Source organism: Carnobacterium divergens (assembly GCF_900258435.1).
Taxonomy (GTDB): domain Bacteria; phylum Bacillota; class Bacilli; order Lactobacillales; family Carnobacteriaceae; genus Carnobacterium; species Carnobacterium divergens_A.
Window position 1 is genome coordinate 1,364,260 of record NZ_LT992558.1, and the last position, 56,710, is coordinate 1,420,969.

The following is a 56,710-nucleotide window of genomic DNA, read 5'->3' on the forward strand; positions in this document are numbered from 1 at the left end:
AGATGCTGGGATTGTGACCAATGACGAATTTAGCAATGCAAAAGTTCAACGCGTCAATACAGCACCTATTTTGGAACTGTTTGAAGTGCAGGATGTTGTCGTTGTGACGGGTTTTCAAGGAATCAGCGAGAATGGTCATTTGACTACGATTGGTCGTGGTGGAAGTGATACAACGGCGGCTATTTTGGGGAAAGCTTTTGCTGCTGAACGAATTGATATCTTTACCGATGTTTCTGGAATGATGACAGCAGATCCAAGATTAGTGGAGCAAGCTAAATTTTTAGACGTTGTAAGCTATCAAGAAGTCAGCAATATGGCTCATGAAGGTGCAAAGGTTATTCATCCTCGAGCAGTTGAACTAGCAATGCAAGCTGGAATTCCTTTAAGAATTCGTTCGACTTATCAAGAAGTAACCGATGTGGGAACACTAGTAACTCATTCAGCCAATCAAGTTGGTCATTATCGGTTAGTTACGGGAATTGCGCATGTATCCAATTTAGTGCAATTTACCATTTCAACCGAGCATGTTGAACAAAAAGAAATTTTTGGCTTAATGGCTGCTGCAGGTATCAGTGTCGATTTTATTAATATTTTTCCTACCCAAGTGGTCTTCACATTAGCAAACCACGAAGCCGCTTTAGCAAAAGGAATTTTTAAAGAGCAACAAATTGAGGTTGTTACGCTTGAAGATTGTGCAAAAGTAGCGGTTGTAGGTGCTGGAATTACGGGTGTGCCAGGGGTAACTTCACGAATCGTTACTACCTTATCGATGGAAAATATTGACATTTTACAATCAGCAGATAGCTATACAACCATTTGGATTTTAGTAGCGGGTAGTGAATTGAAGCATGCAGTTTGTGCTTTACATGATGTTTTTTTATAATGCAATAATCAGTCAGTTGTTTTGAAAGAGGCAACTGGCTTTTTAGTATCATTGAAATGATGGAAAGGAGAGCAGCTATGAAGGCAACCGATCGTAGAAAAACGATTATTCAAATACTAACAAACACCCATACCCCCATTAGCGCGACGACAATTGCAAATCAATTAAAAGTAAGTAGACAAATTATTGTGGGAGATGTGGCTCTTTTAAGAGCAGCGGGTTATGAAATCAATGCGACGCCAAAAGGTTATTTATTAAATGAAAATACAAGTAGCGATACACGTTTTAGTGGGAAGATTGCGTGCCAACATGCTCCAGAAGATACCACTAAAGAACTTTATTTAATTGTAGACCATGGTGGAGAAATTGTTGATGTGATTATTGAACACCCAATTTATGGCGAGTTATTAGGAAGGTTAAATTTAACTTCTCGTTATGAGGTAGATGAATTTATGAAAAAAGTGACGGAGTCTCATGTTGAATTGTTGTCTTCTTTGACAGAGGGAATTCATCTGCATACAATCGCTTGTAAAGATGAAAACACCTTTAAGCAAATAAAAAAATCCTTAACAGAAGCTGGATTCTGTTATCAAAATTAAAGGGTGTCTTGACAACTTTAAGAGAAAAGGTATAATTGTATTTACAGGTGTCATGACATGTTTGTAAAAATGATTATACGAGGAGATGTTCTCTTGAAGGTTAGCAAAGTACAACGTTTAACAATTTCGGCATTATTAATAGCGGTAGGAATTTTAATTCCTTTATTTTCACCAATTAAGCTTGTATTAGAACCTGCTTCTTTTACATTAGGAAGTCATGTAGCTATTTTTATCGGAATGTTTATTTCGCCAGTTGTAGCGATTTCGGTTGCAGTTGGGACTACGTTTGGATTTTTTATTGGTGGTTTTCCAATTATTGTTGTGTTGCGTGCCGCGACTCATGTGATTTTTGCAGGAATTGGCGCTTGGATTTTAGAGAAGCGGCCAAAAATTTTAGCGTCAACCAAAAATACAATTCTTTTTTCTTTTTTAATTGGTCTTTTACATGCAGCTTGTGAAGTTGTGGTGGTGATGTTTTTCTATTTTGCTGGAGGAATGCAAGGGGCTTATTATTCTCAAGGATTTTTACAGTCGATTATAGGATTGGTAGGAATTGGTTCTGTGATACACAGTATGATTGATTTTCAATTATCTTATATTATTTGGCGAGGATTAGTTGCACGCAAACGAATGTCATCTAATAGTATCCACTAAAAAAGACAGCCGACTAAACTCATTAGTCGACTGTCTTTTTGTTAATCCTCATCTTTGATATCAATATCTTCTGGAATAGGCTCATTTAAGTAATCTTGCAATTCTTTTTTGTATTTTTCTAATTCTTTAATAAAAAGGTTGAACTGTTCTTTGTAGATGAAACTATTTTCGCCATCGCTAACAGTACGAATTTGTTTTTCTCGAATCAAGCGGTGAATATCAGCAGTTGAGACATTTAGATAGTCAGCTGTTTCAGCAATTGTTAAATACATCGAAGTGTCCTCCTTTAGTTTCTATTCTTATTTTACGATATTTCTTTAATAAAAGAAATGGCAGACTGAAAACAATTCTATAAATCGAGGGATTAAGTATTGAAAATAGGGAATTCATGGTACAATAGAGTGCATGAATGGAGGAGATGTTAGTTGAAAACTGAAGTGTTTGCCCACCGAGGCAGTAAAGGAACACACCCAGAAAATACACTAGCTGCATTTCGTGAAGCAATCCTTGTTGGAAGTGATGGAATTGAGTTAGATATCCATTTAAGTAAAGATGGTGAAATGATAGTCATCCATGATGAAACGGTGGATCGAACAACGAATGGAATTGGTGAAGTTTGCAAGTTGTCACTGGCTGAATTAAAAGCACTAGACGCTGGAAGCTGGTTTTCGCCAATATATAAAGATGAAAAAATCCCGACCTTATTAGAAGTAGTAGATTTACTTGAAGAATTAGACTTTCATGGAATCTTAAATATTGAATTAAAAACCGATCATCATCCTTATGTTGGGTTAGAAGAAAAGGCAAACCAATTATTTCAACATAAAAAAATTCATTTTAAATTAGTTTATTCTAGCTTTAATTATTCTTCTCTAGAAAAAATCAAAGAGTTAAATCCGCTAAGTGAAGTAGCGGTGCTCTATGCTCAAAACGGCAACAATGTGAGGGTGCTGAATAAAAAATACGAGATATCTGCGTGGCATGCAAAATTTGATTGGGTAAAACAACAACAAGTTTTTAATGTTGAAAAGATGCCCATCAGAGTTTGGACAGTGAACAGCCATCGTTACATGCAGTATTGTTTTCAAAAGAAACTTTCTGCAATTATGACAGATTTTCCAAAAGAAGCCCTTGCCATTCGAAACCGTTGGCAATAAAGGAGATACTCGTGAAAAAAACAAAAATTATTATGCTTGTTGGTCCAACAGCAGTTGGCAAAACCGATTTAAGCATTAAAATGGCAAAGAAATTCAATGGTGAAATTATTAGTGGCGATTCTATGCAAATTTACCGAGGTTTAGACATTGGAACAGCTAAAGTATCAGAAAAAGAAGCAGCAGGTGTTCCTCATCATTTGATTGATATTGTAACCATAGATGAAAGTTACTCTGTGTCAGATTTTCAAAAAATGGCGCGAGAAACAATCGCTGAGATTACAGCAAAAGGAAAAATTCCACTAATTGTAGGTGGAACGGGACTTTACATCGAGGCGTTACTTTACGATTTGCATTTTGGAGGAAATCAGGAAAAAGAAGCGGATCCATTATTTCGTCAAGAGATGGAAGAGCAAGCGTCAAAACTCGGAAATCACGCTGTATGGAGCCAATTAAATGAAATTGATCCGACTGCTGCAAAAGCGATTCACGAAAATAATTTAAAACGTGTAATTCGAGCGTTGGAAGTTTTTCATCTAACCGGAATCCCTTTTTCAAAGCAACAAGAACAACCTAAAAGAGAAGCTTACTATGACGCATTGGTGATTGGCTTGATGACGGATCGTGATATCCTTTACCAAAGAATCAATCAACGCGTTGATTTAATGATAAGAGCAGGTTTGTTAAAAGAAGCGCAATGGCTAAAGGAACAAGTAGCAAGTAACGGACAAGCTACTTTAGGGATTGGCTATAAAGAATTATTTCCCTATTTGGACGGGGAACTTTCTTTAGAGGCTGCCACGAATCAAATCAAACAAAATTCCAGAAGATATGCAAAAAGGCAGTTGACATGGTTCCGTAATCGAATGGAATTTATTCGCTGGTACGATTTAGTCCAACATCCCGAAACGGAAGAGCAATTGTTTGAAGAAGTAACAACATTTTTACAAAAATAAGTGTTTAAAAGAAATGTAGGTGGCACGATGGAAGAAAAATTAGAGTATGAGCGCGTGGTTATTGTAGGTGTTCAAACAAATGAATTAGATACAAATTTCCGTTATTCACTAGAAGAATTAGGTCAATTAACAGAAACTGCTCACGGTCAGGTAGTGGCAGAGTTAACTCAAAAAAGAGACCGGATGGACAGTAAGACTTATCTAGGTAAAGGAAAAATCCAAGAATTGGTTCATTTGGTAGAAGAGACTGAAGCAGACGTTGTTATTTTTAATCATGCTTTAACACCAAGTCAAACAAGAAATATTCAAGTCGAAATAGATGTCAAAGTAATCGATCGAATTCAATTGATTCTAGACATTTTTGCGATGCGTGCACAAAGTAAAGAAGGGAAATTACAAGTAGCTTTAGCACAATTACAATACCTATTGCCACGTCTAGCTGGACAAGGGAAAAACTTATCTAAACTAGGTGGCGGAATTGGAACCAGAGGGCCAGGTGAAACGAAACTTGAAACAGATCGACGTCATATTCGAAGCCAAATCAATGATATTAAAAAAACGCTAAAAGAAACCGAAGCGCATCGTCAAAGAAGTCGAGAAAAAAGAAATGACGGAACCACGTTCCAAATTGGCTTGATTGGTTATACAAATGCTGGGAAATCCACTTTGTTAAATCGATTGACAGATGCGAAAACCTATGAAGAAAATCAATTATTCGCTACGTTAGATCCATTGACTCGCAAGATGGTACTGCCAAGTGGCATGAATGTGACCTTAACGGATACCGTTGGTTTTATTCAAGATTTGCCAACGCAGCTAATCGATGCTTTTCATTCGACGTTAGAAGAAACAAGGGGCGTCGATTTGTTGCTACACGTTGTCGATGCTGCAGCTGAAAACGTAGCCGGGCATGAAGTCACTGTCATCAATCTGTTAAAAGAATTAAACATGGATCAAATTCCAATTTTTACAGTATACAATAAAAAGGATTTACTTAACGGAAATTTTTCACCCAATTTATTTCCAAATAGCTTGATATCTGCTAAAGATCCAGAAGATTTACTGAAATTACGCAATCAAATCATGAAGCAAATGAAAGAAGTTATGCTTCCTTATGAATTTGAAGTAGCAGCTGACGAAGGCAATAAATTAGTTCAACTAAAAAAAGAAACATTATTAGAATCTGCAGAATTTCAAGAAGAATTAAATGTATACCTTGTAAAAGGATATGCAAAAAAAGCGTCAAAATGGACTGGAGGAAATGAAATCCAATGATGTGGCACCAAAATTATCCAACTAAATTAATAGAAACCATTCAAGAAGTGGAATTAAAAATTCAACCTTATCATCAGCGAGTTCATGAAATTGCCCTTTTTAACCAAAATAAAGTATTGCAAAGTTTTCGAAACAATCAAGTAAGCGACCAACATTTTACGCCCTCTACTGGTTACGGGTACGATGATTTTGGACGAGACACTCTTGAACAAGTCTATGCAGACGTTTTTAAGGGAGAAGCGGGCTTAGTTCGTCCGCAGATTATTTCTGGAACACATGCGATTTCAACAGCGTTGTTTGGTGTTTTACGACCAGGAGATGAGTTGCTTTATATTACCGGCGCTCCTTACGACACTTTGCTTGAAATCGTTGGAGCAACAGGTAACGGAATCGGCTCATTAAAAGAATATCAAATTGGCTACGATCACGTGGATCTATTGGAAAGTGGAGCAGTTGATTTAGAAACTGTTGCAAAAAAAATTACGCCAAAAACGAAAATGATTGCAATTCAACGCTCACGAGGTTATGCCATGCGTTCCTCCTTTACCATTGCTCAAATCAAGGAAATGATTGAAGCTGTTAGGAAAATTGCGCCTAATGTCATTGTTTTTGTCGATAATTGCTATGGAGAATTTGTTGAAGAACAAGAACCACTTGAAGTTGGGGCAGATTTGATTGCAGGTTCACTCATCAAAAATCCTGGCGGTGGAATTGCTAAAACTGGTGGCTACATTGTTGGGAAACAACGCTTAATTGAAGCTTGTGGCTATCGTTTAACGAGTCCTGGGATTGGTCGAGAAGCAGGAGCATCCTTGTATAGTTTGCAAGAGATGTATCAAGGGTTCTTCCTTGCGCCTCATGTTGTCGGAGAAGCGGTGAAAGGTGCTATCTACACAGCAGCGCTATTGGACACATGTGGGGTAGAAAGCACTCCAAAGTGGGATGCAGAACGGACCGATTTGATTCAAATGATTTCTTTAAACGATCAAGATAAGATGGTTCAATTTGCTCAAACTATTCAAAAATTTTCTCCTGTAAATGCCCATGTATTGCCAATTGGCGCCTATATGCCTGGATATGAAGACGATGTGATTATGGCAGCAGGAACCTTTATCCAAGGAGCTAGCCTTGAATTAACAGCAGATGGTCCAATTAGAGCGCCATACACGCTTTATGTGCAAGGTGGATTAACCTATGAACATGTAAAACTCGCAGTGAGTTCAGCTGTATTAGAGTTATTTTATTAATGAACTTAGAAAGGACGTGCATTTATGCACGTCTTTTTTTATTGGTATACCCGTTTTGAGTTCCTATTAAACAAACGTAAATTATAGATTCTCTAAAATTGTTCGATATCCAATGTTAGAAAACCTAACATCTTAATCAGTTTTTTGTTGACAAATGATTTAAACCTTGATATTCTAATAAAGTAATTGAAAGGAGGACTAAAATGAAAGAGAAAGAGCTTCGCAGGTCAATGTCTGTTTTTCCGATTGGTACAGTTATGAAACTGACGGATTTAACAGCTAGACAAATTCGTTACTATGAAGAACAAGATTTGATTCACCCTGAACGAAATGATGGGAACAGAAGGATGTACTCTCTTAATGACATTGATGTTCTCTTAGAAATTAAAGATTATTTATCTGATGGAATCAATATGGCAGGGATCAAGCGGATTTATGAATTAAAAGAAGTAGAAAAAGAGAAAAAATTGATGGAGCATACTAAAGTAATGACGGATGATGATGTGCGACGAATTTTACATGCAGAATTTTTATCAGTAAGTGGTTTTAGTGGCAATGGTCCAGATCAATCTATGAATCCTAGTCGTATGATTTAAAAAACAGTTGTTAACCATGTTTGCTTTTTTTAGGATGATAAAAAAAGAGACCACCTATAAATAACCTAATAACGGGGGGAATAGATAGAATGCCAGAATTTACAAGAGAACAAATCACCAAGATTGCGAAAGAGGAAGATGTACGTTTTTTACGTTTAATGTTTACAGATATTATGGGAATTATTAAAAATGTTGAAGTTCCAATCAGTCAGCTGGAAAAAGTATTAGACAACAAAATGATGTTTGACGGATCTTCAATTGAAGGTTTTGTACGAATTGAAGAAAGTGATATGTATTTACGCCCAGATTTAACTTCTTGGTTGATTTTTCCTTGGGGAACTGGAAAAGGCAAAATTGCACGTTTAATTTGTGATATCTACAATCCTGATGGGACTCCATTTGCTGGCGATCCTCGTAGCAATTTAAAACGAGTATTAAAAGAAATGGAAGAATTTGGCTTTACTTCTTTCAACTTAGGACCAGAGCCTGAATTTTTCTTATTCAAACTAGATGAAAAAGGTGAACCAACTCTTGAGTTAAATGATAAAGGAGGCTATTTCGACTTCGCACCAACAGACTTAGGTGAAAATTGTCGTCGTGAAATTGTCTTACAATTAGAAGAAATGGGCTTTGAAATCGAAGCTAGCCATCATGAAGTAGCGCCAGGTCAACATGAAATCGACTGGAAATATGCAAATGCAATTGAAGCATGTGATTATATCCAAACCTTTAAACTTGTTGTCAAAACAGTAGCTCGTCAGCATGGACTTCACGCAACCTTTATGCCAAAACCGTTATTTGGTGTAAATGGATCAGGGATGCATTTCAATATGTCTTTATTTACAAAAGACGGCAACGCTTTTTACGATGAAGAAGGGGATATGCAATTAAGTGAAACAGCTCGCCAATTCTTAGCAGGTGTTTTAAGCCATGCAAGAGCCTACACAGCTATTTGTAACCCGACAGTGAATTCATACAAACGTTTAGTGCCTGGCTATGAAGCGCCGGTTTATGTGGCATGGAGTGGACGCAATCGTTCGCCGTTAATTCGCGTGCCGGAATCTCGTGGCTTATCAACAAGAATCGAGCTACGCAGTGTTGACCCAACAGCAAATCCATATTTAGCTATGGCTGTTTTATTAAAATCTGGATTAGATGGAATTAGAAATGAAATGGTCGCACCGGCTCCCGTTGACCGGAATATTTATGTGATGACCGAAGAAGAACGTCACGAACGTGGCATCAACGATCTTCCATCAACGCTCCACAATGCGATTAAATACTTGCGACAAGATGAAGTTGTGAAAGCTGGTTTAGGTTCTCATATCTACAATAATTTTGTTGAAGCCAAACGTTTAGAGTGGGCGGCGTTCCGTCAACAAGTTTCAGAATGGGAAAGAGAACAATATTTAGAGTTATACTAAAATAAATGCATAAAAAAGGAATCCTTTGAGTAGGATTTCTTTTTTTTAAATAAAAATTAACTTTTAATGGATTTTCTATTGACTTTTTATACAATATTGCATATAATAAATCTTGTCGTTGAAAGAATATTGACTTGTCTCAATAGCTCAGCTGGATAGAGCATCCGCCTTCTAAGCGGACGGTCGGGAGTTCGAATCTCTCTTGAGACGTAAATGAAAAAACTGCATAAATATTAAAAAAACCACATGATGAGAATCCTGTGGTTTTTTTGATGGAGAAAAAACTAAACGGAAGTTTCTTCTTCATATTGGATTAAATTGTCTATCAAAGAAGCAATCCCAATTAAGATAAGCATCCAAATAGGAGGCACGACTAAATACAAAAGGAATCCAGCTAATAGACAGATTGAAAGACCTAATCCAATAATTTTTCTGAAAGTTGCTCTTGAAAATTTCTTTTTAGGATGATAAATAAAAATAAAATGTTTCGCGCTATAGAATAAGAAAAAAGCAAATGCGAGTAAAAGATCGATTAATTGCAAAGGCAATACCTGATGAGCACCTAAGTGGAGTGCAGCTGCAAAAAGAGTGATGGCAATTAGCATAAACAAATTGCTATAGAGTAATAATTGTCCATTCGTCGTCTGCTCTTTATCAATCACCAAGTCTAACCGATCATAATAAGATTTCCAAAGCAAGACAATGACGATAAAAGCAATGCCTACATAAAATAGTGTGGAGACAATCATTGTTTGTCCATTTAAAATAGCAATCAAAGCAACCACCGTTTCTCCAAAGCAAATCAATGTAAATAAGCCTAACCGTTCAGCTAAATGACCGACATCAACAGGTGCGGCCGTTAATTTTTTGTGATTTATCAATGGGATAGCGATGTCTAAAAAGATTCCTAGGAACAAGACGAAATAACGAGTAAATCCAGTGAAAAATAAAGAAGTACTAGATAAAATAAGTGAAAGTGTAAAGAAATTCGTTAATAATAAAATGACTTTTTGATCGGCTTTAGTGTCAATGCAACGCTTCACCGAATGATACTGTAAAATCGTCATAAAACGAATGCCGATAAATCCAATTAAAAAGGTGAGATAGGTTTCATTAAAGTTTAAATTAAAGCTTGCCGTCATTAGCATCACAAAAAACATTTGCATAAACATGTAATAGTGAGGCTTTTTCAAACTAAGACCGTAACGATTGAAAAACATTGTTTGACCTGCCCAAGCCCACCACATGGGGATAATCATTAACAGGTATTCCCCAATAATCATAAAAAAATCTTGTGGTTGATGATTTACAGTAGTTAATAAATGATTGGTTGAGGAAATAGCTACAACAAAAACCAAATCATAAAATAATTCCAACCAACTAACTTTACGTTCTTCCAAAAAAATTCCTCCTAAAAAGTGTGTGTCCTTCATTTTCTTATTTATAGTGTACACTTTTCTTAAAAAAATGATAGTTTTTAGTAATGAAAAAGCCATTAGAATAGTCTAATGGCTTTTCTTGTTATTCTTTATGTCGAGATAAATCTACTTCTTCAAGCGGAATAAGCTTCGTTTTAAACTTAATTTTGTAGTAACTAAACAAAATAATAAATAGCGGAACACTCATATAAGTAATTCCAATTGCTTGCCAGTTGAAATCTTTAAAAGCTTGAATATCTTGTCCAACAATAACTAAAATACATAAGAATAAAGCGAGTAGGGGACCGAATGGGAACCATTTTGCTTTGTATTTAAGTTCGCTTAAATCATGACCTTGTTTAATGAAGGCACGACGGAAGCGATAATGAGTTAAAGCAATTCCAATCCAAGCGATAAACCCAGTTAAACCACTAGCAGCAACAAGGAATAAATAAATATGGGTTCCGAAAATACTTGAAGCAAAAGCAAGTGTACCAACAAAAGTAGTTAACATCAAAGCGAAGATAGGAATCCCGCGATCGTTAATCAACCCAAAAATCTTAGGTGCTTGACCATTTTTAGCCATTGCCCAAAGCATTCTTGTTCCAGCGTACATCCCAGAATTTCCCGCTGATAACACAGATGTCAAAATAACTGCATTCATCACACCAGCAGCAGCAGCTAAACCGGCACGTTTAAAGACAAGAGTGAAAGGACTGATAGCGACGTCTCCAGCGCCACTGCCTAACAAATTAGGACTTGTATAAGGAATAATAGCAGAGATAACAAAAATGGCTAAAATGTAGAATAATAAAATACGCCAGAAAACTTGTTTAATAGCTTTAGGAATACTTTCTTCTGGTGTTTCAGATTCCCCAGCAGTAATTCCAATCAATTCCGTTCCTTGAAAAGAAAAACCAGCCACTACGAAGACAGCTAAAATTGAAGGAATCCCGCCAACAAAAGGTGCATCCCCAATTGTAAAATTCGTTAATCCCTCATGGTGCCCACCGATAATGCCAACGATGGTTAAAATACCAACCACTAGAAACACCAAAACAGTGATGACTTTAATAATTGAAAACCAATATTCTGCTTCGCCAAAAGATTTGACAGATAAAGCGTTTAGTAAAAATAAAATAACCATAAAAACCGAACTAAAAATCCAACCCGGAACATCAGGAAACCAAAAGTTCATAATTAAGGCAGAGGTACTGATATCAACGGCTAGCGTAATTGCCCAATTGAACCAATAATTCCATCCCATCGCAAATCCCATCGCAGGATCAACAAAACGAGTTGCATACGTACTAAATGAACCAGAAACGGGTAAGAAAGTGGCCATTTCACCTAATGAAGTCATTAAGAAAAATACCATTAATCCAATTGCTGCGTAAGCTAGCAAAGCCCCACCAGGACCGGCAGTTGAAATAGCAGATCCACTGGCAACGAATAATCCCGTCCCAATACTTCCTCCAATTGCAATCATTGAAAGATGGCGTGTTTTTAAAGCGCGATTCATTGTATTCTCTGAACTCGCCCCAGCGCTTTTTGTTTCTTCTTTTCTTGCGTCAATCATGACTAAAATTCTCCTTTTTAAACCATAAAAAAAGTCCCCCTACCATCTAGTGGTAGGAAGACTGAGGCTTCCATGCAGTAAGATAGCGCAACGCTTAAAGATAAGCGACAGTTCTCGGCTTATTCAACCTAAGACCCAACAAAAAGATGACAGTTTTTTGTTTCGGCAACAATTCCTTTCACTAGTCTTCACAGGTTTTGTCAAACCTCCAACTAATTACTGATAATTGTTGCACCTCTATTTTTTATAAGTTTTAATTTAACTTCATGAATAATCATACGTTGAATCGCTAAAAAATACAAGGGCAAAACGAAAAAAATAGTATTCGATGATTTTATTGACTTTTAACTAACTAACAAGTAAAATAAAATCAATTAGTAAGTATTCTGAATGAACAATAAAAAAATAAGAGGTGCTTTTTGTGAGTGGAGTCTGTATCTAACTAGGCCAATTAAATAAACTAAATAAACAATTAACATTCCTATCGGGGAATCGTTTATTTAGTTTACCTAAAAAGATACCTGACTTTTCATAAAAAACTCAATCTAACATCACTTTATCCTAGTGGTGTTCATTGCAATTTTTTAAAGCTACGGGTTTCCTGTAGCTTTTTTTGTACCTACTATCTAGTAAAAAACTTTTTGTTTCATTCAGAAGAAATAAAAAAGTCAGTTATCTTTGTAAAAAAACTTACAAGGAGTATAAAAAAATGAAGCAACAAACAAATGAAAAAATCCAATTAACCACACTATTAGAAAAAGTAAAAAGCTATACCGTCAGCTCACTTGGTAAAAAAAGATTAGATACGTTGGAGCCAACGGCTAATTTAACAGTTGTCAAGCGTCGTTTAAACGAAACAGCAGAAGGAAGAACACTACTAGATGCGAAGTTACACATGCCGTTTATGGGCTTAGGAATGATTGATCACCTAGTTACGCAATTAGAAAAAGGCCTTGTATTAGATGCTGGAGAATTGATAGAATGCGCTGATTTTTTAAGAAGCTGTCGTCTAATCAAGCAATTTATGGAAAAAAATGACTCATTAGCACCTTTACTAGCAACTTACAGCCAATCAATGGAAACTTTTTTATTGATTGAAGAAGACATTTATTTTTCAATCAAAAATGGTCAGATAGATTCAGAAGCAAGTAAAGAATTGAAAAAAATTCGCCGTTTAATTGCTGAAAGAGAAAGTAAAATTAACGAACGATTGAACAAATTTTTAAAAAATAAAATGAATCAGCCGTATATCCAAGAATTTTTTGTTAGCAAAAAAAATGAACGGTTTACAATTCCAATTAAAGCATCTTATAAAAATCAGGTAGCTGGAACAATCGTAGAAACGAGTAGCAAAGGTACGACGGTTTTCATCGAACCTACCAGTGTGAGTAAGTTGAATGATGAAATTTTTGAATTAAAAATGGCAGAAGCCACTGAAACGTATCAAATTTTAGCAACTTTATCAGGCTTAATTTTAGAAAATCTGCAATCAATCAACATTAATTTAGAACTCATTGCAGAATATGACTTGATTTTTGCTCGAGCGAAATACAGTCGTGAAATAAATGGCATTACGCCAAAGCTCAACACAGAAGGGTATATCCATTTAATCGATGCCAAGCATCCGCTGTTAGGTGAAGAAGCCATTCCGCTTAATTTTAAAGTAGGAAAAGAGTACCGAGGATTGGTTATTACAGGTCCGAACGCTGGCGGGAAAACCGTGGTTTTAAAAACAGTCGGACTCCTATCACTTGCGACAGCATACGGGTTACAAATAGCAGCAACCGAAGGAACTGAAATGGCTTTATTTGACCAAATATTTGTGGAAATTGGGGACAGTCAGAGCTTAGAAAATGCCTTGAGTACCTTTTCAGCTCATATTAAAAGTATCGCTGAAATGATGGAAGTAGCCCAACCCAACAGCCTGCTTTTATTTGATGAAATTGGTAGTGGGACAGAACCAAATGAAGGAGCAGCATTGGCAATCGCTATTTTAGAAGAGTTTTACCAAAGAGGCTGTATCGTTGTTGCAACGACCCATTACGGCGAAATTAAACGTTATTCAGAAGAGCATCCTGATTTTATGAATGCGGCTATGGCTTTTAATCAAGATACGATTACGCCTTTGTATCAATTAATTATTGGAGAATCTGGTGAGAGTAACGCCTTGTGGATTGCAAAAAAAATGAAATTGAAGCCAAGTGTTATCGAGCAAGCACATTTATATCAAACATCAAAAGCGTATAACGTCGAAAAAAAATCATTTTCAATAAATAAAAAGAGCAAGGAAGAAGATACAATCATTACAAAAGAAACCGTGGATTTCAAAAAAGGAGACCGTGTTTTACTAACCGAAAAACAAAAAGCTGGGCTTATTTATTCTTATGATAAAAAACAAGAAAAAGCGACTGTTTATATTGAAGGTGAGCTGCTAGAAGTTCTTTCAAAGCGTTTAAAATTAGAAATTCCAGCGACAGAATTGTACCCAATGGACTACGATTTAGCAAGCCTCTTTGTTAGTTATAAGGAACGAAAAGAAGAGCATGACATTCAACGTGGATCAAAAAAAGCGTTAAAAAGAATTCATAAAGAAATCAAGAAACAGCAATAAAAAACCAGTTGTCCTGCTGATTAGGGGACAACTGGTTTTCTGCTATTTTTAGTCAATTTCAGGACAATCCGATTTTGATAATAGTGTGACATCATTGCCTTCTTCGGCAAGCTTTTGGACTCTGATTTCTCCCCATGAACAAAGCTGATCCAGAATAGTGCTAAGAGTAAGGCCATATGCACTTAATTCGTATTCGACTTTAGGTGGAACTTGTGAGTAGACGATGCGATTTACTATTTGATCACGTTCTAACTCACGCAATTGTTGTGTCAGCATTTTTTGAGTGATTCCTGGAATGGCTTTTTTTAATTCATTTGTGCGCATTTTTTGATGGCGTAGGTTACAGAGAATAATTGGTTTCCATTTTCCTCCAATTACTTCCATCGTTGCTTCAACACCAATATTATAAGTATACGTTGTTTTCATATAAACCTCCACTGCTATATTGATTTTTCATTATAGCATATTAAGGGGAGTAAGGTACAAAAAAGTACCTATAACACAAAAAAGTGCGTACTTGTAAAAAAGAATACCTACTCTATAATAAGCATATAAACCGATCAGGGAGGCAATGAAGATGGAAATGCAACTAAGAGGAAAACGTGTATTAGTAACAGGATCAACAAAGGGAATTGGCCTTGGAATTGTTAAGGAAGTTGCTAGAGAAGGCAGCGATGTGATTATTAATGGTCGAGATAAAGAAGGGGTTAACACATTGGTAGCTTTATTAAAAGATGAATTTCCTACTGTCTCATTTTATGAAGCACCTTATGATTTATCAACCGACTTTGGGATTCAACAGTTAAAAGAAAATTTTCCAAAGATCGATGTCTTAGTGAATAATTTAGGGATATTTCAACCAATGAACTATTTTGAGATTGAAGAAAACGACTGGACCACTTTTTTTAAAACCAATGTTCTAGCTGGAAATGAATTAGCTAAATTTTATTTACCTAAAATGCTTGAGCAAAATTTTGGTCGCATTATTTTTATCGCTAGTGAAGAGGCGATTATGCCATCTGGTGAGATGCCGCAATACAGTATGACGAAAACCATGAATTTGTCACTGGCTAAAAGTTTATCAAAATTAACAATTGGAAGTCAGGTTACTATCAATACCGTTATGCCAGGCCCAACGTTAACTGAAGGGGTAGAAAAAATGATTGAAGAGATGTACAAAGGCCGTTCACTATCTCGTGAAGAACAGCAACAAGCATTTATGAGGGAACATCGCCCAATGTCTCAAATTCAACGTTTAATTGAACCTTCAGAAATTGGTCGGTTTATTGCCTTTATTGCCAGTCCGTTAGCAAGTAGTTTTTCTGGCGAAGCACTAAGAATTGACGGCGGAATGGTTCCCACTATAGTTTAAAAAAGAAAAGGAGCAATAAGAATGAATACAAAAATACCCTCATTTAAATTAGCAAATACAATCGAAGTCCCACAATTAGGTCTAGGGGTTTTTCTTGTAGAAGATGAACAAGAATTAACACAGTCTGTTTTAGCCGCTATTAAACACGGCTATCGTCATATTGACACAGCAGCAATCTATCATAATGAAGCACTAGTAGGAGAGGCACTACAAACAAGCGGGATTCCTCGCAGTGAATTATTTCTTACGTCAAAAGTTTGGAATGACGCCATCACTTATGAGGACACGATAGCAGCATTTGAAACAACCTTAAAAAAATTAAAAACCGATTATTTAGATTTGTATTTAATCCATTGGCCTAGTGAAGGGTACCTTGAAAAATGGCGTGCATTAGAAGCTTTGTATGAAGAAGGAAAAATTCGTGCCATTGGCGTTTCAAATTTTGAAATCAATCATTTAGAAAAATTAATGCAAGAGGCAAAAATTAAGCCGATGATCAATCAAGTGGAAACAAATCCCTATTTTCAACAAACGGAGCTACATGATTATTTAGTGAAAGAAGGCATTCAACATGAAGCCTGGGGACCTTTAGGTCAAGGGAAAGGAAATGTTTTAGAAGATAACGTTATTCAAGAATTGGCTGAAAAATATCAAAAAACACCTGCCCAAATTATTTTACGTTGGCATTTGGATCGCCAAGTGATTGCAATTCCTAAATCAATTCATGAAACGCGCATCCAAGAAAATCGTGAAATTTTTGATTTTCATTTATCAAAGGAGGATCTTGCAAAAATGGCATCGATTGATAAAAATCAACGTGGTGGAGCAGATCCAACCGATGATGCTTGGTTAGCAGAAACCACAAAAATGTCACTGAGTGAATAACATGCAAAAAAGCAAGCTCTTCAATAAAAGAGCTTGCTTTTTTTACTTCGTTTAAACAGGATACAGTTGTCCATCTTCAATGCGCAGAACGCGATCGACTAATTCTAAAACACGTTCATCATGGGTCACCATCACAGCGGCTTTATTATTTTTATGAACCTCTTTAGCAATCATTTCCACGACTTGATAGCCTCTTTGAGAGTCTAGGCTTGCAGTTGGTTCATCTGCTAAAATAATATCTGGGTCATTCATTAAAGCACGAGCAATTGCCACTCGTTGTTTTTCTCCACCAGATAGTTTATCTGGATATTGATTTAGGCGATGTTTTAGACCTAAATCGGTTAATAAATCGAGTGCACGTTGTTTATGATCCTCCTTTGATCCACTTAATTTTGGAAGCAATAATAATTGATCCAAAACGGTTAAATAGGGAATCAAATTGCCACCTTGAAAAATAAAGCCGATTGAATTAAGACGTAAGTTGGTCCATTGTTTTTGGTTTAAACTATTCAAGGAAACATTGCCGATTCTTACTTCTCCTTCACTAGGAGATAGTAAGGCTCCAGCAATAGAAAGGAACGTACTTTTACCAGCGCCACTAGGACCGACAATCGCGACAAATTCTCCTTCTTTTACCGTTAACGAAAGGTTTTTTAACACTTCAATTTGTTCTGAACCATCTTGATAATATTTTGAAATTTGATTTAAGACTAATTTATCTGTCATTAGTTATTCCCTCCAATCGCTTCAATAGCATCTACTTTAGCAACGCGGTACAGTGACAATAACGAACCAATTAATGCGACTGCTAAAAATAGTAATGAAGAAGCCAGTGCTGTAATAGGTGTTAAATTAAAAGGCATACTTTCAGGTAGTAACGCGGCAACACCATACGTTAAAAGATTTCCAATTAAAAGGCTTATAACGGAAAGGGTAGCAATTTGTGAGAGCAAACTTTTAGCCAAGTAACTTGTTTTAGCACCAATGGCTTTCAACATGCCGAATTGATCAACTTTTTGAATCGTAATAACATAGAAGAAAACAGTTAGAACAAAGGCTGCAATGATATATAAGAACGTAATCATCATGGTTAACGAACCTTGTTCCTCTGAATAACCAGGAATATTCGTTACGATGTCGTTTTTACTGGCTGTGACTAAATCCGAATAATTTAAAGTCGTTGCTTTATCCTCAGTGATATCTAATGCAATTGCATTATACGTGTTGTCAGCTGCTTTTTGAGGTACTTGAACTTCTTTCCATTGAACAGGAGTTAGGAAAACTACACCAGTATGACTGTAAGTTTGTTTTTTAGTAAATCCTGTAATTTTAAAGGTCTGATTCGTTGCCACGTCTTTAATCGTAGATCCAAGAGAGTAGCCTTGATTTTTCAATTTTTGATCTGCAACGACTTCGTTACTTCCACTTTTTCCAAAATGACCGTCTGTTAATTCAGGCTTTAAGAAACTAGTTGAATCAAATGAAAAATAAGAGACGTCCGTCTTATTTGTATCTTTTTTCGTACTAACGGTACTCATTTGAACACGAAGTCCAGTAGCTTTTTTTCCAAGATCTTTTTCAACTTCACTCACTTGTTTTTCAGTAACAGTCGAACGTGCGAAACGATTATCTGAATCTTTTTCAATTAAAAAATAAGAAGCTGCACTTTCCTTAATCGCTGAAGCGTTGTCACTTGCTAATCCATTAGCTAAACCTGTTACGAATAGTACTAACCAGATAATCATGATCATAATCAAAGCGATTAAGCTATATCTTAATTTTGTATGTTTTATTTCACGCCATGCTAAAAACATTTTTCCTCACTCCTTCTTGTTGATAGTTCTATCATAGCTTAGCTATATGAACTGAAGATGAACGGAAAATTACAAAAAAAGCTTCTACTTAGATAGAAGTAGAAGCCTTGGATTATTTTGGAAAAGTAATCGTAAAGGTTGTTCCAGTTTCGTCGGAACTAGAAACTGAAATGGTGCCACCGTGCAACTGAATGATTTTTTTTGTAATAGCCAACCCCAGACCGCTACCACCATCAGTATTGCTGCGATTTTCATCTACGCGGTAAAAACGGTCAAATAAATAAGGCAATTTCTCAGGATCAATTCCTGGCCCATTATTGTAGATTGTTAGAAGCGTTTGATCAGCTTCATCTGAAAGTGTAATAGTAATTTCGCCACCTTGTGGAGCATAACGAATGGCATTGGTTATTAAATTTTGCCAGACTTGATATAAAAAATTCTCATTTCCTAATACGAAGGTAGGGGGCAATTCTGTTACGATGTAAAGATCCTTTTCTTGCCACTTCCATTGCATGAGTTTTAAATAATGTTTGATTTGTTGATGAATGGCAACTGGCTGTTTTTGTATTAATTGATTTTCATTGTCTAAATAAGCTAGTGTCAAAAGTTGTTTCGTCAAGCTAGAAAGTCGTGACGTTTCCGTTTCGATTATTGTTAAATAATTTTCTCGTTGTTCTAAAGATAATTTCTCATCTTTTAAAATCGAAGTAAAACCTTGAATAGAAGTCAAAGGAGTCTGAATTTCATGGGAGACATTGGCAACGAACTCTTGTCGCGCCTTTTCGGCTTTATTCAATTCTGTTGTCATTGTTGCAAAGGAATTGGTTAATTGCCCAATTTCATCTTTTCTTTTAGTGGGATGGATTTCAACGGATTGGCCGTCTGTAATTTCTTTTGTAACAGTTGTCAACCTTTTAATAGGAGAAACAATAAAATAGCTACTTAAAAAAATAAGAATAAAGCCAATTAAAACACTAAATACAAGCAACATCACTAAGAAAATTCGCAACTCACCAAATTGCTTGGTAGGATCGGATCGGATAAAGACCGCACTGGTTTGTTCGCCATTTTTTATCGGAAATCCAATGGTATTTCGTAAATCATTGTCAAAAAAACCGGTAATAAAAATGCTCTTTGGAAAATTCGCAATCCCATGATAAATGGTTCCGTCTAACACAGACTGAATGACTTCTTTTTCTAACGTTTTCTTTCTGAAAGAATCCCCATATTCGATATCACTTCCATCTGATTTCACCTGATAAATTTCATAACCAAGCTGACTAATATGGTTGAAGTAGCTTTCTTGATTTAAGGTTGGATTTTCGTTATAAAATTGTTGAATATCCTTTGCTACATAAGTTAATTTCTGATCGTTGATAGGCTTTAGGTGATATTGATAATACACATTTGAAATCAAAAAAGCTACGCCAATACTTACAATCATCACTAAAAAGGTAATGGCTACAATCCGTTGATAGAGCGTCTTCATACTTGTTCCTCCAATCGATAGCCAAGCCCGCGAATAGTAGTAATCGCAACACCAGAATCTTTTGTCAAATGCTCTCGTAATCGTTTGATATGAACGTCTACAGTTCTGTCATTTCCTTCGTAATCCATTCCCCAAATAGATTCAATCAATTCATCACGAGTAAAAATTTTTTTAGGATAGCTGGCAAGTTTTGTTAGCAATTCAAATTCCTTTAATGGAAGAAAGAGTTCCTTGCTTCCTAGGGTCACCAGATAATTCTTTTGATCAATCGTTAGTTTTCCAATGGCAATTAACGGGTTATTTGGAATCTGATACCGACGAAATAGCGCGTTCATTCTAAATTCAAGTTCTTTTAATTCAAAAGGTTTGGTAATATAATCATCAGTCCCCGCTTGGAAGCCTTTTTCTTTATCTACAATTTCTCCTTTTGCAGTCAATAAAATAATTGGAATGCTGTACTGTTGTCGGATTTCCTGGCAAACTTCATATCCGTTTTTTAGAGGCATCATAATATCTAAAATCGCTAAATCAATCGAATGGGTTTCGATAGCATCAATAGCTTCAGCTCCATCTGTAGCGGTCACTACCCGATAAGACAACGATTCAAGAAAGCGCTGAACCATTTTATTAATATTTGGATCGTCATCGGCAATTAAAATTGTTTTCATGTTCATACGTCCTTTAATCGTAAAATTTTTCCTATGACTAGGTGAATCTAGTTTAACAAACTTTTGAAGAAATGTAGACTATAACTCTATTTTATATTTTAGAAAAGAGGGTAAAAAGCTTAAATATTGAGATAAATTAATAAATAATGAACAAATTCTAACAATTAGAAGAGGAAATGTGGTATAATGAGATATTAAGTGTTATGATATTTTGTTTATGTAATCACGAAATAAAGAAATGAGGGATTTACATGGGAAATAAAATCACTAACGAAATTCAATCAGTTGTTGAAACCGAGCTTCGTAAAGGTGCAAGTAAGTCAAGAATTGCAACGCTTTTGGGCGTACCCTATGAAGAAGCAAATGCAATTATTGATGCAGTTAAAGAATCATTTAGACCAGATCTAGGTGATGAGATCAAATTTACTTTTAGAGATGAAAAGATGGCTGGTGTTATTAAAAAACTATTAACCAACAGTGCCGTCGTTGAAATTTTTTGGGAACAATCGTCTCCAACAATGAAAGATATTTGTGAAACGAAAACGATTGTGAACTTTAAAGACATCATTGAAGTTACAAATGCTGAGGCTACTTCCTAACAAACGTTCACATTACCTAAATAAAATAAACAAACTATTGAAACGGAACTTATCAAAAATAAGGTTCGTTTTTTTGTTGTTTTCTTAAATGAAAACATAATTTTTAGCATAAATACTTTGATAGTCAAAATAAAATTAAGTGCTTTAAACGTCTGTATAAAGGGATTTTATTAGTTAGATAAAAAAATTTTTTAAAATAAACTTGACACTTTTGTTAAAAAATAATATAGTTTGATAGTCAAACAATTTGAATATCAAAGCAATTGATTGTAATGAATGACGAAATATAAGAAATGGAGGAGTTGATGTGGCAGACTCATTTGAACTGATTAATGATTACTTAGTTGAAGTGTTTAACGAAATCTTGATTATTGAAGAGACCGCATTGCAAAATAGCAGTTTCCAAGATGTATCAATCAAAGAGATGCATACCGTTGAAGCTATTGGTATGTATCGCAAACGAACTACTTCTGAAGTCGCTAGAAAATTATCGATCACTGTTGGAACTTTAACTGTTGCGGTTAACAACCTAGTAAAAAAAGGCTATGTTGAGCGAATTAGAAGTGAAAATGATCGACGAGTAGTAAAGCTTGGACTAACTAAGAGAGGACGATTATTGTATCGTCTTCATGACAAATTCCATAAAGAGATGGTAAAAGAAACCGTAGAAGGCATGAACCAAGAAGAGATTGAAATTCTCATCAAAGGTTTAGGGAATTTACATGGTTTCTTAGATAAAACCCAAAATAAATTGAAAGAACAGGGCTGAAATGAATGGAAGCAAAAATAATTAGCACTGGAAGTTACCTCCCATCAACTAGCGTTCCTAATCAACAATTAGAAACGCTAATGGATACCAATGATGAATGGATAAAATCCAGAACAGGAATTGAAGCGAGGCATTTAAGCGAAACTGAAAATACCTCAGTACTTTGTGGAAAAGCAGCAATCAAAATGCTTGATAAAGCAAACGTATCCGCTTTAGAAGTCGATTTAATTATTGTGGCAACCATGACCCCAGATTATCAGACCCCCTCAACAGCTTGTTTAGTTCAAGAATATATTGGTGCTAGACAAGTAATGGCCTTTGATATCAATGCAGCGTGTTCAGGTTTTGTCTACGCGCTTTCAATTGCTGAGAAAATGGTGCAAAGTGGAAATTTTCGTTATGCACTTGTTCTAGGCGGAGAAGTGATGTCGAAAGTAATTGATTGGGAAGATAGAAGTACAGCGGTTCTTTTTGGAGATGGCGCAGGAGGCGTGTTATTAAAAGGAGTAAATGAAAAAAAATCATTTCTCGCTGAAGATATTCATGCTGATGGTAGTCGCGGCCTTTCATTAACAGCAAGACCTTTAACAACGAAAGATCCTTTTTCAAAAACAACAGATGAGATACAGCAAACGGGTTATTTAAAAATGGATGGGCGAGCAATATTTGATTTTTCAATCCGAAATGTGCCAGCTAGTATTCGTCAACTTGCTGAAATTGGAGAGACTCAGCTTGCGGAAGTGGATTATTATTTACTTCATCAAGCAAACTACCGAATCGTTGAAGCGATTGCAAAAAAACTAAAACTTCCGATGAGCAAATTCAAAACGAATATGCAACACTACGGAAACACCTCTGCTGCCAGTATTCCTATTCTATTAGATGAAGTTGTTTCATCTGGAGAATTGAAATTAGGCAGTGGACAAAAAATTGTATTGACCGGTTTTGGCGGAGGCTTGACATGGGCTTCGATCTTAATCGAGTTATAAATAAATAAAATAAGTACAAAAAAATTAAACCAAACATACTGGAGGAAATTATTATGACATTCGAAAAAATTCAAGCAATTATTGTAGACCAATTAGGTAAAGAAGAAGAAGAGGTACAATTAACAACAAACTTCCGTGAAGATTTAGAAGCAGATAGTTTAGACTTATTCCAAATCATCAACGACATCGAAGACGAATTTGACATCAAAATCGAATCAGAAGAAGGCTTAAACACAGTTCAAGACATCGTTAACTTTGTAGAAGCTGAATTAAAAAATAAATAAACTAGAGAATAGAAAGTAGGAAACCTGCATGCAATCAGAATTATGCGAAAAACTTGGAATCAAGTATCCAATCATTCAAGGAGCAATGGCGTGGGTAGCAAATGCAGAACTTGCAAGTGCTGTTTCTAACGCTGGTGGATTGGGGATTATTGCCTCAGGACATGCACCTGAAGAAGTGGTTCGTGAACAGATCAGGCAGGCGAAAGAAAAAACAGATCAACCTTTTGGAGTAAATATTATGTTGCTTTCTCCCCATGTGGAGGCAGTGGTGAATGCTGTCTGTGAGGAAGGCGTTAAAGTAGTTACTACAGGCGCTGGAAGTCCAGGGAAATACATGAAAAAGTTCCGTGAACATGGCATTATTGTTATTCCTGTCGTTGCTTCGGTAGCATTAGCTAGACGAATGGAAAAAGACGGTGCGGATGCAATTATTGTCGAGGGAATGGAAGCCGGTGGCCATATTGGAAAATTAACCACGATGGTCATGGTTCCTCAAGTAGTGGATGCTGTTTCAATTCCTGTGATTGCAGCAGGTGGAATCGGAGATGGTCGTGGAATGGCAGCAGCCTTTATGTTAGGCGCTTCTGCTGTTCAACTTGGAACAAGATTCCTCGTTGCCCATGAATGCACGATCCACCAAAACTTTAAAAATGCCGTTTTAAAAGCTAGAGATATCGACACCACGGTTACGGGTCAAATTACTGGACATCCTGTTCGGACAATCCGTAATAAACTAACGCGTCTATATGATAAAGCAGAAAAAGAAGAGACCAGTAAAGATCAACCCGATTTTGAGCGTTTAGAAGCGATTGGTAAAGGTGCCTTAAGACGTGCTGTTATCGATGGCGATATGGACGCGGGGTCAATGATGTCAGGTCAAATTGCAGGACTTGTAAAAACTGAACAAAGCTGTGAAGAAATCATTCAAGAACTAATGTCTGAATCGCAAACAGTGATCGAACAACAAAAAAAAGCCTTTATTTAAATTCATTTTAGTGAATCAATTATTCTTAAAATGAGCCTTTATTTAAAGGCTTGTTTTACTAATAGGGACAACTTTCAAGAAAAAATAATGGCACTAGATAAAAGGAGTCAAACAACATGAAAATCGCTTTTGTATATAGTGGTCAAGGAGCACAGTATCAAGGGATGGGCCAAGAACTCTATGAAAATAATCAAGTTGTAAGAGATGTTTTTCAGCATGCAAGTGATGCGCTAAAAATGGATATGACTTCTCTGTGTTTTGATGAAAATGAACAATTAAATCAAACAACTTATACACAACCTGCTATTTTAACAGTGAGCATGGCAATTGATGCCCTTCTTAAAGAGCATGGCGTAGTACCTGAAGTAGTGGCTGGTTTGAGCTTAGGAGAGTATAGCGCTCTAGTAAAAGCAGGTGTTTTAGATTTTACAACAGCTGTTCAATTAGTGAAAAAGCGTGGACAATTTATGACTGAAGCTGTTCCAGCAGGAGATGGAGCTATGAGTGCTGTAATGGGATTAGATCGAAAAACCATTGAAGAAGCATGTATAGCAGCCAGTGATAGCGGTGTCGTTTCTCCAGCGAATTACAATATGCCTGGCCAAATTGTCATTGCAGGATTAAAAGAAGCGGTCGCTAAGGCAACTCTATTATTAGAAGAAAAAGGAGCGAAACGAATCATTCCTCTTCAAGTAAGCGGGCCCTTCCATACAGCTTTATTAAAACCAGCAGCGATAGAATTAGCCAATGAACTGGAAGCCATTGAATTTCATCCGCTAAACTTACCAGTCATCAGCAATACGACTGCAAAGATAATTACAGATAAAGCAGATGTAAAACCACTTCTGACACAACAAGTGATGTCGCCAGTTTTATGGGAAGATAGCGTTAATACAATGATTGACATGGGCGTGGACACTTTTATCGAAGTTGGACCTGGAAAAGCCTTAAGCAGCTTTATTAAAAAAATTAATCGGAATGTAACAATTTTAAATGTTGAAAATCAAAAAACGCTAGACAAAACGATTGAAACATTGAAAGGAATGAGTACATGACTTTAAAAGACAAAGCAGTGATTGTAACAGGAAGTTCAAGAGGCATTGGAAAAGCAATTGCACTTGAATTTGCAAAAAAAGGCTACAACATTGTATTAAATGGTCGCAAACCAATTGCTGACATAGTAGTTCAAGAAATTGAAGCAGAAGGCGTGAAATGTCATTGCTTTATCGGAGACGTAAGTGATTTTGGTTGTGCGAAACAATTGATTGATGAAACGAAGGAAGTTTTTGGCAGTGTAGATATTCTGGTCAATAATGCAGGAATTACAAATGATAAATTATTAATGCGGATGTCAGAAGATGATTTTGATTCAATTTTAAACGTCAATTTAAAAGGAACGTTTAATACAATTCGTCATGCTTCAAGCGTGATGCTAAAACAACGAAGCGGAACAATTATTAACCTATCAAGTGTCATTGGTCAAATTGGAAACGCAGGTCAAGCCAATTATGCAGCAAGTAAAGCTGGTGTTATTGGTTTAACAAAATCAGCTGCCAGAGAATTAGCGGCTAGAGGAATTACCGTCAATGCGATTGCTCCAGGTTTTATTGAAACGGATATGACAGATGAACTATCCGATAAAGTAAAAGAATTATCAAAACAACAAATTCCATTAAATCGTTTTGGAACTGTTGAAGATGTTGCAAAAGCAGCCGTTTTCCTAAGTGAAAATAAATATATCACAGGACAAGTCATCAATATCGATGGTGGCATGGTGATGAACGGTTAATGAAAGGGGCATAAAGAAGATGAATCGTGTAGTGATTACAGGAATGGGTGCAGTTACCCCTATTGGAAATTCAGTGGATGCTTTTTGGGAAAGTTTAAAAGCTGGAAAAAACGGTGTTACCGAAATTACGAGATTTGATGCTTCAGAAACTGGCGTAACGTTAGCAGCAGAATTAAAAGATTTTGATGCAACAGTTTATATGCCAAAAAAAGAAACTAAACGTACAGATCTATTTTCACAATATGGAATAGCAGCAGCTGTCCAAGCAATGGAAAATAGTGGCTTAGATACAGAAAAAATAGATGTCGATCGTTTTGGCGTAATCGTTAGTTCAGGAATTGGTGGGATGAATACCATTCAAGAACAAGTAATCAAAATGCACGATCGTGGTCCACAACGTGTTGCTCCGTTCTTTGTCCCAATGGTGATTGGAAATATGGCAGCAGGAAATATTGCAATACGTGTTGGAGCAAAAGGTCTATGTACCTCAATCGTAACAGCATGTGCATCAGGAACCAATTCAATTGGTGAAGCGTTCCGTTCAATTAAGCACGGATACTCGGATGTGATTTTAGCTGGCGGAACAGAAGCGACGATTTGTGAAATTGGCATTGCTGGATTTGGCGCTTTAACAGCTTTAAGTAAATCAACAGATCCTGAACGCGGTTCGATTCCATTCGATAAAGAGCGTAACGGTTTTGTAATGGGAGAAGGCGCGGGCGTTCTTGTATTAGAAGAATTGCAACATGCGTTAGATCGTGGAGCAAAAATTTATGGCGAAGTTGTCGGTTACGGATCAACATGTGACGCTGGTCATATGACAAGCCCATCTGTTGATGGAAGCGGAGCTGGTAAAGCAATGATTCAAGCGATGAAAGAAGCTGGAATTGAACCAAAAGACGTGGATTACATCAATGCTCATGGAACAAGTACACCAGCAAATGACAGCGCTGAAACAACAGCCATTAAATACGCAATGGGTGAAGAAGCCCACAACGTTCCAATTTCAAGTACAAAAAGTATGATAGGACATTTACTAGGAGCAGCAGGAGCTGTTGAAGGAATCGCCTGTGTGAAAGCATTGGAAAATGACTTTTTACCGCCAACAATTGGGTTTAAAGAAGCGGATGAAGCCTGCGACTTAGACTACATTCCAAATGTAGGACGCAAGGTGGAGTCAGCTAAATATGCGTTAAGCAACTCGCTAGGTTTTGGCGGACATAACGCTGTTGTCTGCTTTAAAAAGTGGGAGGAAGCTTAAATGAATATTTCTGAAGTAAAAGAACTATTGGCTCTTGTCAACGAATCAGATTTAACGGAATTTGATTTGCAAATTGATAATACCGTTTTGCATATGAGTAAAAACGATACGCCAAAACCAAACCATGTTGAATCAGTAACAGCGAGTCCTGTTGTAGAAACAAAAATTAATGAAATAGCTAAAGAAGCGACACAGTCTAATACAACAACGATTGAATCCAACCCAGAAGCAGTAGAACTAGGTGGAACGCTGATTCCTTCACCAATTGTTGGCGTTGTTTATTTGACCCCCACACCTGATCAACCAGCCTTTAAAAAAGTTGGGGATACGGTAGCTGTTGGAGAAACCTTATGTATTGTAGAAGCAATGAAACTAATGAATGAAATTACTAGCGATACTGCAGGTACCATTGCAGAAGTTCTAATTGAAAACGAACAAGTCGTTGAATACAACCAACCCTTATTTAGAATCGTATAATAAAATCTTAGGAGGCAATTAAATGAGCATTTTAAACGCAACTGAAATTATGGAGTTAATCCCAAACCGTTACCCAATTTATTTTATCGACTATGTGGATGAGTTAATCCCAGGAGAGCACGTTGTTGCAACTAAAAACGTTACAATCAACGAAGAATTTTTCCAAGGACACTTCCCTGGAAACCCAACAATGCCAGGTGTTTTAATTTTAGAAGCATTAGCACAAGCAGGTTCAATTCCATTATTGAAATTAGATCGTTTTAAAGGCGAAACAGCCTACTTAGGTGGAATGAACAAAGTTAAATTCCGTAAAAAAGTAGTTCCTGGTGACGTTTTAAAATTACATGTAGACATCATTAAATTAAAAGAATACGCAGGTATTGGAAAAGCAGTCGCATATGTAGACGGTAAAAAAGTTTGTGAAGCTGAATTAACCTTTATCATTGGTAGATAAGCCTATGTTTAATAAAATTTTAGTAGCAAATCGTGGCGAGATTGCGGTACGTATCATTCGCGCCTGCCGAGAATTAGGTATTGCAACCGTTGCGGTTTACTCAGAAGCAGATAAAGATGCCCTTCATATGCAACTAGCGGATGAAGCCATTTGTATCGGTCCCGCTAAAGCAACAGACTCTTATTTAAATATGCAAAGTATATTAAGTGCGGCTGTTGTTACAAAAGCCCAGGCAATTCATCCTGGGTTTGGCTTTTTGTCAGAAAATAGTATTTTCGCTACTATGTGTCAAGAATGCAACATTACCTTTATCGGTCCAAAAGCCGAGACCATTGATCAAATGGGAAATAAAGCCAACGCAAGAACCTTAATGCAAGCAGCGAATGTTCCCGTAATTCCAGGTAGTGATGGTTTTATCACCAATGCCAAAGATGCCAAAGAATTGGCTGAAAAGTTAGGGTATCCAGTTATGTTAAAAGCTGCAGCTGGTGGAGGCGGAAAAGGGATTCGAAAAGTGGCAAATGCTGATGAACTTTCACCTGCCTTCAATAGTGCAAGCAGTGAAGCGAAAGCCGCATTTGGTGATGATCGAATGTATCTTGAAAAAATTATCGAACATGCCAGACACATCGAGGTTCAAATTCTTGGCGATCATTTTGGTCATGCGATTCACCTTGGTGAACGTGATTGTTCTTTGCAACGTAACAATCAAAAAGTAATCGAAGAATCTCCATCTGTTGCAATCAGTGAAGAACAGCGACAATTACTTGGAGAAACAGCTGTAAGAGCTGCAAAATACGTGAATTACCAAAATGCTGGGACTATTGAATTTCTACTGGATCAAGATGGAAAGTTCTATTTTATGGAAATGAATACACGAATTCAAGTAGAGCATCCTGTTACTGAAATGGCAACCGGAATTGATATTGTTAAAGAACAATTAAAAATTGCCAGTGGTTTACCTCTAGAAATTCAACAAGAGGAAGTCACAATAACTGGACACACGATTGAATGCCGAATCAATGCTGAAAATCCAGCCTTTCATTTTGCACCATCTCCAGGGAAAATTGATTATTTATTTTTACCAAGTGGTGGACTAGGCTTACGTGTAGACAGTGCTGTTTTCGCTGGTTACGAAATTCCACCTTATTACGATGCTATGATTGCTAAAATTATTACAAAAGGTGAGAATCGAGCAGAAGCAATTGCGAAAATGAAACGTGCATTAGGCGAATTAGTGATTGATGGCATTATTACGAATCAATATTTCCAAGAAGATTTACTAGCAGATCAACGATTCGTTGAAGGCGCGTATGATACAAGTTTCCTACAAGATATTTTTCTTGATGAGTGGGAGCAGCAACAAACGAATTAATTCTATGTACTGGAATCTAAAGAGGTGAAAAAATGAAACTGTTTAAAAAAAGACCTTTTATTCCAATCGATATCAAACCTCAAAAACAAACTCAGTTGGATGAACCGATGGTGCCAGATGGAATGTGGGCACAATGTCCAAGCTGTAAAAAAGCCATTTATAACAAAGATTTAGGGAAAGAACAAATTTGCCCAAATTGCGGTTATAATTTTAGAATTGATGCTTTTGAGCGCATTGGATTGATTGTGGACGAAAATAGTTTTGAAGAGTGGGACAAAGGATTAGCGAACACCAATCCAATGGAATTTCCAGCCTATTCAGAAAAAATTGAACGTTTACAGGAAGAAACAGGTTTAGATGAAGCTGTTGTCACTGGAAGAGCTACTATCAACAAGCAAGCATGTGTATTGGCTGTAATGGACGCTCGGTTTATTATGGGCAGTATGGGAACAGTTGTTGGCGAAAAAATCACTCGTGCTTTTGAAAAAGCAACAGAACGTCAATTGCCAGTAGTTATTTTCACTGCTTCAGGCGGTGCTAGAATGCAAGAAGGGATTCTCTCCTTAATGCAAATGGCGAAAATTAGTGCAGCAGTTGCAAAACATAGTGAAGCAGGCTTGTTGTACGTCGCAGTACTAACAGATCCTACAACAGGAGGAGTTTCAGCAAGTTTTGCCATGCAAGGAGATATTATCTTAGCTGAGCCACAAGCATTGATTGGATTTGCTGGAAGAAGAGTCATTGAACAAACCATTAATGAGGAGTTGCCAGAAGATTTCCAACGAGCAGAGTCATTATTAGAACATGGCTTTATTGATAAAATTGTACCACGTCCTGAATTAAAGGCGACGCTAGGATTGATTTTAACTCTTCATGCCCCAAAACCCGCGAAGGCAGGTGGAAACAATTGATGACTGCAAGCGAAATCGTAGCCTTAGCTAGAAAAACAACCCGTTTAACAGCGTTAGAATACATGAATTTCTTGTTTAATGACTTTATTGAATTCCATGGTGATCGTTCTTATCGAGACGATAAAGCAGTTGTTGGTGGAATTGCTACCTTGCAAAATCAACCAATTACAGTTATTGGAATTCAAAAAGGGCATAATTTAGAAGAAAATATGATGCGCAATTTTGGGTCCCCTCATCCAGAAGGGTACCGAAAAGCATTACGCCTAATGAAGCAAGCTGAAAAATTTGGTCGCCCGGTGGTAACCTTTATTAATACAGCAGGTGCTTATTGTGGTGTTGAAGCAGAAGAGCGCGGACAAGGTGAAGCCATCGCACGAAACTTGATGGAAATGAGTCAATTAAAAGTCCCTATTATTGCCATTATTATTGGTGAAGGTGGTAGTGGTGGTGCATTAGCACTTGCAATGGGAAATCAGGTTTGGATGATGGAACACACCATGTATTCTATTTTATCACCAGAAGGCTTTTCATCCATTTTGTGGAAAGATGCCTCACGATCTAAGGAAGCAGCAGAACTGATGAAACTAACAGCTCGTGATTTATTAGGACTTGATGTGATTGATAAAATGATTGAAGAAACCGATCAAAAAGTTCTGTTAACTCAAGAAACCATTATGCAAAATTTGAAAAATGAATTAATTTTAGCCCTTCAACAGTTAGGGAAACTTACACCAGAAGAACTAGTTGAAGATCGCTACAAACGATTTAGAAAATACTAAAAAAAGTTGTCGCAATTTATTGCGACAACTTTTTTGTTTAAGGATGAGGTGTAACCTCTGGAATTTCGACTGTAGAAGATTGATATAAATATTTTCCATCATTGGTTTCAATTAATATGGAGAAACGATCGTTGCTTAAAAGTAACTCTCCAATTTTTTCTCTTGTATAGATTCGACCTCTTGGAATATCATGAGGTAGGGTGATTTCGATTTTTTTTAACTCATAAAACCCACAAGCAATGGTTTCTACAAATATCAAATTTGAGATACTTTGTAGTTCTTTTTCTTCAGCTTCCGTTAACTCATTCACATTTCCTTGATTCATCCTTATCCCCCTAGAGCAGCATAATAAAATAAGACGTAGCTAATTAATTTTACCATCAAAGATAGTGGAATGATAGTGGATAAATGAGACAATTTTGGCAAAAAAAAACGAAATAAGTTAACTATTTCGTTTTTTAGCAGCATCCATTAAAACTTTTGCTTCACAACTAGAATCACAACCGCCACATTTTCCTTTTTTAGAATTTTTAAAAAGTTTAGCAAGTTGAAAGATGGCCCAACCAAAAATCAAAATGCCAATAATCCAATTTAATAAAAATGAATAAATAGTCATGAAGGTCACTCCTTTATTGGAATTATCAAGCGTTTAAAAATGCAATAAAATTCCGGTTTGGTAAATCATAAATGATACGACATAAGCAATGATAAAACTTGATACAGCAGAGTAGATTGCCCAGAACCAAGAACCTGTTTCAGCTTTGATAGCGCCTAATACAGCAAAACATGGAATGTAAAGTAGGACAAATACCAAAAAGCTATAAGCTTGAAGTGGCGTGAAAACAGATGAAAGTTGACCAATTAAAGCAGATTCTCCACTAACGTGAAACAGAATCAACAGAGTAGATCCAACGACTTCTTTTGCTAAAACCCCTGTAATAATGGCGCTGACAGCTTGCCAACTATAAAAGCCTAAGGGAACAAAGAAAGGAGCTAAAAAGGAGCCTATCGCTGCCATAAAGCTAGTGTCAATAGAAGAAGCCACTCCACTGGCGTTAAAATAACTAAGAGACCAAATTAAAACAGTCCCACCAAAAATAACAGTTCCTGCTTTTTTTACAAATCCTTTTCCTTTATCCCAAGTTCCACGCCATAAAATAGCTAATTTTGGTAAATTATATTCAGGTAAATCGACAATGAAAATTGAAGAATCAGTTGTTTTAAAGATTAATGAATAGCATTTTGCTAAAATAATTGCCACGAGTATCCCTAATACATAAAGGGATAATACAATTAAAGCTTGATTTTTTTCAAAAAAAGCTGCAATAAATAAACTATAAATGGGCAGTCGAGCCGAACAGCTCATAAAAGGCGAAATTAAAGTTGTGATTAAGCGTTCTTTAGGTTGTTCAATCGTTCTAGCGGCCATAATTCCTGGGACATTGCATCCAAACCCAATTAATAAAGGGATAAAAGCCTTCCCATTTAACCCAACAAGTTCCATCAAACGATCCATAACCAGAGCCGCCCTAGCCATATAACCAGAGTCTTCTAAAAAGGATATACAAGCAAATAATACAAAAATTTGTGGCATAAAGACTAAAACACCCCCAACGCCTGCAATTAAGCCATCGACTATTAAGGAATGAATCAAGTCATTTGCACCTAGCCATGTTAAAAAAAGACTACTATTTGACGAGAAGGGACCACTTAAAAACGCATCTAACAAGTCAGAAAGTGGTCCACCAACCCAATCGAACGTTAGCTTAAACATCAAATAAAAAAGAATTAAAAATAGAGGCATGCCTAAGATTGGGTGGGTGGTCAATCGATCTATTTTTTTAGTTAATGCAGTTGTTTTTTGAGTAGCTTCCTTTAACGTAGCTTTTTTGAGTAAAGCTTCTATAAACTCTAGACGAACTGAGTAGATAGTATCTTCTAAAAGTTGAGGATCTTTTTTTAATGGTATTAATAAATCATAATGATTAGCGTCAATAAATTCTTCTATCATCTTATTGCCAGCTAAAAATTGAATCATCAACCATCGAGCAAAACGTACTTCGTGTTGATAAGTAGTAGTTAATAAATTTTGACCTTCATGTATAATTGATTCAACCCTTTTGCCGTAGTCTAACTGAAACAGTTGAGAAGACGTTAAAGAGGGGTTGCTAATAAGAAACGATTTTAATGTATCCATGCCTTTATTTGTGCGAGCGTCTGTTTGGAAAACAGTCGCATGTAGTTCATTGCCTAGAATAGTTGGATTTAATTCCAGTCCTTGTTTTTTTACAATATCCATCATATTTAAAACAAGTACCGTTGGTTTTCCATATTCTAAAAGTTCGATAGTGAGCAAGAGGTTGCGTTTTAACTGGGCTGCATTTAAAATATTCAGTGTTTGATCAAAGGATTCATGAAGTAAAAAATCAGCTGCCACAGCTTCGTCTTTTGTTAAAGGATTTAAAGAATAAACACCGGGTAAATCAATAATAGATACGAATGAATGGTTGATTTTTCCGATTTTTTTCTCCACCGTAACCCCGCTCCAATTGCCAACATAAGCGTAAGAATCAGTTAACTGATTGAAAACGGTAGTTTTACCAGTATTTGGATTTCCAAAAAGAGCTATTTTCATCACATTTCATCTCCTAAGAGCAGCTCTAAAGTACGGCGACGAATGCCAACTTGTTGACCGTCACTTTCGATCGTACAAGGACCGTGAAAGGGATAGCGTCGTTTAACGGAAATTACGGACCCTTCACAGATTCCAACTTCTTTTAGACGTCGTTTTGTTAAGACATCTAACCTTGATAAATCATTAATTGAAATAGGATGGTTTAATTGAATTGAATGAACATTCATCGTTAAAACCTCATTTACCTTAATTTGAAGTGGCGATTCCACCAATTAATTGATAGTGATTCTCATTACCACTTAGCTCATCATATCACAAATTAAAGATTTGTAAATAACTCTTCAGCAAAAAAACAAGTATTCCTTTAAATATTGCGTATGTTAAGGTAAGATAGAACAAGTTGAATTTTAATAAGAATGGTTGTGAATAACATGGGAGAAAAAATTGATTTCCCAAAGAATTATGATTTGTATTTAAAAAAAGCGATGAGTTATTTTAAAATTGGCAACATGGAAGAAGCGATTCCATACTTTGCTAAAGCTTATCAGCTTAAAAAAGAAGATAAAATTAATACTTTTTATACAACAGCCCTTTATCAAATTGGTTCTTATCAAGAAGCAAAACAAATAGCAGAGGAAAAATTAACATTTTATCAAAATGAAGAGCAACTATACGCTTTTTATACCTCCATTTTAATCAAAGCCCACTACTTTGAAGAAGCCTCTGATATTATTACAAAAGAGCAACATCGAATTGGGAAACCTAAAAATAGTGAAGTCTGGGAAACATTGGCAAAAAATTGTTTAGAAGAAGCAGAAAATAAACGACTACAAGAAGAAAAAAAACATAAACATCTTTTAAAACAATCTTTTTCAATTGGAGACAAATCATACTCAGAACAAGCAGACTTAATGCAAACGTTGGAGCAAGTTCCACTAGAAATTTATCTACAAGCTGCCAAAATAATGTTGGTGAATCCTTTTGTGAATGGATTGATCAAAGCCACCTTAATTGAAGGGTTAATCGCTAACGAGTGTTCAGAAGTAATTAAAATAAACTGGTTCGATCAAGATCGTCAGATTATTCCAACACAGTTGAAGCCGCTAGCAGAAAATCAAACAGTTGAAACGGTTAAGAAAATAATCGAAGAACAAGTTGCAATCCACAATCCATCACTTTTCCAACTGATAAATGAAGAATTCAATCTGCACGTTATTTTATTGTATCCTTTCATAGAAGAAGTGATTACGTTGCCTTCAATTTGGGTAAAACTATATCAGCAAAAATACGACATGGAAACGTCTATTATAATAGAAGAATCAGAGGAACAAAAAAACATGGCTACATGGATGGATCGATTAAATCAGCAATTACTGGAATTATATTAAAGAACAAAAAAGTTAAGGATATTTAATAGGAAAGCAATGAAACACAATTCTAGCTTATATTTCTAATAAAATAACTTGTAATTGGAAATTTTTTTAATGTATTGCTGTCAATGTATTTACAAAGTTTTGCTGATAGTGTACTATTAATGAGTATGCAATAGCTAAAAAAATATGAAAACTATAGTGTTTCGGAGGGAATATACATGACTGCAAAATGGGAAAAAAAAGGCGCTAATGATGGTGTCTTAACATTTGAAATTACAGAAGAAAAAATCAAAGAAGGAATCGAGAAAGCCTTCAACAAAGTGAAAAAAAATCTTGATGTTCCAGGTTTCCGTAAAGGGAAAGTATCACGTCAAGTATTTAACAAAATGTACGGCGAAGAAGCTCTTTACGAAGATGCATTGAACGTTGTATTACCAGAAGCTTATGCTGCTGCTTTAGAAGAATCAGGTATTGATCCTGTTGACCAACCAAAAATCGATGTATTAAGCATGGAAAAAGGTCAAGCATGGGTAATCACTGCTGATGTTACTGTAAAACCTGAAGTTAAATTAGGCGAATACAAAAACTTAACAGTTGAAAAACAAGACCGTGAAGTGACAGATGCAGACGTTGAAGAAAACATCAAACAAAAACAAGCAGCACAAGCTGAACTTGTTTTAAAAGAAGAAGCTGCAGTAAACGGCGACACAGTTGTCATTGACTTTGAAGGCTTTAAAGACGGTGTTGCGTTTGACGGTGGAAAAGGTGAAAATACTTCTCTAGAATTAGGTTCAAACTCATTCATCCCAGGATTTGAAGAACAATTAATTGGCGCAAAAGCTGGCGACGAAGTTGAAGTTAAAGTAACTTTCCCTGAAGAATATCATTCAGAAGACCTTAAAGGCGCTGAAGCAGTATTCAACGTTAAAGTTCATGAAGTTAAAGCAAAAGAATTACCAGAATTAGATGATGAATTTGCTAAAGACATCGACGAAGAAGTTGAAACATTAGCTGAATTAAAAGAAAAAACCAAAAAAGAATTAACAGATGCTAAATTAAATGCAGCTGAAGAAGCCGTTCAAGAAGCAGCTATCCGTCAAGCAGTTGACAATGCTGAAATCGTTGAATTGCCACATGTAATGGTACATGATGAAGTTCACCGTCAAATGGATCAATTCCTAAATGATATGCAACGTCAAGGTGTATCTCCAGAAATGTACTACCAATTAACTGGTACAACAGAAGAAGACTTACACAAACAAATGGAAGCAGATGCTGATATTAGAACACGTACAAACCTAGTTCTTGAAGCAATTGTTGCAGCAGAAGGTTTCGAACCAACTGAAGAAGAAGTTGAAAAAGAAATCAAAGAATTAGCTGAACAATACAACATGGAAGAAAAAGCTGTCCGTGCTGCTCTAAGTGTTGACATGTTAAAACATGACATTTCAATGAAAAAAGCAATTGACACTATTACTGAAACAGCAGTAGAAAAATAAGCTGACTGTTCGTTGCCCTTGCTACTACTTGTTAGTAGCAGGGCTTTTTTAGGTGAATTTTAAATTATTTTTAATTTTCTAGTTAAAATTGTTGCGTTGCTGAGAGAATGACGTATACTATATAGTTGTAGTCATTTGAAATTCGTTTTAAGGTGTAACATAAAACTGTAAAAATGAATGAATAATCGAAGGGGGCTTTTCGTTGGCTAAAGTAGATAAAGAGACAAAAAAATTAATCGACACCGCAACACAAAAAATCATCAAAGAAAATAAGCTTAAAGCGATTGTGCACATTGATATTCTAACAAACGAAGTGGTAATTCCATTTAGTTTAGATGCTGAACAAATCGATAACTTAATTCAAAAAGTAGAAGATGCTGGTGTCAGTGTTGTTGGGGATGATGGCGGCCCGACAGACCGTCAAATTCTTGCAACTGAAAAAAAACGTAAAAAAGATAAAGAAAAAGAAGAAGAATTAGCTGCACCGATTGGTGTCAACGTAGATGATCCCGTTCGTATGTATTTAAAAGAAATTGGTCGAGTAAAATTATTAACAGCAGATGAAGAAGTAACATTAGCAAAACGTATCCAAGATGGTGATCCTGAAGCAAAACAAGCTTTGGCAGAAGCAAACTTACGTTTAGTTGTAAGTATTGCGAAACGTTATGTAGGCCGTGGTATGCAGTTTCTTGATTTAATTCAAGAAGGAAATATCGGTTTAATGAAGGCTGTTGAAAAATTTGACTATACAAAAGGATTTAAATTTTCAACCTATGCAACTTGGTGGATTCGTCAGGCCATTACCCGAGCAATAGCTGACCAAGCAAGAACCATTCGAATTCCTGTTCATATGATTGAAACGATCAACAAATTAATTCGTATTCAAAGACAATTGTTACAAGATTTGGGACGTGAAGCAACACCTGAAGAGCTTGGTGCTGAAATGGATTTAACCGTTGAGAAAGTACATGAAATTTTGAAAATTTCTCAAGAACCTGTTTCTCTAGATACGCCAATTGGTGAAGAAGATGATTCACAATTAGGGGACTTTATTGAAGATCAAGGCGCTGCAAGTCCTGAAGAGCAAGCTTCCTATGAATTGTTGAAAACTCAAATTGAAGAAGCTTTAGATACATTGACTGATCGTGAAGAAAATGTATTACGACTTCGCTTTGGTTTAGAAGATGGCCGCATTCGTACGTTAGAAGAAGTTGGTAAAGTATTTGGCGTGACAAGAGAGCGGATTCGTCAAATTGAGTCAAAAGCACTACGTAAATTACGTCACCCAAGTCGTTCAAAACAATTAAAAGATTATTTATAAAAATAAGAAGAATGACCTTTTGGAATAGTTCGCTTTCCAGAAAGTCATTTTTTTCTTAATTACCATCTTAACTCGTAAAAATAAACGAAAAAAGCATAGCAAACTTACTAATAATAATGTAAAATTAAGGTTAAAGTAAGTTTGATAGTTTCAAAAACAGTAGTTTAATTAGATAAGTTATTAAAATGTTGATGAATTCTGACTAAAGTTGAAAAACCAAACATAAATAGTTCTCATTTTTAAAACAGTGTGCTAAGATAGAGAATATTTAAAGAATCTCATTGTATTAATAGCAAAAAAAGTCTGATACTATTAAATAGATCTAAATGAGAATTGAGGTGGATGAAGCGATGTTTAACGATGAAGAAACAAAAGGCCCAGTTAATTGTTCTTTTTGTGGGAAATCACAAGATCAAGTCAAGAAAATTGTTGCTGGTCCAGGAGTATTTATATGTAATGAATGTATCGAATTATGTAAGGAAATCATTGATGAAGAATTCAATGAGACAAGTTTAGGCGAATTTTTAGAAGTACCTAAACCACAAGAAATTAGAGCGATTTTAAATGATTATGTTATCGGTCAAGATCAAGCTAAAAAAGCTTTATCCGTTGCTGTATACAATCATTATAAACGCGTCAATCAATTAAATACAGAAGATAGCGATGTTGAACTGCAAAAAAGCAATATTTCATTAATTGGACCAACTGGTTCAGGAAAAACTTTCTTAGCACAAAGTTTAGCTCGTATATTAAATGTACCGTTTGCGATTGCAGATGCTACAAGCTTAACAGAAGCAGGTTACGTAGGAGAAGATGTTGAAAACATCCTGTTAAAACTAATGCAAGCAGCTGATTACGATGTTGAGCGCGCTGAAAAAGGCATTATTTACATTGATGAAATTGATAAAATCGCCCGTAAAAGTGAAAATGTATCCATTACAAGAGATGTCAGTGGGGAAGGTGTTCAACAAGCCTTATTAAAAATTCTAGAAGGTACGGTTGCAAATGTTCCACCACAAGGCGGACGTAAGCATCCTCATCAAGAATTTGTCCAATTAGACACAAGCAATATTTTGTTTATTGTAGGTGGTGCATTTGACGGAATCGAAGAGATTGTCAAAAATCGTATGGGAGAAAAAGTCATTGGTTTTGGTTCAAGTTCTAAAAAATTAGACGAAACCCAAAGCGTAATGCAACAAATTGTTCCAGAAGATTTACAAAAATTTGGTTTAATTCCAGAATTTATCGGACGTTTGCCTGTTATGGCGGCTCTTGAAAAATTAACTGAAGATGATTTAGTTCATATTCTAACGGAACCTAAAAATTCATTAGTGAAGCAATATAAAAAATTATTTGCATTAGATGAAGTTGAATTGGAATTTAAACCAGAAGCTTTAAAAGCAATTGCTAAAAAAGCAATTGAACGCAATACAGGTGCACGTGGACTTCGTTCGATTATTGAAAGCATTATGCTTGAAATTATGTTCGATTTACCAAGCCGACCTGAAATCAACAAATGTGTTATCACTGAAGAAACCGTTTCTGGTTCAGGAAAACCTGAACTTTACAATGTTGAAGGTGTTGTTGTAGGTTCGTAAACCAAAGAAGAAGTTGACAAACGTCAACTTCTTCTTTTTTTTGATTAAATAAATAATAGCGTGATATAAATAAATAATTCCATCAAAAATAAAAAAATTCAAATTTTATAATCTTTTAGTTGCGAAAAGAACAAACGTTCGGTACAATGGAAATGGAAACGCGGTGCGACAACATACCCTCAATAATACTAAGTGGTGATAAAATGGGAGAAATTATTGTAGATAAAGAAACCAGAAGACAAGTAGATCAACTTTTAAAAAAAATACCAAAGTTAACAGCGATGGCTAGTTTAGCCGAACAAATATCAGGAGATGCACTCTTAAACAGTCGCTTGCAAAGTGCTAAAGATGAGCTTGACAGTATTAAAGCAGTTATTGCATCTATTCCTGATGAAGATCAAAAAGAAATTATTACCAAGCGCTATTTGATTCAAAATAATTATGAAACAGACATTCAAGTTTATATGGATCTAAACATGAGTGAATCGTATTACTATCGTATGAAGAAAGAAGCATTTGAGATACTTGCATTTTTATGGGGATTATAATTAAATAAACAAACAACTTATAAAAAGAAAGTGGATTCTCTTAACCAGAGTCCTCTTTCTTTTTATTTTTTTAGGTAAAAAAGAATGTTGAAAGAGAAAAAAAGAAATCAAACAGAAAAGATAAAGAAACGAGATAGAACAAATGTTCGGTATCGAGGTATACTTAGGATGTTGAAAGGCAAGAAGCCTCTAGCCTGACAATACCGTTCTCGAGACGAACAACCAACAATAAACGAAAGAAGGAATATACTATGACAGTTCAACCAATCGAAGGAAAAAAAGTTGTTTATTTAGTACAAGCAACAAATGCAGCAAAAGGAACCAAAGCATTATTACCAGGATTTCAAACAGAAGGAACTTGGACTCGTGAGCACGAGGCGTTAGACGAACAAACAAAATCAGGCCGCATTTTAGGTTATGGCGCAAAAACAGAAACTTTTGAACTGACTTTATATTCAGCACCAGGGGATGGTGGACAAGAAGTCATCACAGATGCTTATGACAACGAAGGGCAAGTCAAAGTATGGCGCGTTGAATTATCGGAGAATTCAGATGGCTCTTATCCAGCGCGTTTTGGTTATTCAATTATTCAAAGTGTGGCCATTTCAGATGCAGATAGTTTTGCAGAGCTAACCGTAACCTTACCAGTAATCGGCAAGACTCAACCGGGGACATTAGCAGATATTCCAGAAGAATTGTTAAACTTAGCCATGTATGGATTTGAAAAACCAGGTGAAAAAACAGGTGAATTAGGTGCTACACAACCAGAATAATCTTATCGGATGCTCTTCATCGAGCATCCACATTTCAATTCGTAAATTTCATAAAACGAGAAAAGAGGAAACCAGATGTTTACAATCGACTTTAAGAAAAAATCCTATGAAGTAAAAGGAACCTTACGTTTTGCGCGAGATATCGAAACAAATTTATCAACTGTGCAAGAGGGCATCAATCAATTAAATGGGATGGCACTGCTTTACATGGGGTTACAAAGTGATTCAATCAATGCGCTGTTAAACTTCCTTTACTACGGAATCAAAGCAAGTGAGCGTCCTAGTATGGAAGTGATTGAAGAATCTTTAGACGATCTGCTAGAAAAAGATGAAAATGCACTTGAAAACCTATTCTTAAAAGCAATCGGGGTGCTTGAAACAAGCGGTTTTTTCGCAAAAATGAAAAAAATGCTGATGGAAAACTTGAAAACCGATCCCAACAACAAGGAACTAGCCAAACAAATGGAACAAAAAAGCAAGAAAGCCATTTCTCTACTTTCTCAATCATAGAAACTTGTTTTCAGCACGGTATTACAACGATTGAACCAATGTTGGAATTAACGCTAGTCGAATACGAAGCCGCGTTACGAGGGATGCAGTTAAGGACCATTGATCAATACGAGTTTATGGCAAAATCAGCGATGGCAAATCGTTATGCCCACCATGTAAAACATGCAAATGAGCGGAAAATTTTTGACAAAACTAAAGCTTTACGAAGTTTGAATCATCCAGGAAATCAAAAAACACCGAATACACAGATGCTACTGCAAGCAAATAAAGCATTAAGTAATTATCAAGTGAATTTTACAGTTGAAGATAAGAGTAATAAAACTTAGGAAAGGAGGAAGGATATGGTTTTAAATTTAAATGAATTATCAGGGAATTTAGCTGACATTTTACAAAACACTAAATTACTAACGAATGATTTTTCATCTATGGCAAGTGTTGCGACAGAAATTGTGACACCTTTTTCTCAGGTGAAAACTGCTTTAGGAGAAATTGCTGGATCTGCTGGTTCAATTGGAGATATTTTTAATGGCAATGTTGGAATTGTTGATGGTTTATCGCAAGCAATTGATGGGATTTCAAAAAGTGCTGAAAATATTGGTCAATCTGCTGATGGATTTTTAACAATAAAAGATAACCTTATTGGATTGAAAGACATGGCCGGGGTAACAGGATCAGATTTTTTGGATCTTGGATCAAAATTAAAGAGCTTTCCAACCCCCAATTTTTCAGCAATAATGCCACTGTTTTCTGCTTTGGGAACGGCTGTGATGGGAGCTGCAACTAGTGTATGGGCACTAATTGCACCATTTTTAGCAATCACCTTACCAATCATCGCAGTTGTTGCAGGAATTGCTTTATTGATGAATCATTTAGGTATTTTTTCAGATATTAGTAAAGTATTTAGTGGTGACATGAGTTTGGGAGAATTTTTTGTAACGTTAAAAGATAAATTATTTGGCTTTGTATCAGGTATTGTTGAAGCCATCCCGCAAATTATTGAAAATGGAAAAAATTTAATTGTTTCGTTTATTCAAGGAATATCTGAAAAAATTCCAGAAGTTATTGCAACAGGACTAAATATGTTAGTTAGTTTTATTAGCACGATTTTAGCAGCAGTACCAGGGTTGCTTAGTGCAGGGGTAACGTTACTATTAAATTTCATTAATGGATTAATGACAATTATACCGACTGTTTTAGCAACCGTAATTACATTGATGGTTTCATTTATTGCAGCGATATTGTCTGCATTGCCCCAATTAATTTCAGCAGGAGTATCAATTTTGATGGCTTTAATTGGAGGGATTGTGACTGTTATTGCAAAATTAATTGTTATTGGTGCTGATTTTATTCGAAATATCGTTTCTGGAATTGGCGAGTTGATTGGACAATTAAAAAGTAAAGGATCTGAAATGTTAGATAAAGTTAAAGAAGGATTAACAGGTAAAATAGCGGATATGTTAACAATTGGACAAAATATTATTCAAGGTTTAATTGACGGTATTGCCAAAATGAAAGATGCGGTTGTTGAAAAAGTGAAAGAAATTGGAAATAGTATTTTAGGAGGTATTAAGGGGTTATTTAAAATAAAATCACCTTCTCGAGTAATGAAAAGTTTAGGAGCATACATGTCAATTGGACTTGCTAAAGGGATTGAAAGTGAGACTGATAAAGTGAAGCGGGCAACGGATCATCTAGCAAATGCAGCAAAAATTGATCCTGATGATTTAAAATCCAGCTTATCCGATATGCGGAGTATTTCAACACCACTTTCATTTTCAAATATGGTGGATACTAATAGAATGGAAGCTACTAATTCTGCTGGGTCAATTTCAAACAATCAAACGATTCAATTCAATCAACCGATTGCAAGACCTTCAGAGGTGCTGCGCAAAATGCGTCAAGCGAATCAGGAAATGGGGTGGAGCATGTAATGGAATGCGAAATATACAATAAGGCCATGCAATCGAAATTAATGATTAATGATTACGTTACAGAAATGTATCAAACAAACGGACAACCAAAGGGGAATTACTTTTTTATTAAATTAGATGGACTCGGTGAAGTTGAAGCAGATCGTCAAACGATGGATTCAAATCGAGATGGTACGATTTTTATTGAAAGTACGCTAGCAGAACGTGATATCCAAATTGAATTGATTATGATTGCGGACGAGTTTAAAACAATGGAAGAGCTGCGTCGGGAAATGAGTAAAATGCTAAACCCAAAATCAGGAACATTAGAACTTCGTTACAAAGAAGACGAACGAAGCTATCGAATTGATGTTCAAAGTGCACACGTGCCTACTTTTACAACAGATGGTTATTTAAGTAAAAAAGCACAACGTGTCACGCTTGATTTAATTGCCTCAGATCCATTTTGGTATGCTGTTGAAGATGAGATTCATTATTTATCAAATTGGGAACCAAATCTGGAATGGGAGTTAGAATTTCCGATGACGGGAGCGAGTGAGTTAGGAATTGAATTGGAACGCTTTAATGGTGATCAGCTGGTGACCTTGGTCAATGATGGCGATGAAGCCACAGGAATGGAACTTTATCTAACAGCCAGTGGAGATGTTAAAAATCCTGAAATTATTCGGGTGATGGCAGATGGTACGAGGACTCAAAAAATGAAATTACTCACAACTATCCAAGCAGGTGACCTCATTCGCATTACAACATCCGTTGGAAACAAACGCATTGAAAAGTGGAATGACACCCAACAATTTTGGGGAAATATTTTTAATACACTTTCATTAGATAGTCAGTTTATTCAATTAGATGTAGGCGAAAATTATCTGCGGTATCAAACGGAAAGTCATGCGGATCAATTAGAAATTAAAGTTCATTATCGTCTTCGTTATGTGGGGGTCTGATTAAAATGATTTTATGGTTAATAGACCAACAACTCAACCGTATCAATGCAATAGAAAATTTTAGCAGTCTAGTGATTACAAAACGCTATTCAGAAGTGAGTGAATTTGAATTGCATGTGCCACTTACAAAGGAACACCTAGAATTGATTCAAAATAACGAACTTATTTTGGGGAATATTTTGCTGAAATCAGGTGAAAAAACGGGTTATTTAATTGAAGAAATTAGTCCGAATTTCCAACAGGAAGTTAGTGAAATCGTCATTAAGGGACGTGATTTACGTGCTTATTTAGAAAGAAGGATTTTATTAGGAACCCAACACTACAAGGACACACCACAAAATTTAATAAAAAAATGGTTGGATGAATCAATTATTAATCCGGTAAATCCTGTTCGTAAAATGAAAGCATTTAAAGTGGGGACCTTTCCAGAAACCAATCAATCCATCAATCTTGAAACCAATTATCAAAATTTATTAGAATTAATCAGTTTGGTTTGCAAGGAATTTCAATGGGGGTTTGAGGTTCAAATGGATTTAGTGAATCGACAGCTAATTTTTATATCCTACACTGGAAAAGATCGAGGAAGTGAACAACAAAAAAATAGCCCAGCCATTTTTTCTCAATCTTTTGAGAATATAGTACAACAAACGATTGTATTAAGTGGAATAGATGCAAAAACAACGGCGATTTTGGAATATGAGCGAGAAGAAAAAAACTATCTGTTAGAAGTCACTGATGGAACGTCAGATATTTCAAGAAGAGAAATCTACGTTGACGCAAAAACGATAGGCACCCCCTCAGCTGAAAAGCCAATTTCCATTGACGAACAACAAGCACTAGTAAAACAAAAAGGAAATGAAACCCTTTTACAATATGGCTTTATTCAATCGATGGAAGCAGATGTGTTGACAAACGGCAATTTACGCTACCAACAAGATTTTGATTTAGGCGATCAGATTACGGTTTTAGTCGGTGAATTAAATTTTAAATTAGAGACTCGAATTGAATGCGTTGAAGAAGTCTACGAGAAAAGTGGAGTCGAAGTTCGATTGACCTTTGGCAATAAAATTCCAACACTGGTGGATAAAATTAAGAGGAAAGGCAAGTGATGAACTAAATGGAACAAGGATTATTTTTCCCTTCAAAAAATGGGGATCGTAAATACAAGGCAAGTGATTTTACTGGTTATTTTTCAAAACTATTTTCAAACGGAGTTTTTAGTAATAACAGCAAAAACTTACAAGTCATGGCTTCAACAACAAATGGATTGTCATTAATCGTTGAAGCAGGTTATGGCAATATAAACGGGTATCTTTACCAATTAACAGAGCCTAAGACAGTGGTATTTAATATTGCTGATGTTTCTGGAACGGCTAAAAAAGGTTCGGTTGTATTGCGAATGGATTTAACGGAGCGTAAAATGACTGTTGAAGTGAAGGGAACAGATGAGTTAACTCGAAATGCGACTGTCTATGAATTGATGTTAGCACGCATTTCCATACCTGGTAATGGCAAACCAATTACGCAAGGAATGATTCAAGACACTAGAGGAGACGGAAACGTTTGTGGTTTTGTGAGTTCGTTAATTGATATCGATCCAACCACTTTGTGGACTCAGTTTGAGGCCGATTGGAATGAATGGTTGAGTGAAATTAAAGGTACCGTTGGAGATGATGCGGCGGCTAATTTGGCATTGGAAATTGAAAAGATAAAAAAAGAGAAATATAGTAAAAAAGGTGGAATTATTGAAGGTAATGTAGAAATAAAAAATGAAGAAACTGGACCATCTCTAACTATACGATCAATAAATGAGTCTAATTTTACAAATGCATTTATGAGTTTCTATAAAAATACAATTAGAAAAGGTTGGATTGGTTTTACTGGTGTTATAGATGATACTTTAACAATTTCTAATGAAACTGGAAATGATATTAATTTGGAAACAACTGGAAATGGTAAGTTACATTACAATGGAAAAGAAGTTCAAGTTGATAATGATACCGGATGGAAAATGATAAGGATGGAAAATGGAATTGGAGAGAATAAAATATATATTCGTAAATATGGAAAATTAGTAGTTTTTAAAGGTGAAAGTGTTGTTGGTGATGCAAATTTAACTAATCAAAAAAAATTATGTAATATACCAGCAGGATATGAGCCTAGTTCAGAAGGATTTGCATATTTACACTCCCCATTTGCAAATGAAATAGTTAAATTACAATATAATAAAAAGGAGATTCGAGCTATTCTAGCAAGTGGTTCTCAACAATTTATATTTTCTTTTAATGAATTGTGGTGGTTAACAGATTAAATTTTTAACTAATATATAAAGGAGGGAACCTATGCAACTAATTAACCACCTATTAGAATCTCTATTCGGTGGTGGCAGTCCAGTATTATCTCTATACATGTCTGCCTTGGCCATCGATTTAATTACAGGTTATTTAAAAGCACTAAAGCAGCACAATTGGCGATCAGCTATTAATGTAGAAGGTTTATTGATTAAGTTCGTCACATTCTTTACGATTATTTCAGCAGGAATTATTGACGATTTAGCTCCATTAATGAACATTAGCCTTCCAATTAATATTGCTTTTTGGTGGACCATTATTATCACACTCTATGAATTAGGCAGCATTTTGGAAAACATCAGTGAAATGGGCGTCAATGTTGGATTTCTAAAAAAATATTTAGGTATTTTACAAGATCAAGTCGAATCAAAGGAGGAGGAAAGAGATGAGTAAAGTAGAAAATTTTTTAAATGAAATCAAAGAAGGTTCAATTGCTGGCTGGCACAAATATAGCATTTTACCAAGTGTCACCGCTGCGCAAGCTGCCTTAGAAAGTGCCTGGGGAACGAGCCAATTATCGCTAGCTCCTAATCACAATTTATTTGGTATTAAAGGAAGTTACCAAGGACAATCGGTTCAATTTCCAACATGGGAAGTCATCAATGGACAAAATGTGACTGTAAACGCGGTATTTAGAAAATATCCAAGCTGGTCAGCTTCTGTTGAAGATCATGGTTCTTTTTTTCATGACAATTCACGTTATTCTGGTATTATTGGTTTAACTGATTTTGTGGCTCAAGCTAGAGGAATAAAAGCAGCTGGTTATGCGACGGATCCACTATACGCAGACAAATTAATTGCAACGATTGAAGCCAACGGGTTAACGAATTGGGATCGACTAGCTTTATCAGGTCAAGCAGGAACGATTGAAGAAAAGCAAACAAGTTATACCGTTCAATTAGGTGACAATTTAAGTTTGATTGCAAAAAAATTTCAAACTACAGCGGAGGCGTTAGTAAGAATCAATCATATTTCAAACCCTAATTTGATTTATCCAAGACAAGTTCTTCAATTAAGTCCTACAAAAAATAAAACTTACACTGTTCAATCAGGTGATGCCTTGTCTTTAATTGCTTTAAAATTGGGTATTTCAATGGAGCAGTTAATTCAAAAAAACAATCTTGCTAATCCAGATTTAATCTATGCAGGACAAGTGTTACATTATGACTAGAGACAACGGAAGGATTCTTTAAAAAGAGTCCTTCTAGTTTATACATAAGTCAAGAAACCTCTAACGAATTTAACAAAATCCTTAGAAAGAATATCATATCTCGCCTATCTATGTTAAAATAATAAAAGAATTTAAAAAGAGATGGAGATTGAAAAAATGGATGTGCATAAAGCAGATATCGTCATAAGTGCAGTTTCACCTGCCCAATACCCAAGTACAGGACTGCCTGAAATTGCTTTAGCGGGGCGTTCAAATGTTGGGAAATCATCTTTTATTAATCGGATGATTAATCGTAAAGGGTTAGCTAGAACTTCTGGCAAACCAGGAAAAACACAAACGCTAAACTTTTATATTATTGAAGAACAATTTTACTTTGTTGATGTACCTGGCTATGGTTACGCAAAGGTCTCAAAAACAGAACGTGCTAAATGGGGTCAAATGCTTGAAACGTATTTGACACAACGAGATACTTTAAAAGCTGTTTTGTCAGTTGTTGACTTGCGTCATGCACCAAGTAGTGAAGACGTTCAAATGTATGAGTTTTTAAAATATTATGAATTGCCAGTAATCGTGGTAGCAACGAAAGCTGATAAAATCCCTCGTGGCAAATGGAACAAACATATCAAAATTGTAAAAGATACCTTGAATTTTGACGAAAATGATGAATTTATTATGTTCTCATCAGAAACTGGTGAAGGCAAAGAAGAAGCATGGAACGTCATTGAAAAATATTTAGATTTATAAGAAATCGTTATTTTAAAACCTGAAACAATTAAGATTTTTCTTAGTTGTTTTTTTAAATGAATTAAAATAGAGCAGATGATTTAAGTTAGTATAAAAAAGGACGGATTCAGTTGAAAATACTATTATATGGTGTTAGTCATCAAACGACGCCGATTGAAATAAGAGAACGATACACGATCGAAGAAGCAGATGTACCTCATCACTTATCCAAAATAAAAGAATTTACTGGAGTCGAAGAGGCGGTTATTTTAACAACCTGTAATCGAACTGAATATTATTTGTATATTGATCAGACTGAATTTATGCATGGCGAGATGTTACGCTACATTGGAGAGCATACTGGTTTTGATGTTTCAGATGTGATTTCAACTAGTTATGGTAAATCCAATAGTGACGTAGCGACTCATCTTTTTTCAGTAGCAACAGGATTGGATTCATTAATGGTTGGAGAAACACAAATTTTAAGTCAAGTAAAAGGAGCATTAAAAATCGCACAAGATGCTCATACTGCAGGTCCTATCTTGAGTTCGTTATTTAATAAAGCTGTTTCCTTTTCTAAAAAAGCCCATACAGAAACCTTACTGGATCAACTATCTTTCAATCCAAGTACCGCTGCCGTTAAGTTTTTTAAAGAAGAATGGACAACAATAGAAGAAAAACGATTTTTATTAGTTGGGGCTGGAAAAATGATTCGATTAGCAGCGAAATCACTGATTCAAAATGGAGCCACTCATATTACCGTTTTAAATCGACATGATGAAAAAGCAACAGATCTTGCAGATGAACTAAATGAGTGGGTACAATCGATCAAACATCCCCATCAGTTGAAGCGTTATTTTTATTCAGGAAAGTATGCTAATTTAGCAATGGCGCTAGCAAGTACGGATGGCGTCATCGTTGCAACTAAATCTTCTGAATATATCATTCACTCATTAGTGATTCAACAAATGCAACAGATTCGTCGAGGAAAAAAAGAGCTAACATTAGTTGATTTAGCCGTACCACGTAACGTTGATCCAGAAATTCAATTAGTAGAAGGAATTCATGTTTATGATATGGATCAAATAGGAACGAAGATTGATGATTTTAAAATTGAGCGAGAAAAAATCATAAAAAATATTCATTTCCAATTAGATGAAGCTGTGCTTCGCTTTAATAGCTGGTACCAAGAAAGACGTGCGGTTCCTTATATGTATCAATTACGAACCAAAACAATTGAGTTAAGAAAACGTACGATGAAAAGCTTGCATCAAAAATTACCTGATTTGAATGACCGAGAATTGCGAATGATTGACAAGCATTTCCAAAGTGTGATGAACCAATTGTCTAAAGCGCCTATTCAGTCGATGAAAGAGCTAGCCAAAACCAACCCCAACATTGATGCGAATGATGGATTAGAAAGCTTTGTGCGAAGTTTGGGACTATTAAAAGAAGAGGAAAAAATTGTTGTACCAGTTGAAGGCGTAAAAATCATGGAAAGTGAGGGAGACTTATGAGAAAAACAGAACGTTCAGAAAAGGCTTTTAAACAAGCCGTTTACTTAATGCCAGGAGGGGTGAACAGCCCGGTTCGTGCGTTTAAATCAGTTGATGTTCCCCCTATTTTTATGAAAAAAGGGCAAGGAAGTCATATCGTTGATATTGATGGCAATGAGTACATTGATTATGTCTTATCATGGGGGCCACTTATTTTAGGACATGCAGAACCTCGTGTTGTGGAGGCAATTCAGCAGGCAGCCGTTTCAGGTACAAGCTTTGGCACGCCAACCTTAATGGAAAATCAATTAGCCGAGTTAGTAATTGAACGCGTTCCTTCAATTGAAATGGTGCGGTTTGTCAATTCAGGAACCGAAGCGACCATGAGTGCCTTACGACTTGCAAGAGGGTACACAAAACGGGATAAAATTTTAAAATTAGAAGGCAGTTACCATGGTCATGACGATGCGTTATTAGTAAAAGTAGGATCAGGTGTTGCTACTTTAGGCTTACCAGATTCACCAGGTGTCCCTAAAAAGACAACAGAGAATACATTGGTCGCACCTTACAATGATTTAAATGCAGTGATTGAAATTTTTACCCAGTACGCTGGCGAAATTGCGGCTGTGATTGTTGAACCGGTAGCTGGTAATATGGGGGTTATTCCACCAGTAAAAGGCTTTTTAGAAGGTCTACGCACAGTGACTCAACAAGATGGCGCCTTATTAATTTTTGATGAAGTTATGTCAGGTTTTCGTGTTGGCTACCATAGTGCTCAAGGGCATTACAACGTTATTCCAGATTTAACGTGTCTTGGAAAAGTAATTGGTGGAGGCGTTCCAGTTGGGGCGTATGGTGGAAAACGAGAAATTATGGAAATGATGGCGCCAAGTGGTAGTGTATATCAAGCAGGTACCTTATCAGGCAATCCAATCGCAATGGCTGCTGGTTTTGCTACACTTTCTAACCTAACAAAAGAAGCCTATCTTCATTTTGAAAAACTAGGAGATACGTTAGAACAGGGGATTCTATCTTTAAGCAAAACCTATCATATTCCGGTTACTATTAATCGTGCAGGAAGTATGATTGGAATGTTTTTTAATGAAGGTCCGGTGACAAACTACCAACAAAGTAAAGCAAGTGATACAGTCTTTTTCTCTAATTATTACCGAGAAATGGCAAATCGTGGTATTTTTTTACCGCCATCTCAGTTCGAAGGCATCTTTTTATCAACCGCGCATTCTTTAGCAGATATTGAACAAACATTAGATGCCATGGAGTCCAGTTTTCAAGCGTTAAAAAATGAAGCATAAGAGTGCTTAAAAGGAGATAATTCAATGGATTTTAATGATTACCAAAAGCTTGCAAATCGTACATTATATGGAAACGAACAAGTTTTAACAAATTGCGCCTTAGGTTTAGCAGGGGAAACAGGGGAATTAATTGACTCGATTAAAAAATACACCTTTCATGGTCATGATTTAAATAAAGAAGAGTTGGTAAAAGAAATGGGAGATGTTTTGTGGTATCTTTCTCAAATAGCTGAATGGGCCGATATTCCTTTTGAAGAGGTTGCCAAACAAAATATTGAAAAATTGCAACGTCGATATCCAGATGGTTTTTCAAAAGAGGCTAGTTTAAATCGTGAAGAATCCTAATTCGCTACAAAAAAAGAAGTCCAGTTAACTGGGCTTCTTTTTATTCTATCTATTACTCTTCTTTTTTATCTTTGTCGTCTTTTTCTTTTTCATCATCATCTTCTTCACGTTTTTTTTCTTTAGGTTCAACGGCAAATTTGCTGAATAAATCATCTAAACTTGTTTCTGTTTTATGCGTAAGTCCCATAGAAAAGACCTCCTTTACTAAACTTCGTATCTTTATTTTAGCGGATTTACATAAAAAAATCCAGTTATCCGGATAAATTCAATTGACAACTAACGATTACGGTTGTAAACTAGATGTAGATGTTGATTACAGTTGTAAATGGATTGGAGGGATTAGAGTGAAGCAAGTAGAGCAACCAAAAATCAGCGATGCTGAATGGGAAGTAATGCGTGTCGCATGGTCAAAAAAAGAAGTCAACAGTCAAGAAATTGTCGCCGTTTTAAAAGATAAAATGGATTGGAAACCAGCAACTATTAAAACGCTGATAGGAAGATTGGTGAAAAAAGGATTGCTGTTAACGAAAGCAGAAGGAAATCGTTATATTTATTTTCCAAGTGTCAGTGAAGCAGATAGCATGATTAGTGCAACAGAGAATTTATTTGCGCATGTTTGTAGCAAAAAAATAGGGAGTACAATTGGTACGCTTATTTCAGAAGCAACCTTAACATTCGACGATATCGCACTGTTAGAAGCGTTAATTCAAAAAAAGAAAGCAGAAGGTGTGGAAGCAATTGAATGCAATTGCATCCCAGGTCAATGCGAGTGTCAAGAACATTAAATGAAAAGAGGAATAGCATCATGACAAAAACGATTTTAAAAATAAAGGGCATGTCCTGTGAGCATTGCGTAAAAACCGTTACAGATTGTTTATCTGAACAAGATGGTGTTGAAAAAGTAAAAGTTCATTTAAAAAAAGGCGAAGCTAAAGTCATTTTTGATGACTTATTGCAAACTTCTGAAAAATTAAGTGACATTGTTGCTTTAGCAGGTTATGAGTCAAGTGTCCTTAAATAAAAAGAGCAAACAAATGGTTTGCTCTTTTTTTATGCAATTTAAAATGTATGAAAACGTTAATTTTGTATAAAAATAATAAAAAGAGACAAAATAACGAATTTTTATTGTATAAAAATCCGTTTTCTGTTACACTTTAAAACAAGTTACTAAACGGAAGACAACTAAATACTAAAAAGGACAAGAGGAGAAACGCGATGATTAAAAAGAAATTAATTCCACTAATATTTTTACTGACAATGCTTACTAGCACGTTCCTTATCAGTTCAACTGCACAAGCAGAAGATATCTCGTTAACCGATATCAAAGAAAAAGGAACATTGGTGATCGGAACAAGTGCAGATTACCCTCCCTATGAATTTCATGCAAAATTAGATGGAAAAGATCAAATAGTAGGCATGGATATTCAAATTGCAGATAAAATTGCCAAAGATTTAGGCGTTAAACTTGAAATTCGTGATTTAAACTATGATGGATTGCTTTCAGCTTTAGAAGCTGGCAAAGCAGATATGATTATTGCGGGGATGAACCCAACTGATGAAAGACGTCAAAGCGTTGATTTTTCGGATATCTACTATCAAGGTGGTCAATTTATTATTATTCGTAAAGAGGATAAGGATAAATTCAAACAAAGAAGTGATTTTGAAGGAACTAAATTAGGCGTTCAAAAAGGCACGATGCAAGAAGATGTAACCAAAAATCAAATTAAAAACGTTAAAGTAACAGGTTTAGCAAAGATTCCTAACTTAATCTTAGATTTAAAAACAAAAAAAATTGATGGCATTGTTTTAGAAGAGCCAAGCGCATTAGCATATGTTTCAAATGATGATAGTTTAGCTTATATCGACGGCAAATTTGATCTTGAGGAAAATCAACAAGGTTCAGCCATTGCCTTTAAAAAAGGTTCAACCAGTTTAGTAAATGCTGTAAATGGGTCGATTTCTGAAATCAAAGAACAGGATAAAATTCCTTCGTACATTAAAATAGCCGGAAAACAACTTGTTGAAGGACAGGGTGGAAACGAAGACGGTGGGAAAAAATCGATTTTTTCTTTTTGGGAATATTTTGCCAAAGGAACAGGTTATACGGTTTTTATTGCCTTTATTAGTGTGATTTTAGGAATTATCATTGGCGCTTCGTTAGCTTTAATGAGACTATCGCAAAATAAATTGATTCGCATTATTGCAACAGCATATGTCGAATTTGTTCGGGGTACACCGATGATGATTCAAGTGATGTTTATCTACTTTGCTTTAGGAGTCATTGTAAATATACCCGCATTATTAGCAGGAATTATTGCAGTTTCATTAAACAGCGGCGCTTATATTTGTGAAATTATTCGTTCTGGTTTAAACTCTGTTTCAAAAGGCCAAATGGAAGCAGCAAGAAGTTTAGGATTAGGCAAAAGAGACGCGATGCGTTACATTATTTTCCCGCAAGCTTTGAAAAATATTTGGCCTGCGTTAGGCAATGAATTTATTACAGTAATTAAGGAAAGTTCAATTGTATCCATTATTGGCGTTGGCGATTTGATTTATCAAACCAATGTTGTAACGGCTGTAACATACCGTGCTGTAGCACCATTAGCGATTACAATGGTGATTTACTTTATTTTAACTTATAGTTTAACTAAATTGCTAAACTACTATGAAGGGAAGATGAATCATGATTAATGTTCAGCACTTAAAAAAAACATACGGCGAGAATGTCGTTTTAAAAGATATCAATGAAGAAATAAGCAAAGGAGAGGTAGTCGTGATTATTGGACCATCGGGTTCCGGTAAAAGTACGTTTCTACGTTGTTTGAATCTCTTAGAAGAACCAACTGCAGGTGATATTATTTTTGAAGAAACAACCATTACAAAGGTAGATCAAAAAAAATTAAACCAATTACGAGAAAAAATGGGAATGGTTTTTCAAAATTTCAATTTATTTCCACATATGACGGTTCTTGAAAATTTAAAAATTGCTCCAATGAAAGTCAAAGGATTATCTGAAAAAGAAGCGACAGCTAAAGGATTAGATTTATTAAAAAAAGTTGGCTTAGAAGATAAAGCAGCTGTTTATCCGGCTAGTTTATCAGGAGGACAACAACAACGGGTTGCGATTGCTCGTGCGCTAGCGATGGATCCAGATGTAATGCTCTTTGATGAACCAACGTCTGCGCTTGACCCTGAGATGGTAGGGGAAGTATTAAAGGTAATGAAGGACCTAGCTGAATCAGGAATGACGATGGTGGTCGTGACCCATGAAATGGGCTTTGCCAAAGAAGTCGCGGATCGTGTTTTATTTATGGACGGTGGCTATATCGTAGAGGATGGAACGCCGATAGAATTATTTGAAAATCCTCAAACAGAACGTGCACAAGATTTTTTAGCAAAAGTATTATAAAAAAATGGCTTAGTATCGGTTTACTCCAATACTAAGCCATTTTTAATTTTATTCAGGTAGATGAATATCACTGGGTTCAACGTGAACTTTTGTATCAAAGACGTTAAACTGTTCCAGCAACATCGCTTCAACTTCTTCTGTAATTTCATGACTGTGTTTAACCGTCATTTCAGGAGCCGTCCAAATGACCACGTCTACAAAAGTATTTGCGCCGTAATTTCTGGCTTTGATTGTTCGAACACTTTCAATACCTTTGATTGCAAGAACCGCTTGTTTGTATTCTTCTAGTTTTTCTTCATTAAACCCATCAGATAAAGAAAAAGCACTTTCTCGAAAAATCTCAATTGCTGTTTTTAAAATCAAAAGAGCAACAATGACAGCAGTTAAGCCATCTAACCAAGGCATTCCAAAAGCCGAACCAAAAATCGCAATCGCTGCTCCGATACTTGTCCAAGCATCGCTTAAATTATCTTTAGCAGCAGCCATCAACGCACCACTTTTTATTTTTTTAGCTAAATTTCGATTGTAAATGTAAACAGCAATCATAACAAATGTGCTGGCGATCGCAGTATAGCCAGCAATGGGATCAGGAGCGACACTTTCACCTTCGATTAACTTTGTAATAGCAGAATACAGCACTTCAAGCCCCACTGCTAACATAATAAAGGAAGTCACCATACTTGCAACAGTTTCAGCTTTCCAATGTCCATAAGGATGGTCATCATCAGCAGGGCGACGAGCAAGTCGAAGTCCAATTAAAACAGCAATTGAAGCAATGATATCTGTCGTATTATTTAAACCATCTGCTCGTAACGCAGCAGAACCGGCTAAGTTTCCAATAAATAATTTAGCAACTGAAAGAGCTAAATAAGCTACAATACTAACGATTGCCCCACGTTCCGCAATCTTTAATTCTTGATAACGTTCCTCCATCATAAGTCCCATTTTATCCACTCCCAATTTTTACAACAATAGAAATAGTTTACTCAATTTTAGAAGTAAAATCAAACAAATTCAATCAAATTGGCTTAAAAAATTATCTGAATTTCATAGTTAAATCAATGCTAAAACAAGAATCAAGGATGCCTAAAAATTAAATAAAAGACACTTTATTATTTATTATAGACTAATGAATAAATGAATGGTTCAATTATAGTTAGTGTATTTAGTTTTTTTACATAAAATGATTAAAAGTTGAAACCAAATGATAAGAATGAGTATCTAATAAGGGAGTACTCAGAAATGAAGGAGAGGTTTTACAATGGATATAAAGCGTATTGTTCAAGCTATTAAAGGAGATAAACTAGCCTTTGAAGGATTACTACTTGAAATGCAAGAGCAACTGTATCGAACTGCGTATATTTATATGCAAAACAAAGAAGATGCACTGGATGTTTTACAAGAAACAGCATATCTAGGAATGAAATCTATTTATCAGTTGAGAGATCCAAGTCTTTTTAAAACATGGCTAACT

General features: G+C 35.8%; 62 protein-coding genes, 1 tRNA gene and 1 riboswitch (2 of these 64 running past the window's edge). Of the genes, 49 read left to right on the forward strand and 14 right to left on the reverse strand.

Annotated elements, in window-relative coordinates; genetic code table 11:
- The 3 genes from dapG to CDIMF43_RS06930 all read left to right on the forward strand — a co-directional run.
- Positions 1–883, forward strand: the 3' portion of a protein-coding gene (gene dapG / locus CDIMF43_RS06920; protein WP_109841571.1) for an aspartate kinase. It extends 308 nt beyond the left edge of the window; only the last 883 of its 1,191 coding nucleotides appear in the window; its start codon lies beyond the left edge, outside the window; its stop codon occupies positions 881–883.
- 77 nt (positions 884–960) lie between these two features.
- Positions 961–1,482 carry a transcription repressor NadR gene (locus CDIMF43_RS06925; RefSeq protein WP_074402955.1) on the forward strand — a complete coding sequence of 174 codons (522 nt, stop codon included), beginning with the start codon at positions 961–963 and terminating at the stop codon, positions 1,480–1,482.
- Positions 1,483–1,575: 93 nt separating this feature from the next.
- A complete protein-coding gene (locus CDIMF43_RS06930; RefSeq protein ID WP_109841572.1) occupies positions 1,576–2,136 on the forward strand; it encodes a hypothetical protein in 561 nt (186 codons plus the stop codon).
- A gap of 41 nt (positions 2,137–2,177) precedes the next feature.
- Here the strand turns inward: CDIMF43_RS06930 and CDIMF43_RS06935 are convergent, their stop codons facing one another.
- A complete protein-coding gene (locus CDIMF43_RS06935) occupies positions 2,178–2,408 on the reverse strand; it encodes an excisionase family DNA-binding protein (protein ID WP_074402953.1) in 231 nt (76 codons plus the stop codon).
- A gap of 153 nt (positions 2,409–2,561) precedes the next feature.
- On the opposite strand from CDIMF43_RS06935, the gene CDIMF43_RS06940 reads away from it, so the two are divergent.
- The 7 genes from CDIMF43_RS06940 (at position 2,562) to CDIMF43_RS06970 (ending at position 8,998) form a co-directional block, all read left to right on the forward strand.
- On the forward strand, positions 2,562–3,293 hold the full coding sequence (locus CDIMF43_RS06940; RefSeq protein WP_109841573.1) for a glycerophosphodiester phosphodiesterase: 732 nt from the start codon (positions 2,562–2,564) through the stop codon (positions 3,291–3,293).
- A 32-nt stretch (positions 3,294–3,325) separates the two neighbouring features.
- Positions 3,326–4,246 carry a tRNA (adenosine(37)-N6)-dimethylallyltransferase MiaA gene (miaA, locus tag CDIMF43_RS06945; protein WP_233218341.1) on the forward strand — a complete coding sequence of 307 codons (921 nt, stop codon included), beginning with the start codon at positions 3,326–3,328 and terminating at the stop codon, positions 4,244–4,246.
- Positions 4,247–4,273: 27 nt separating this feature from the next.
- Positions 4,274–5,521 (forward strand): GTPase HflX, encoded by a 1,248-nt coding sequence (hflX, locus tag CDIMF43_RS06950; RefSeq protein ID WP_074402951.1) that lies wholly within the window; start codon positions 4,274–4,276, stop codon positions 5,519–5,521.
- Positions 5,518–6,768 carry a methionine gamma-lyase family protein gene (locus tag CDIMF43_RS06955; protein ID WP_109841574.1) on the forward strand — a complete coding sequence of 417 codons (1,251 nt, stop codon included), beginning with the start codon at positions 5,518–5,520 and terminating at the stop codon, positions 6,766–6,768. Before hflX ends, CDIMF43_RS06955 begins: the two co-directional genes overlap by 4 nt.
- A gap of 203 nt (positions 6,769–6,971) precedes the next feature.
- Entirely contained in the window at positions 6,972–7,364 is a 393-nt protein-coding gene (locus CDIMF43_RS06960) for a MerR family transcriptional regulator (protein ID WP_074402949.1), read from the forward strand.
- Positions 7,365–7,453: 89 nt separating this feature from the next.
- Positions 7,454–8,788 (forward strand): type I glutamate--ammonia ligase, encoded by a 1,335-nt coding sequence (glnA, locus tag CDIMF43_RS06965; RefSeq protein WP_074402948.1) that lies wholly within the window; start codon positions 7,454–7,456, stop codon positions 8,786–8,788.
- Between the two features lie 136 nt (positions 8,789–8,924).
- Positions 8,925–8,998 (forward strand) — tRNA-Arg (locus tag CDIMF43_RS06970).
- 74 nt (positions 8,999–9,072) lie between these two features.
- Here CDIMF43_RS06970 and CDIMF43_RS06975 read toward each other — a convergent pair.
- Together CDIMF43_RS06975 and CDIMF43_RS06980 are read right to left on the reverse strand one after the other, a co-directional pair.
- Positions 9,073–10,188, reverse strand: a complete 1,116-nt coding sequence (locus tag CDIMF43_RS06975; protein WP_109841575.1) for a low temperature requirement protein A — start codon at positions 10,186–10,188, stop codon at positions 9,073–9,075.
- Between the two features lie 121 nt (positions 10,189–10,309).
- On the reverse strand, positions 10,310–11,785 hold the full coding sequence (locus CDIMF43_RS06980; protein WP_414734729.1) for an amino acid permease: 1,476 nt from the start codon (positions 11,783–11,785) through the stop codon (positions 10,310–10,312).
- Between the two features lie 75 nt (positions 11,786–11,860).
- A riboswitch (Lysine riboswitch) is annotated at positions 11,861–12,033 on the reverse strand.
- Between the two features lie 461 nt (positions 12,034–12,494).
- On the opposite strand from CDIMF43_RS06980, the gene CDIMF43_RS06985 reads away from it, so the two are divergent.
- Positions 12,495–14,396, forward strand: a complete 1,902-nt coding sequence (locus CDIMF43_RS06985) for an endonuclease MutS2 (protein WP_109841576.1) — start codon at positions 12,495–12,497, stop codon at positions 14,394–14,396.
- 48 nt (positions 14,397–14,444) lie between these two features.
- Here the strand turns inward: CDIMF43_RS06985 and CDIMF43_RS06990 are convergent, their stop codons facing one another.
- Positions 14,445–14,822 carry a winged helix-turn-helix transcriptional regulator gene (locus CDIMF43_RS06990; protein WP_034570262.1) on the reverse strand — a complete coding sequence of 126 codons (378 nt, stop codon included), beginning with the start codon at positions 14,820–14,822 and terminating at the stop codon, positions 14,445–14,447.
- A gap of 151 nt (positions 14,823–14,973) precedes the next feature.
- On the opposite strand from CDIMF43_RS06990, the gene CDIMF43_RS06995 reads away from it, so the two are divergent.
- Together CDIMF43_RS06995 and CDIMF43_RS07000 are read left to right on the forward strand one after the other, a co-directional pair.
- Complete coding sequence (locus tag CDIMF43_RS06995) at positions 14,974–15,768, forward strand: SDR family NAD(P)-dependent oxidoreductase (RefSeq protein ID WP_109841577.1); 795 nt, start codon at positions 14,974–14,976, stop codon at positions 15,766–15,768.
- 21 nt (positions 15,769–15,789) lie between these two features.
- Complete coding sequence (locus CDIMF43_RS07000; protein ID WP_109841578.1) at positions 15,790–16,653, forward strand: aldo/keto reductase; 864 nt, start codon at positions 15,790–15,792, stop codon at positions 16,651–16,653.
- 51 nt (positions 16,654–16,704) lie between these two features.
- Here CDIMF43_RS07000 and CDIMF43_RS07005 read toward each other — a convergent pair whose 3' ends face one another.
- The 4 genes from CDIMF43_RS07005 to CDIMF43_RS07020 all read right to left on the reverse strand — a co-directional run bounded on the left by CDIMF43_RS07005 (position 16,705) and on the right by CDIMF43_RS07020 (position 20,624).
- Complete coding sequence (locus tag CDIMF43_RS07005) at positions 16,705–17,379, reverse strand: ABC transporter ATP-binding protein (protein ID WP_074402943.1); 675 nt, start codon at positions 17,377–17,379, stop codon at positions 16,705–16,707.
- The gene (locus CDIMF43_RS07010) at positions 17,379–18,467 is read right to left on the reverse strand and encodes an ABC transporter permease (protein WP_109841579.1); all 1,089 of its coding nucleotides are present in this window, start codon (positions 18,465–18,467) and stop codon (positions 17,379–17,381) included. The genes CDIMF43_RS07005 and CDIMF43_RS07010 overlap by 1 nt, the downstream gene beginning before the upstream one ends.
- Positions 18,468–18,579: 112 nt before the next feature.
- A complete protein-coding gene (locus tag CDIMF43_RS07015) occupies positions 18,580–19,956 on the reverse strand; it encodes a sensor histidine kinase (protein WP_109841580.1) in 1,377 nt (458 codons plus the stop codon).
- The gene (locus tag CDIMF43_RS07020) at positions 19,953–20,624 is read right to left on the reverse strand and encodes a response regulator transcription factor (RefSeq protein ID WP_082985782.1); all 672 of its coding nucleotides are present in this window, start codon (positions 20,622–20,624) and stop codon (positions 19,953–19,955) included. Before CDIMF43_RS07020 ends, CDIMF43_RS07015 begins: the two co-directional genes overlap by 4 nt.
- Before the next feature lie 251 nt (positions 20,625–20,875).
- Between CDIMF43_RS07020 and CDIMF43_RS07025 the strand changes: the two genes are divergently transcribed.
- The 13 genes from CDIMF43_RS07025 (at position 20,876) to CDIMF43_RS07085 (ending at position 31,296) form a co-directional block, all read left to right on the forward strand.
- Positions 20,876–21,223: a DUF2187 domain-containing protein gene (locus CDIMF43_RS07025; RefSeq protein ID WP_074402939.1), complete on the forward strand. Its 348-nt coding sequence runs from the start codon at positions 20,876–20,878 to the stop codon at positions 21,221–21,223.
- Positions 21,224–21,530: 307 nt separating this feature from the next.
- Positions 21,531–21,992, forward strand: coding sequence for a fatty acid biosynthesis transcriptional regulator FabT (gene fabT, locus CDIMF43_RS07030; protein WP_034570239.1), 462 nt, complete (start codon positions 21,531–21,533; stop codon positions 21,990–21,992).
- A gap of 5 nt (positions 21,993–21,997) precedes the next feature.
- Positions 21,998–22,981 carry a beta-ketoacyl-ACP synthase III gene (locus tag CDIMF43_RS07035; RefSeq protein ID WP_109841581.1) on the forward strand — a complete coding sequence of 328 codons (984 nt, stop codon included), beginning with the start codon at positions 21,998–22,000 and terminating at the stop codon, positions 22,979–22,981.
- 53 nt (positions 22,982–23,034) lie between these two features.
- Complete coding sequence (locus CDIMF43_RS07040; RefSeq protein WP_034570233.1) at positions 23,035–23,265, forward strand: acyl carrier protein; 231 nt, start codon at positions 23,035–23,037, stop codon at positions 23,263–23,265.
- A 28-nt stretch (positions 23,266–23,293) separates the two neighbouring features.
- Entirely contained in the window at positions 23,294–24,250 is a 957-nt protein-coding gene (fabK, locus tag CDIMF43_RS07045; protein WP_034570230.1) for an enoyl-[acyl-carrier-protein] reductase FabK, read from the forward strand.
- A 116-nt stretch (positions 24,251–24,366) separates the two neighbouring features.
- On the forward strand, positions 24,367–25,305 hold the full coding sequence (gene fabD / locus CDIMF43_RS07050) for an ACP S-malonyltransferase (protein WP_109841582.1): 939 nt from the start codon (positions 24,367–24,369) through the stop codon (positions 25,303–25,305).
- Complete coding sequence (gene fabG, locus CDIMF43_RS07055) at positions 25,302–26,039, forward strand: 3-oxoacyl-[acyl-carrier-protein] reductase (RefSeq protein ID WP_109841583.1); 738 nt, start codon at positions 25,302–25,304, stop codon at positions 26,037–26,039. Before fabD ends, fabG begins: the two co-directional genes overlap by 4 nt.
- 19 nt (positions 26,040–26,058) lie before the next feature.
- Positions 26,059–27,300, forward strand: coding sequence for a beta-ketoacyl-ACP synthase II (fabF, locus tag CDIMF43_RS07060; RefSeq protein ID WP_034570223.1), 1,242 nt, complete (start codon positions 26,059–26,061; stop codon positions 27,298–27,300).
- On the forward strand, positions 27,301–27,777 hold the full coding sequence (gene accB / locus CDIMF43_RS07065; RefSeq protein ID WP_109841584.1) for an acetyl-CoA carboxylase biotin carboxyl carrier protein: 477 nt from the start codon (positions 27,301–27,303) through the stop codon (positions 27,775–27,777).
- A 22-nt stretch (positions 27,778–27,799) separates the two neighbouring features.
- Complete coding sequence (fabZ, locus tag CDIMF43_RS07070; protein WP_034570218.1) at positions 27,800–28,231, forward strand: 3-hydroxyacyl-ACP dehydratase FabZ; 432 nt, start codon at positions 27,800–27,802, stop codon at positions 28,229–28,231.
- A 4-nt stretch (positions 28,232–28,235) separates the two neighbouring features.
- Positions 28,236–29,606, forward strand: coding sequence for an acetyl-CoA carboxylase biotin carboxylase subunit (locus tag CDIMF43_RS07075; protein WP_109841585.1), 1,371 nt, complete (start codon positions 28,236–28,238; stop codon positions 29,604–29,606).
- A gap of 32 nt (positions 29,607–29,638) precedes the next feature.
- Positions 29,639–30,517 carry an acetyl-CoA carboxylase, carboxyltransferase subunit beta gene (accD, locus tag CDIMF43_RS07080; RefSeq protein ID WP_074402933.1) on the forward strand — a complete coding sequence of 293 codons (879 nt, stop codon included), beginning with the start codon at positions 29,639–29,641 and terminating at the stop codon, positions 30,515–30,517.
- Positions 30,514–31,296: an acetyl-CoA carboxylase carboxyl transferase subunit alpha gene (locus CDIMF43_RS07085; RefSeq protein WP_109841586.1), complete on the forward strand. Its 783-nt coding sequence runs from the start codon at positions 30,514–30,516 to the stop codon at positions 31,294–31,296. The genes accD and CDIMF43_RS07085 overlap by 4 nt, the downstream gene beginning before the upstream one ends.
- 37 nt (positions 31,297–31,333) lie before the next feature.
- Here the strand turns inward: CDIMF43_RS07085 and CDIMF43_RS07090 are convergent, their stop codons facing one another.
- From CDIMF43_RS07090 to CDIMF43_RS07105, 4 genes are all read right to left on the reverse strand, one after another.
- Complete coding sequence (locus CDIMF43_RS07090) at positions 31,334–31,621, reverse strand: hypothetical protein (protein ID WP_109841587.1); 288 nt, start codon at positions 31,619–31,621, stop codon at positions 31,334–31,336.
- A 117-nt stretch (positions 31,622–31,738) separates the two neighbouring features.
- A complete protein-coding gene (locus CDIMF43_RS07095; protein ID WP_109841588.1) occupies positions 31,739–31,912 on the reverse strand; it encodes a FeoB-associated Cys-rich membrane protein in 174 nt (57 codons plus the stop codon).
- Between the two features lie 33 nt (positions 31,913–31,945).
- Positions 31,946–33,931 (reverse strand): ferrous iron transport protein B, encoded by a 1,986-nt coding sequence (gene feoB / locus CDIMF43_RS07100; RefSeq protein WP_109841589.1) that lies wholly within the window; start codon positions 33,929–33,931, stop codon positions 31,946–31,948.
- Positions 33,931–34,158: a FeoA family protein gene (locus tag CDIMF43_RS07105; RefSeq protein ID WP_109841590.1), complete on the reverse strand. Its 228-nt coding sequence runs from the start codon at positions 34,156–34,158 to the stop codon at positions 33,931–33,933. Before CDIMF43_RS07105 ends, feoB begins: the two co-directional genes overlap by 1 nt.
- Positions 34,159–34,362: 204 nt before the next feature.
- Between CDIMF43_RS07105 and CDIMF43_RS07110 the strand changes: the two genes are divergently transcribed.
- The 18 genes from CDIMF43_RS07110 to CDIMF43_RS07195 all read left to right on the forward strand — a co-directional run bounded on the left by CDIMF43_RS07110 (position 34,363) and on the right by CDIMF43_RS07195 (position 51,827).
- Positions 34,363–35,319: a tetratricopeptide repeat protein gene (locus CDIMF43_RS07110; protein ID WP_074402927.1), complete on the forward strand. Its 957-nt coding sequence runs from the start codon at positions 34,363–34,365 to the stop codon at positions 35,317–35,319.
- A gap of 203 nt (positions 35,320–35,522) precedes the next feature.
- Positions 35,523–36,803 (forward strand): trigger factor, encoded by a 1,281-nt coding sequence (tig, locus tag CDIMF43_RS07115; RefSeq protein ID WP_109841591.1) that lies wholly within the window; start codon positions 35,523–35,525, stop codon positions 36,801–36,803.
- A gap of 202 nt (positions 36,804–37,005) precedes the next feature.
- Complete coding sequence (rpoD, locus tag CDIMF43_RS07120; protein ID WP_074402925.1) at positions 37,006–38,124, forward strand: RNA polymerase sigma factor RpoD; 1,119 nt, start codon at positions 37,006–37,008, stop codon at positions 38,122–38,124.
- Positions 38,125–38,474: 350 nt separating this feature from the next.
- The gene (gene clpX, locus CDIMF43_RS07125) at positions 38,475–39,722 is read left to right on the forward strand and encodes an ATP-dependent Clp protease ATP-binding subunit ClpX (RefSeq protein ID WP_074402924.1); all 1,248 of its coding nucleotides are present in this window, start codon (positions 38,475–38,477) and stop codon (positions 39,720–39,722) included.
- Positions 39,723–39,925: 203 nt separating this feature from the next.
- Entirely contained in the window at positions 39,926–40,270 is a 345-nt protein-coding gene (locus CDIMF43_RS07130) for an ArpU family phage packaging/lysis transcriptional regulator (protein WP_109841592.1), read from the forward strand.
- Positions 40,271–40,521: 251 nt separating this feature from the next.
- Positions 40,522–41,043: a phage major tail protein, TP901-1 family gene (locus CDIMF43_RS07135; protein WP_074402922.1), complete on the forward strand. Its 522-nt coding sequence runs from the start codon at positions 40,522–40,524 to the stop codon at positions 41,041–41,043.
- 75 nt (positions 41,044–41,118) lie between these two features.
- Positions 41,119–41,553 carry a tail assembly chaperone gene (locus tag CDIMF43_RS07140; protein WP_074402921.1) on the forward strand — a complete coding sequence of 145 codons (435 nt, stop codon included), beginning with the start codon at positions 41,119–41,121 and terminating at the stop codon, positions 41,551–41,553.
- Positions 41,554–41,591: 38 nt separating this feature from the next.
- Complete coding sequence (locus CDIMF43_RS07145; RefSeq protein WP_233218301.1) at positions 41,592–41,879, forward strand: hypothetical protein; 288 nt, start codon at positions 41,592–41,594, stop codon at positions 41,877–41,879.
- 15 nt (positions 41,880–41,894) lie between these two features.
- On the forward strand, positions 41,895–43,484 hold the full coding sequence (locus CDIMF43_RS07150) for a phage tail protein (RefSeq protein ID WP_109841593.1): 1,590 nt from the start codon (positions 41,895–41,897) through the stop codon (positions 43,482–43,484).
- Positions 43,484–44,428: a phage tail family protein gene (locus CDIMF43_RS07155; RefSeq protein WP_109841594.1), complete on the forward strand. Its 945-nt coding sequence runs from the start codon at positions 43,484–43,486 to the stop codon at positions 44,426–44,428. Before CDIMF43_RS07150 ends, CDIMF43_RS07155 begins: the two co-directional genes overlap by 1 nt.
- 5 nt (positions 44,429–44,433) lie before the next feature.
- Positions 44,434–45,537, forward strand: a complete 1,104-nt coding sequence (locus CDIMF43_RS07160; protein ID WP_109841595.1) for a siphovirus ReqiPepy6 Gp37-like family protein — start codon at positions 44,434–44,436, stop codon at positions 45,535–45,537.
- Positions 45,538–45,545: 8 nt separating this feature from the next.
- A complete protein-coding gene (locus tag CDIMF43_RS07165) occupies positions 45,546–46,739 on the forward strand; it encodes a hypothetical protein (RefSeq protein ID WP_109841596.1) in 1,194 nt (397 codons plus the stop codon).
- A gap of 31 nt (positions 46,740–46,770) precedes the next feature.
- Complete coding sequence (locus CDIMF43_RS07170; RefSeq protein WP_109841597.1) at positions 46,771–47,172, forward strand: phage holin family protein; 402 nt, start codon at positions 46,771–46,773, stop codon at positions 47,170–47,172.
- Positions 47,165–47,950, forward strand: a complete 786-nt coding sequence (locus CDIMF43_RS07175) for a glucosaminidase domain-containing protein (protein WP_109841598.1) — start codon at positions 47,165–47,167, stop codon at positions 47,948–47,950. The genes CDIMF43_RS07170 and CDIMF43_RS07175 overlap by 8 nt, the downstream gene beginning before the upstream one ends.
- A 156-nt stretch (positions 47,951–48,106) precedes the next feature.
- The gene (yihA, locus tag CDIMF43_RS07180) at positions 48,107–48,694 is read left to right on the forward strand and encodes a ribosome biogenesis GTP-binding protein YihA/YsxC (protein ID WP_034570168.1); all 588 of its coding nucleotides are present in this window, start codon (positions 48,107–48,109) and stop codon (positions 48,692–48,694) included.
- Positions 48,695–48,804: 110 nt separating this feature from the next.
- Entirely contained in the window at positions 48,805–50,190 is a 1,386-nt protein-coding gene (gene hemA, locus CDIMF43_RS07185) for a glutamyl-tRNA reductase (protein ID WP_109841599.1), read from the forward strand.
- Positions 50,187–51,482 carry a glutamate-1-semialdehyde 2,1-aminomutase gene (gene hemL, locus CDIMF43_RS07190; RefSeq protein ID WP_109841600.1) on the forward strand — a complete coding sequence of 432 codons (1,296 nt, stop codon included), beginning with the start codon at positions 50,187–50,189 and terminating at the stop codon, positions 51,480–51,482. Before hemA ends, hemL begins: the two co-directional genes overlap by 4 nt.
- A 24-nt stretch (positions 51,483–51,506) precedes the next feature.
- Entirely contained in the window at positions 51,507–51,827 is a 321-nt protein-coding gene (locus CDIMF43_RS07195) for a nucleoside triphosphate pyrophosphohydrolase family protein (protein ID WP_034570164.1), read from the forward strand.
- Positions 51,828–51,879: 52 nt separating this feature from the next.
- Here CDIMF43_RS07195 and CDIMF43_RS13890 read toward each other — a convergent pair whose 3' ends face one another.
- On the reverse strand, positions 51,880–52,014 hold the full coding sequence (locus CDIMF43_RS13890; protein ID WP_252850148.1) for an SPJ_0845 family protein: 135 nt from the start codon (positions 52,012–52,014) through the stop codon (positions 51,880–51,882).
- A gap of 157 nt (positions 52,015–52,171) precedes the next feature.
- Here CDIMF43_RS13890 and CDIMF43_RS07200 point away from each other — a divergent pair, with 157 nt between their 5' ends.
- The 4 genes from CDIMF43_RS07200 (at position 52,172) to CDIMF43_RS07215 (ending at position 55,236) form a co-directional block, all read left to right on the forward strand.
- Positions 52,172–52,612 (forward strand): CopY/TcrY family copper transport repressor, encoded by a 441-nt coding sequence (locus CDIMF43_RS07200; RefSeq protein WP_074402912.1) that lies wholly within the window; start codon positions 52,172–52,174, stop codon positions 52,610–52,612.
- Between the two features lie 20 nt (positions 52,613–52,632).
- Positions 52,633–52,848, forward strand: coding sequence for a cation transporter (locus CDIMF43_RS07205; protein ID WP_074402911.1), 216 nt, complete (start codon positions 52,633–52,635; stop codon positions 52,846–52,848).
- 194 nt (positions 52,849–53,042) lie between these two features.
- Positions 53,043–54,518: an ABC transporter substrate-binding protein/permease gene (locus tag CDIMF43_RS07210; RefSeq protein WP_109841601.1), complete on the forward strand. Its 1,476-nt coding sequence runs from the start codon at positions 53,043–53,045 to the stop codon at positions 54,516–54,518.
- Complete coding sequence (locus tag CDIMF43_RS07215; protein ID WP_074402909.1) at positions 54,511–55,236, forward strand: amino acid ABC transporter ATP-binding protein; 726 nt, start codon at positions 54,511–54,513, stop codon at positions 55,234–55,236. The genes CDIMF43_RS07210 and CDIMF43_RS07215 overlap by 8 nt, the downstream gene beginning before the upstream one ends.
- Positions 55,237–55,284: 48 nt before the next feature.
- On the opposite strand, the gene CDIMF43_RS07220 is transcribed toward CDIMF43_RS07215, so the two are convergent.
- Positions 55,285–56,172 carry a cation diffusion facilitator family transporter gene (locus CDIMF43_RS07220; protein WP_074403110.1) on the reverse strand — a complete coding sequence of 296 codons (888 nt, stop codon included), beginning with the start codon at positions 56,170–56,172 and terminating at the stop codon, positions 55,285–55,287.
- Between the two features lie 325 nt (positions 56,173–56,497).
- Here CDIMF43_RS07220 and CDIMF43_RS07225 point away from each other — a divergent pair, with 325 nt between their 5' ends.
- Positions 56,498–56,710, forward strand: partial view of a sigma-70 family RNA polymerase sigma factor gene (locus CDIMF43_RS07225; RefSeq protein ID WP_074402908.1) — the 5' end (the start) only. It continues 315 nt past the right edge of the window; 213 of the gene's 528 nt are visible here — the first part of the coding sequence; the start codon lies at positions 56,498–56,500; its stop codon lies off the right edge, out of view.

Coding starts and splice junctions, on each gene's coding strand:
- CDIMF43_RS06925 (WP_074402955.1), top strand. CDS start 961: ATGAAGGCAACCGATCGTAGAAAAACGATTATTCAAATACTAACAAAC.
- CDIMF43_RS06935 (WP_074402953.1), bottom strand. CDS start 2,408: ATGTATTTAACAATTGCTGAAACAGCTGACTATCTAAATGTCTCAACT.
- miaA (WP_233218341.1), top strand. CDS start 3,326: ATGCTTGTTGGTCCAACAGCAGTTGGCAAAACCGATTTAAGCATTAAA.
- hflX (WP_074402951.1), top strand. CDS start 4,274: ATGGAAGAAAAATTAGAGTATGAGCGCGTGGTTATTGTAGGTGTTCAA.
- CDIMF43_RS06955 (WP_109841574.1), top strand. CDS start 5,518: ATGATGTGGCACCAAAATTATCCAACTAAATTAATAGAAACCATTCAA.
- CDIMF43_RS06960 (WP_074402949.1), top strand. CDS start 6,972: ATGAAAGAGAAAGAGCTTCGCAGGTCAATGTCTGTTTTTCCGATTGGT.
- glnA (WP_074402948.1), top strand. CDS start 7,454: ATGCCAGAATTTACAAGAGAACAAATCACCAAGATTGCGAAAGAGGAA.
- CDIMF43_RS06980 (WP_414734729.1), bottom strand. CDS start 11,785: ATGATTGACGCAAGAAAAGAAGAAACAAAAAGCGCTGGGGCGAGTTCA.
- CDIMF43_RS06985 (WP_109841576.1), top strand. CDS start 12,495: ATGAAGCAACAAACAAATGAAAAAATCCAATTAACCACACTATTAGAA.
- CDIMF43_RS06990 (WP_034570262.1), bottom strand. CDS start 14,822: ATGAAAACAACGTATACTTATAATATTGGTGTTGAAGCAACGATGGAA.
- CDIMF43_RS06995 (WP_109841577.1), top strand. CDS start 14,974: ATGGAAATGCAACTAAGAGGAAAACGTGTATTAGTAACAGGATCAACA.
- CDIMF43_RS07000 (WP_109841578.1), top strand. CDS start 15,790: ATGAATACAAAAATACCCTCATTTAAATTAGCAAATACAATCGAAGTC.
- CDIMF43_RS07005 (WP_074402943.1), bottom strand. CDS start 17,379: ATGACAGATAAATTAGTCTTAAATCAAATTTCAAAATATTATCAAGAT.
- CDIMF43_RS07010 (WP_109841579.1), bottom strand. CDS start 18,467: ATGTTTTTAGCATGGCGTGAAATAAAACATACAAAATTAAGATATAGC.
- CDIMF43_RS07015 (WP_109841580.1), bottom strand. CDS start 19,956: ATGAAGACGCTCTATCAACGGATTGTAGCCATTACCTTTTTAGTGATG.
- CDIMF43_RS07020 (WP_082985782.1), bottom strand. CDS start 20,624: ATGAAAACAATTTTAATTGCCGATGACGATCCAAATATTAATAAAATG.
- CDIMF43_RS07025 (WP_074402939.1), top strand. CDS start 20,876: ATGGGAAATAAAATCACTAACGAAATTCAATCAGTTGTTGAAACCGAG.
- CDIMF43_RS07035 (WP_109841581.1), top strand. CDS start 21,998: ATGGAAGCAAAAATAATTAGCACTGGAAGTTACCTCCCATCAACTAGC.
- CDIMF43_RS07040 (WP_034570233.1), top strand. CDS start 23,035: ATGACATTCGAAAAAATTCAAGCAATTATTGTAGACCAATTAGGTAAA.
- fabK (WP_034570230.1), top strand. CDS start 23,294: ATGCAATCAGAATTATGCGAAAAACTTGGAATCAAGTATCCAATCATT.
- fabD (WP_109841582.1), top strand. CDS start 24,367: ATGAAAATCGCTTTTGTATATAGTGGTCAAGGAGCACAGTATCAAGGG.
- fabG (WP_109841583.1), top strand. CDS start 25,302: ATGACTTTAAAAGACAAAGCAGTGATTGTAACAGGAAGTTCAAGAGGC.
- fabF (WP_034570223.1), top strand. CDS start 26,059: ATGAATCGTGTAGTGATTACAGGAATGGGTGCAGTTACCCCTATTGGA.
- accB (WP_109841584.1), top strand. CDS start 27,301: ATGAATATTTCTGAAGTAAAAGAACTATTGGCTCTTGTCAACGAATCA.
- fabZ (WP_034570218.1), top strand. CDS start 27,800: ATGAGCATTTTAAACGCAACTGAAATTATGGAGTTAATCCCAAACCGT.
- CDIMF43_RS07075 (WP_109841585.1), top strand. CDS start 28,236: ATGTTTAATAAAATTTTAGTAGCAAATCGTGGCGAGATTGCGGTACGT.
- accD (WP_074402933.1), top strand. CDS start 29,639: ATGAAACTGTTTAAAAAAAGACCTTTTATTCCAATCGATATCAAACCT.
- CDIMF43_RS07090 (WP_109841587.1), bottom strand. CDS start 31,621: ATGAATCAAGGAAATGTGAATGAGTTAACGGAAGCTGAAGAAAAAGAA.
- CDIMF43_RS07095 (WP_109841588.1), bottom strand. CDS start 31,912: ATGACTATTTATTCATTTTTATTAAATTGGATTATTGGCATTTTGATT.
- feoB (WP_109841589.1), bottom strand. CDS start 33,931: ATGAAAATAGCTCTTTTTGGAAATCCAAATACTGGTAAAACTACCGTT.
- CDIMF43_RS07105 (WP_109841590.1), bottom strand. CDS start 34,158: ATGAATGTTCATTCAATTCAATTAAACCATCCTATTTCAATTAATGAT.
- CDIMF43_RS07110 (WP_074402927.1), top strand. CDS start 34,363: ATGGGAGAAAAAATTGATTTCCCAAAGAATTATGATTTGTATTTAAAA.
- tig (WP_109841591.1), top strand. CDS start 35,523: ATGACTGCAAAATGGGAAAAAAAAGGCGCTAATGATGGTGTCTTAACA.
- clpX (WP_074402924.1), top strand. CDS start 38,475: ATGTTTAACGATGAAGAAACAAAAGGCCCAGTTAATTGTTCTTTTTGT.
- CDIMF43_RS07130 (WP_109841592.1), top strand. CDS start 39,926: ATGGGAGAAATTATTGTAGATAAAGAAACCAGAAGACAAGTAGATCAA.
- CDIMF43_RS07135 (WP_074402922.1), top strand. CDS start 40,522: ATGACAGTTCAACCAATCGAAGGAAAAAAAGTTGTTTATTTAGTACAA.
- CDIMF43_RS07140 (WP_074402921.1), top strand. CDS start 41,119: ATGTTTACAATCGACTTTAAGAAAAAATCCTATGAAGTAAAAGGAACC.
- CDIMF43_RS07145 (WP_233218301.1), top strand. CDS start 41,592: ATGTTGGAATTAACGCTAGTCGAATACGAAGCCGCGTTACGAGGGATG.
- CDIMF43_RS07150 (WP_109841593.1), top strand. CDS start 41,895: ATGGTTTTAAATTTAAATGAATTATCAGGGAATTTAGCTGACATTTTA.
- CDIMF43_RS07155 (WP_109841594.1), top strand. CDS start 43,484: ATGGAATGCGAAATATACAATAAGGCCATGCAATCGAAATTAATGATT.
- CDIMF43_RS07160 (WP_109841595.1), top strand. CDS start 44,434: ATGATTTTATGGTTAATAGACCAACAACTCAACCGTATCAATGCAATA.
- CDIMF43_RS07165 (WP_109841596.1), top strand. CDS start 45,546: ATGGAACAAGGATTATTTTTCCCTTCAAAAAATGGGGATCGTAAATAC.
- CDIMF43_RS07170 (WP_109841597.1), top strand. CDS start 46,771: ATGCAACTAATTAACCACCTATTAGAATCTCTATTCGGTGGTGGCAGT.
- CDIMF43_RS07175 (WP_109841598.1), top strand. CDS start 47,165: ATGAGTAAAGTAGAAAATTTTTTAAATGAAATCAAAGAAGGTTCAATT.
- yihA (WP_034570168.1), top strand. CDS start 48,107: ATGGATGTGCATAAAGCAGATATCGTCATAAGTGCAGTTTCACCTGCC.
- hemL (WP_109841600.1), top strand. CDS start 50,187: ATGAGAAAAACAGAACGTTCAGAAAAGGCTTTTAAACAAGCCGTTTAC.
- CDIMF43_RS07195 (WP_034570164.1), top strand. CDS start 51,507: ATGGATTTTAATGATTACCAAAAGCTTGCAAATCGTACATTATATGGA.
- CDIMF43_RS13890 (WP_252850148.1), bottom strand. CDS start 52,014: ATGGGACTTACGCATAAAACAGAAACAAGTTTAGATGATTTATTCAGC.
- CDIMF43_RS07205 (WP_074402911.1), top strand. CDS start 52,633: ATGACAAAAACGATTTTAAAAATAAAGGGCATGTCCTGTGAGCATTGC.
- CDIMF43_RS07210 (WP_109841601.1), top strand. CDS start 53,043: ATGATTAAAAAGAAATTAATTCCACTAATATTTTTACTGACAATGCTT.
- CDIMF43_RS07215 (WP_074402909.1), top strand. CDS start 54,511: ATGATTAATGTTCAGCACTTAAAAAAAACATACGGCGAGAATGTCGTT.
- CDIMF43_RS07220 (WP_074403110.1), bottom strand. CDS start 56,172: ATGATGGAGGAACGTTATCAAGAATTAAAGATTGCGGAACGTGGGGCA.